Annotated in this window: 50 protein-coding genes (2 of these 50 running past the window's edge); 24 read left to right on the top strand and 26 right to left on the bottom strand. The window is 67.1% G+C overall.

Annotated elements, in window-relative coordinates; translation table 11 throughout:
• The 6 genes from ACIRCZ_RS18425 to ACIRCZ_RS18400 form a co-directional block, all read right to left on the bottom strand.
• Positions 1-176: the start of an ATP-binding cassette domain-containing protein gene (locus ACIRCZ_RS18425; protein WP_402855716.1), read on the bottom strand. 1,603 nt of this gene lie to the left of the window's left edge; the window shows 176 of its 1,779 coding nt (coding positions 1-176); its start codon is at positions 174-176; its stop codon lies beyond the left edge, outside the window.
• Positions 173-1,114, bottom strand: a complete 942-nt coding sequence (locus ACIRCZ_RS18420) for an ABC transporter permease (protein ID WP_055889630.1) — start codon at positions 1,112-1,114, stop codon at positions 173-175. Before ACIRCZ_RS18420 ends, ACIRCZ_RS18425 begins: the two co-directional genes overlap by 4 nt.
• Positions 1,115-1,184: 70 nt before the next feature.
• Positions 1,185-2,753 carry an ABC transporter substrate-binding protein gene (locus ACIRCZ_RS18415; RefSeq protein ID WP_082581130.1) on the bottom strand — a complete coding sequence of 523 codons (1,569 nt, stop codon included), beginning with the start codon at positions 2,751-2,753 and terminating at the stop codon, positions 1,185-1,187.
• Between the two features lie 173 nt (positions 2,754-2,926).
• Positions 2,927-3,853: a dihydrodipicolinate synthase family protein gene (locus ACIRCZ_RS18410; RefSeq protein WP_055889626.1), complete on the bottom strand. Its 927-nt coding sequence runs from the start codon at positions 3,851-3,853 to the stop codon at positions 2,927-2,929.
• Between the two features lie 42 nt (positions 3,854-3,895).
• On the bottom strand, positions 3,896-5,164 hold the full coding sequence (locus tag ACIRCZ_RS18405; RefSeq protein WP_082581129.1) for an ROK family protein: 1,269 nt from the start codon (positions 5,162-5,164) through the stop codon (positions 3,896-3,898).
• 104 nt (positions 5,165-5,268) lie between these two features.
• Positions 5,269-6,045 (bottom strand): hypothetical protein, encoded by a 777-nt coding sequence (locus tag ACIRCZ_RS18400; RefSeq protein ID WP_402855711.1) that lies wholly within the window; start codon positions 6,043-6,045, stop codon positions 5,269-5,271.
• Between the two features lie 76 nt (positions 6,046-6,121).
• On the opposite strand from ACIRCZ_RS18400, the gene ACIRCZ_RS18395 reads away from it, so the two are divergent.
• The gene (locus ACIRCZ_RS18395) at positions 6,122-6,706 is read left to right on the top strand and encodes a TetR/AcrR family transcriptional regulator (protein WP_055889618.1); all 585 of its coding nucleotides are present in this window, start codon (positions 6,122-6,124) and stop codon (positions 6,704-6,706) included.
• Positions 6,707-6,754: 48 nt separating this feature from the next.
• Here the strand turns inward: ACIRCZ_RS18395 and ACIRCZ_RS18390 are convergent, their stop codons facing one another.
• Positions 6,755-7,366: a TetR/AcrR family transcriptional regulator gene (locus tag ACIRCZ_RS18390; RefSeq protein ID WP_402855707.1), complete on the bottom strand. Its 612-nt coding sequence runs from the start codon at positions 7,364-7,366 to the stop codon at positions 6,755-6,757.
• A 129-nt stretch (positions 7,367-7,495) separates the two neighbouring features.
• Here ACIRCZ_RS18390 and ACIRCZ_RS18385 point away from each other — a divergent pair, with 129 nt between their 5' ends.
• On the top strand, positions 7,496-8,296 hold the full coding sequence (locus ACIRCZ_RS18385; protein WP_402855704.1) for an enoyl-CoA hydratase/isomerase family protein: 801 nt from the start codon (positions 7,496-7,498) through the stop codon (positions 8,294-8,296).
• Positions 8,297-8,440: 144 nt separating this feature from the next.
• On the top strand, positions 8,441-9,028 hold the full coding sequence (locus tag ACIRCZ_RS18380; RefSeq protein WP_402855701.1) for a hypothetical protein: 588 nt from the start codon (positions 8,441-8,443) through the stop codon (positions 9,026-9,028).
• Here ACIRCZ_RS18380 and ACIRCZ_RS18375 read toward each other — a convergent pair.
• Positions 9,025-9,306, bottom strand: coding sequence for a hypothetical protein (locus ACIRCZ_RS18375; RefSeq protein ID WP_402855699.1), 282 nt, complete (start codon positions 9,304-9,306; stop codon positions 9,025-9,027). The genes ACIRCZ_RS18380 and ACIRCZ_RS18375 overlap by 4 nt on opposite strands.
• Before the next feature lie 98 nt (positions 9,307-9,404).
• On the opposite strand from ACIRCZ_RS18375, the gene ACIRCZ_RS18370 reads away from it, so the two are divergent.
• A complete protein-coding gene (locus ACIRCZ_RS18370) occupies positions 9,405-9,992 on the top strand; it encodes a TetR family transcriptional regulator (RefSeq protein WP_402855696.1) in 588 nt (195 codons plus the stop codon).
• An 8-nt stretch (positions 9,993-10,000) separates the two neighbouring features.
• Here ACIRCZ_RS18370 and ACIRCZ_RS18365 read toward each other — a convergent pair whose 3' ends face one another.
• A complete protein-coding gene (locus ACIRCZ_RS18365; protein ID WP_402855693.1) occupies positions 10,001-10,843 on the bottom strand; it encodes an alpha/beta fold hydrolase in 843 nt (280 codons plus the stop codon).
• A gap of 54 nt (positions 10,844-10,897) precedes the next feature.
• Between ACIRCZ_RS18365 and ACIRCZ_RS18360 the strand changes: the two genes are divergently transcribed.
• On the top strand, positions 10,898-11,395 hold the full coding sequence (locus tag ACIRCZ_RS18360; RefSeq protein ID WP_402855690.1) for a MarR family winged helix-turn-helix transcriptional regulator: 498 nt from the start codon (positions 10,898-10,900) through the stop codon (positions 11,393-11,395).
• 1 nt (position 11,396) lies between these two features.
• Here ACIRCZ_RS18360 and ACIRCZ_RS18355 read toward each other — a convergent pair whose 3' ends face one another.
• Positions 11,397-11,783, bottom strand: a complete 387-nt coding sequence (locus tag ACIRCZ_RS18355) for a MerR family transcriptional regulator (RefSeq protein ID WP_055889598.1) — start codon at positions 11,781-11,783, stop codon at positions 11,397-11,399.
• 63 nt (positions 11,784-11,846) lie between these two features.
• Here ACIRCZ_RS18355 and ACIRCZ_RS18350 point away from each other — a divergent pair, with 63 nt between their 5' ends.
• On the top strand, positions 11,847-12,623 hold the full coding sequence (locus tag ACIRCZ_RS18350; protein ID WP_055889595.1) for a 3-oxoacyl-ACP reductase family protein: 777 nt from the start codon (positions 11,847-11,849) through the stop codon (positions 12,621-12,623).
• 10 nt (positions 12,624-12,633) lie between these two features.
• On the opposite strand, the gene ACIRCZ_RS18345 is transcribed toward ACIRCZ_RS18350, so the two are convergent.
• Positions 12,634-13,386 (bottom strand): TetR family transcriptional regulator, encoded by a 753-nt coding sequence (locus ACIRCZ_RS18345; RefSeq protein ID WP_200949524.1) that lies wholly within the window; start codon positions 13,384-13,386, stop codon positions 12,634-12,636.
• Here ACIRCZ_RS18345 and ACIRCZ_RS18340 point away from each other — a divergent pair.
• Both ACIRCZ_RS18340 and ACIRCZ_RS18335 read left to right on the top strand, forming a co-directional pair.
• The gene (locus ACIRCZ_RS18340) at positions 13,373-15,841 is read left to right on the top strand and encodes a PEP/pyruvate-binding domain-containing protein (RefSeq protein ID WP_402855684.1); all 2,469 of its coding nucleotides are present in this window, start codon (positions 13,373-13,375) and stop codon (positions 15,839-15,841) included. The two genes, ACIRCZ_RS18345 and ACIRCZ_RS18340, sit on opposite strands and share 14 nt — an antisense overlap.
• Positions 15,842-15,887: 46 nt before the next feature.
• Positions 15,888-16,433 carry an OsmC family protein gene (locus tag ACIRCZ_RS18335; protein ID WP_055891420.1) on the top strand — a complete coding sequence of 182 codons (546 nt, stop codon included), beginning with the start codon at positions 15,888-15,890 and terminating at the stop codon, positions 16,431-16,433.
• 62 nt (positions 16,434-16,495) lie between these two features.
• Here ACIRCZ_RS18335 and ACIRCZ_RS18330 read toward each other — a convergent pair whose 3' ends face one another.
• From ACIRCZ_RS18330 to ACIRCZ_RS18310, 5 genes are all read right to left on the bottom strand, one after another.
• On the bottom strand, positions 16,496-18,838 hold the full coding sequence (locus ACIRCZ_RS18330; protein WP_402855680.1) for a glycosyl hydrolase family 95 catalytic domain-containing protein: 2,343 nt from the start codon (positions 18,836-18,838) through the stop codon (positions 16,496-16,498).
• Positions 18,839-18,855: 17 nt separating this feature from the next.
• Complete coding sequence (locus ACIRCZ_RS18325) at positions 18,856-21,021, bottom strand: alpha-galactosidase (protein ID WP_402855677.1); 2,166 nt, start codon at positions 21,019-21,021, stop codon at positions 18,856-18,858.
• A gap of 93 nt (positions 21,022-21,114) precedes the next feature.
• The gene (locus ACIRCZ_RS18320) at positions 21,115-22,458 is read right to left on the bottom strand and encodes an ABC transporter substrate-binding protein (RefSeq protein WP_402855674.1); all 1,344 of its coding nucleotides are present in this window, start codon (positions 22,456-22,458) and stop codon (positions 21,115-21,117) included.
• Positions 22,459-22,574: 116 nt separating this feature from the next.
• Positions 22,575-23,516 (bottom strand): carbohydrate ABC transporter permease, encoded by a 942-nt coding sequence (locus ACIRCZ_RS18315; RefSeq protein ID WP_055889580.1) that lies wholly within the window; start codon positions 23,514-23,516, stop codon positions 22,575-22,577.
• A 7-nt stretch (positions 23,517-23,523) separates the two neighbouring features.
• Positions 23,524-24,456 (bottom strand): carbohydrate ABC transporter permease, encoded by a 933-nt coding sequence (locus tag ACIRCZ_RS18310; RefSeq protein ID WP_082581125.1) that lies wholly within the window; start codon positions 24,454-24,456, stop codon positions 23,524-23,526.
• 441 nt (positions 24,457-24,897) lie between these two features.
• Between ACIRCZ_RS18310 and ACIRCZ_RS18305 the strand changes: the two genes are divergently transcribed.
• Genes ACIRCZ_RS18305 through ACIRCZ_RS18295 form a run of 3 tightly spaced genes read left to right on the top strand, consistent with a single transcriptional unit; the run spans position 24,898 to position 28,354 of the window.
• Entirely contained in the window at positions 24,898-26,451 is a 1,554-nt protein-coding gene (locus ACIRCZ_RS18305; protein ID WP_402855670.1) for a UxaA family hydrolase, read from the top strand.
• Positions 26,427-27,500, top strand: a complete 1,074-nt coding sequence (locus tag ACIRCZ_RS18300) for an aldo/keto reductase (protein ID WP_402855667.1) — start codon at positions 26,427-26,429, stop codon at positions 27,498-27,500. Before ACIRCZ_RS18305 ends, ACIRCZ_RS18300 begins: the two co-directional genes overlap by 25 nt.
• Positions 27,497-28,354, top strand: coding sequence for an amidohydrolase family protein (locus ACIRCZ_RS18295; RefSeq protein WP_402855664.1), 858 nt, complete (start codon positions 27,497-27,499; stop codon positions 28,352-28,354). Before ACIRCZ_RS18300 ends, ACIRCZ_RS18295 begins: the two co-directional genes overlap by 4 nt.
• A 164-nt stretch (positions 28,355-28,518) precedes the next feature.
• Here the strand turns inward: ACIRCZ_RS18295 and ACIRCZ_RS18290 are convergent, their stop codons facing one another.
• From ACIRCZ_RS18290 to ACIRCZ_RS18280, 3 genes are all read right to left on the bottom strand, one after another.
• Complete coding sequence (locus ACIRCZ_RS18290) at positions 28,519-29,274, bottom strand: SDR family NAD(P)-dependent oxidoreductase (protein WP_402855661.1); 756 nt, start codon at positions 29,272-29,274, stop codon at positions 28,519-28,521.
• Positions 29,271-30,131, bottom strand: a complete 861-nt coding sequence (locus ACIRCZ_RS18285; RefSeq protein ID WP_402855658.1) for a fumarylacetoacetate hydrolase family protein — start codon at positions 30,129-30,131, stop codon at positions 29,271-29,273. The genes ACIRCZ_RS18290 and ACIRCZ_RS18285 overlap by 4 nt, the downstream gene beginning before the upstream one ends.
• Positions 30,132-30,281: 150 nt before the next feature.
• The gene (locus ACIRCZ_RS18280) at positions 30,282-31,214 is read right to left on the bottom strand and encodes a LysR family transcriptional regulator (RefSeq protein WP_055889562.1); all 933 of its coding nucleotides are present in this window, start codon (positions 31,212-31,214) and stop codon (positions 30,282-30,284) included.
• A 186-nt stretch (positions 31,215-31,400) separates the two neighbouring features.
• Here ACIRCZ_RS18280 and ACIRCZ_RS18275 point away from each other — a divergent pair, with 186 nt between their 5' ends.
• From ACIRCZ_RS18275 to ACIRCZ_RS18265, 3 genes are all read left to right on the top strand, one after another.
• Entirely contained in the window at positions 31,401-32,603 is a 1,203-nt protein-coding gene (locus ACIRCZ_RS18275; RefSeq protein ID WP_402855653.1) for a mandelate racemase/muconate lactonizing enzyme family protein, read from the top strand.
• A 14-nt stretch (positions 32,604-32,617) separates the two neighbouring features.
• Positions 32,618-35,452: an FAD-binding and (Fe-S)-binding domain-containing protein gene (locus tag ACIRCZ_RS18270; RefSeq protein ID WP_402855651.1), complete on the top strand. Its 2,835-nt coding sequence runs from the start codon at positions 32,618-32,620 to the stop codon at positions 35,450-35,452.
• A gap of 142 nt (positions 35,453-35,594) precedes the next feature.
• A complete protein-coding gene (locus ACIRCZ_RS18265; RefSeq protein WP_235500203.1) occupies positions 35,595-36,770 on the top strand; it encodes an ROK family transcriptional regulator in 1,176 nt (391 codons plus the stop codon).
• Between the two features lie 385 nt (positions 36,771-37,155).
• On the opposite strand, the gene ACIRCZ_RS18260 is transcribed toward ACIRCZ_RS18265, so the two are convergent.
• Together ACIRCZ_RS18260 and ACIRCZ_RS18255 are read right to left on the bottom strand one after the other, a co-directional pair.
• Positions 37,156-37,620, bottom strand: a complete 465-nt coding sequence (locus tag ACIRCZ_RS18260) for an SHOCT domain-containing protein (protein WP_402855648.1) — start codon at positions 37,618-37,620, stop codon at positions 37,156-37,158.
• A gap of 141 nt (positions 37,621-37,761) precedes the next feature.
• A complete protein-coding gene (locus ACIRCZ_RS18255; protein WP_055889552.1) occupies positions 37,762-37,956 on the bottom strand; it encodes a hypothetical protein in 195 nt (64 codons plus the stop codon).
• Between the two features lie 112 nt (positions 37,957-38,068).
• Here ACIRCZ_RS18255 and ACIRCZ_RS18250 point away from each other — a divergent pair, with 112 nt between their 5' ends.
• Positions 38,069-39,037: a helix-turn-helix domain-containing protein gene (locus ACIRCZ_RS18250; protein WP_402855645.1), complete on the top strand. Its 969-nt coding sequence runs from the start codon at positions 38,069-38,071 to the stop codon at positions 39,035-39,037.
• Positions 39,038-39,135: 98 nt separating this feature from the next.
• Positions 39,136-40,092: an NADP-dependent oxidoreductase gene (locus ACIRCZ_RS18245; protein ID WP_402855642.1), complete on the top strand. Its 957-nt coding sequence runs from the start codon at positions 39,136-39,138 to the stop codon at positions 40,090-40,092.
• 128 nt (positions 40,093-40,220) lie between these two features.
• Here ACIRCZ_RS18245 and ACIRCZ_RS18240 read toward each other — a convergent pair whose 3' ends face one another.
• Positions 40,221-40,493: a hypothetical protein gene (locus tag ACIRCZ_RS18240; RefSeq protein ID WP_055889543.1), complete on the bottom strand. Its 273-nt coding sequence runs from the start codon at positions 40,491-40,493 to the stop codon at positions 40,221-40,223.
• A gap of 146 nt (positions 40,494-40,639) precedes the next feature.
• A complete protein-coding gene (locus tag ACIRCZ_RS18235) occupies positions 40,640-40,813 on the bottom strand; it encodes a CsbD family protein (protein WP_055889541.1) in 174 nt (57 codons plus the stop codon).
• Positions 40,814-40,959: 146 nt separating this feature from the next.
• Between ACIRCZ_RS18235 and treY the strand changes: the two genes are divergently transcribed.
• From treY to ACIRCZ_RS18215, 4 genes are all read left to right on the top strand, one after another.
• Positions 40,960-43,239, top strand: a complete 2,280-nt coding sequence (gene treY, locus ACIRCZ_RS18230) for a malto-oligosyltrehalose synthase (RefSeq protein ID WP_402855638.1) — start codon at positions 40,960-40,962, stop codon at positions 43,237-43,239.
• Positions 43,236-44,927 (top strand): malto-oligosyltrehalose trehalohydrolase, encoded by a 1,692-nt coding sequence (treZ, locus tag ACIRCZ_RS18225; protein WP_402855635.1) that lies wholly within the window; start codon positions 43,236-43,238, stop codon positions 44,925-44,927. Before treY ends, treZ begins: the two co-directional genes overlap by 4 nt.
• 113 nt (positions 44,928-45,040) lie before the next feature.
• Complete coding sequence (gene glgX / locus ACIRCZ_RS18220; RefSeq protein ID WP_402855632.1) at positions 45,041-47,080, top strand: glycogen debranching protein GlgX; 2,040 nt, start codon at positions 45,041-45,043, stop codon at positions 47,078-47,080.
• Positions 47,080-48,000 (top strand): serine/threonine-protein kinase, encoded by a 921-nt coding sequence (locus tag ACIRCZ_RS18215; protein ID WP_402855629.1) that lies wholly within the window; start codon positions 47,080-47,082, stop codon positions 47,998-48,000. Before glgX ends, ACIRCZ_RS18215 begins: the two co-directional genes overlap by 1 nt.
• Positions 48,001-48,002: 2 nt before the next feature.
• Here ACIRCZ_RS18215 and acs read toward each other — a convergent pair whose 3' ends face one another.
• Complete coding sequence (gene acs / locus ACIRCZ_RS18210; RefSeq protein WP_402855626.1) at positions 48,003-49,976, bottom strand: acetate--CoA ligase; 1,974 nt, start codon at positions 49,974-49,976, stop codon at positions 48,003-48,005.
• Positions 49,977-50,075: 99 nt separating this feature from the next.
• On the opposite strand from acs, the gene ACIRCZ_RS18205 reads away from it, so the two are divergent.
• The 3 genes from ACIRCZ_RS18205 (at position 50,076) to ACIRCZ_RS18195 (ending at position 53,167) form a co-directional block, all read left to right on the top strand.
• Positions 50,076-50,639: a TetR/AcrR family transcriptional regulator gene (locus ACIRCZ_RS18205; RefSeq protein ID WP_402855623.1), complete on the top strand. Its 564-nt coding sequence runs from the start codon at positions 50,076-50,078 to the stop codon at positions 50,637-50,639.
• 81 nt (positions 50,640-50,720) lie between these two features.
• The gene (locus ACIRCZ_RS18200; RefSeq protein WP_402855620.1) at positions 50,721-52,136 is read left to right on the top strand and encodes a DHA2 family efflux MFS transporter permease subunit; all 1,416 of its coding nucleotides are present in this window, start codon (positions 50,721-50,723) and stop codon (positions 52,134-52,136) included.
• Between the two features lie 20 nt (positions 52,137-52,156).
• Positions 52,157-53,167, top strand: coding sequence for a PHP domain-containing protein (locus tag ACIRCZ_RS18195; protein WP_402855617.1), 1,011 nt, complete (start codon positions 52,157-52,159; stop codon positions 53,165-53,167).
• Between the two features lie 26 nt (positions 53,168-53,193).
• Here ACIRCZ_RS18195 and ACIRCZ_RS18190 read toward each other — a convergent pair whose 3' ends face one another.
• Complete coding sequence (locus tag ACIRCZ_RS18190; protein ID WP_402855614.1) at positions 53,194-53,925, bottom strand: hypothetical protein; 732 nt, start codon at positions 53,923-53,925, stop codon at positions 53,194-53,196.
• Between the two features lie 161 nt (positions 53,926-54,086).
• Between ACIRCZ_RS18190 and ACIRCZ_RS18185 the strand changes: the two genes are divergently transcribed.
• On the top strand, positions 54,087-54,431 hold the full coding sequence (locus ACIRCZ_RS18185) for a YciI family protein (protein ID WP_402855611.1): 345 nt from the start codon (positions 54,087-54,089) through the stop codon (positions 54,429-54,431).
• A 74-nt stretch (positions 54,432-54,505) separates the two neighbouring features.
• On the opposite strand, the gene ACIRCZ_RS18180 is transcribed toward ACIRCZ_RS18185, so the two are convergent.
• Positions 54,506-56,466, bottom strand: the 3' portion of a protein-coding gene (locus tag ACIRCZ_RS18180) for an arylsulfatase (protein ID WP_402855609.1). The gene runs 394 nt beyond the window's last position; the window shows 1,961 of its 2,355 coding nt (coding positions 395-2,355); the start codon falls outside the window, past its right edge — the gene reads right to left on this strand; its stop codon occupies positions 54,506-54,508.

The raw sequence follows: 56,466 nt of genomic DNA, 5'->3' as shown, positions 1-56,466 counted from the left end.
GTGAGTTCGAGCACGGCGCGACTGGGGTCGTGTGGCGCCAGCACAGGTGCGAACACGCTCGCGAGGATGATGAGGATCAGGACGATACTGGCCGTCATGGCCAGCGGGTTCCTGGTGAAGCGCCAGATCGCGCCGTGGCGTCTGCGTTCGATCGCTGCGATCGGCTGCGTTGTCATCGGATTCTCGCTTTCGGGTTGATCCAGCCGATCACCAGATCGACGATGAGGTTCACGATCACCACGATGATCGACATGGTGATGAGTACTCCCATGACAACGGGACGGTCGCCCTGGATCGTCGCAGTGACCGCGAAGCTTCCGAGGCCTGGCAGCCCGAAGACCCGCTCGATCAGGACGACTCCGCCGAGGAGGCCGATGAACTGGAGCGAGATCACGGTGACCGCCGGTGACGCGGCGTTGCGGAGGACGTGCCGGAGGAGCACGGACCGTTCGGGAAGTCCCCGCGCGCGGAGAGTCCTGACGTAATCCTTCTCCAGCACGTCGATCACCGCTCCGCGGATCTGCTGAGCACCTGACGCGACCCCGCCGATCACGAGGGCGATGACGGGGAGGGTGATCGTCTGCAACCAGCCGATCGGGGAGGTGGAGAACGGCACGAAGCCTGTCGCAGGGAACCAATGCAGCGAAACGGCGAAAACCGAGACGAGGAAGAGACCGATCCAGAAGTTCGGAAGCGCCTCGCCGCCGACGGCGAAGAGCTGGATGACCCTGTCGAGCCACCCGCCGCGCACGGCGGCCGTCATGCCGAGCGCGACGCTGACGATGGCGGCCAGCGCTACCGCCACCGCGACGATCGAGAGGGTCACGGCCAGTCGGCTCAGCAGCGCAGGGCCGACGGGGGCCTGGGAGAACCAGGAGACGCCGAAATCGCCGTGGATGGCGTTCCCCAGCCAGGTGGCGTACTGCACCAGGATCGGCTGGTTGAGGCCCAGCTGATCCGAGAGCCCGTCGACCTGGTCCTGGGTCGCCAGTTCGCCGAGGATGTTTCGGGCGACATTGCCGCCTCCGCTGTAGATGAGGAGGAAGGCGACGAACGTGATCGCGAAGAGGAGGACGACCGCGGCAAGCGCTCGCCTCGCGAAGAGCAGGAGCATGGTGATGACTTTCGTTCTGACGGCCGGTGGGACGAGCCGGGGCGACAGCCTGAGCCGCCGCCCCGACCGATCAGGATGCCGGGGCGAAGTCCCTGATGTACGGGACGGTGTTCTCGGCGTGCATCGTGGCCTTCACATCCTTCGAGGTGATGTACACCGCCTGCTCGACGTACCAGATGTTGAACCAGCCGCTCTTCACCAGCCACCGGTTCACGTCTTGCATCGCGGTCTGATACGCGCTGGAGGAGGTGGCCGTCTTGGCCTTGGTGATCAGCGGATCGAGGGCAGGATCCGTCGTCTTGAAGGGATTCCACGGCCCAGTGGGCAGGACCTGCTTCGTGAGGTCCCACCACGGGTCTCCGATGCTGAGCGACATCCAGAACATGCCGTACTTGCCGGACTGCACCTCGCTGACGTAGTTCGTGGCGTCGACCTTGGCCCACTTCACGCGGATGCCGATGTCACCGAGTTGCTGCGCCACGATCGGGTTCGATTTCTCCGTCGGGTTCTCCGGCATCACGACATCGAAGCCGTTCGCATAGCCGGCCTGGGCCATGAGCTTTTTGGCTTTGGCTGGGTCGAACGGATATTCGTCATTGAGCGATTTGTCGTACGCGACGCTGAGCGGGTTGAAGATCTGGGTCGACCTCGTGCCGTAACCCTGCTGGATGCTCTTGAGCAATCCCTTCGCGTCGATCGCGTAGTTGATGGCCTCCCGCACCAGCGGGTTGGCCAGAGCAGGAACGACCGTGCCCGCCCGATCGGCGATGATCAGACCGCGACGGTTCACCGGGTTGAACGAGACGTTCAACCCTGCCGCCTTCGCTGTCGCGACGCTCGTACCGTCCGCAATCGCGCCCTGCACCTGTCCAGACTGCAGCGCATTCATCCGCGCGGTGAGATCCGACATCACCTTGATGGTGACCGTTTTGAAGGGGAACGACTTCTTGTCCCAATAGTCCGGATTGCGCGTGTAGACATACGTCGCGCCGAGTTCGGTCTGCTTCGTGTCGAGCACGTACGGGCCGGACCCGACCGGATTCGTGGCGATCGACGGCGACGCGAGCGCCGCAGGGCTCCCCTCGGCTCCGCCGGCCATCGTGAGATAGGTGAGCAGCGCCGGGTCCTGCTGGCTGAGCTCGAGCTTCACCGTGTGATCGTCGACGGGGACCACGGTCTTGATCGAACCGACCATGAAGCTGTTCTGACCGTTTCCGTTCCTGAGGTGCTCCACATTCGCCTTGACGGACTCCGCATTGAACGGCGTGCCGTCGCTGAACGTCACCCCCTTCCGCAGATTCAAGGTGAGCACCGTCTTATCGGCGTTGTACTCGAATTTCTCCGCAAGCCCCGGAGCGATCGTGGCATCGGGCTTGAGCAGCAGGAGCGTGTCGTAGACCGGTGTCCAGAATTGGGCCTGGTTGCCGTTCTGGATCAGCGCAGGATCGAATGAGCCCGCGTCGATGGATGCCGCCAGTGTGAGGGATTTGTTCTGTGCGGTCGCGCTGGTGGTGGCCGGTGAAGAGCATCCGGCGATCGCCAGCACAATGGCGACCGATGCTGCCACCACGCCGCCGATGCGGGCACGGTAGTGACCCGATCGACGAGCGACGGGATAGTGTGTCGAGTGGAAATGCATTGAAGACCTCCTTGTCTGAAAATGCTCGGGGCCGAAGCGGCCCCGCGAGACGGTACAGCTGGCGCCCAGTGACGTGGGCGACGATTGCGCCTCCTCACTTCTGTCGGTTGAAACGTCGATGGAAGATCACACTTCCGGCCGGCCGGAGGCTTTGCGACCGGCCGGAAGGTGGATCAGGCGAGCTGCAGCTCGAGCGACTTGACGAGGTCGACCATGTTCGCCAGCGGGTCGAACTCGTGCGCGCCGAGGATGTAGCTGCCTGGCATCCGGCTCACCGGCGCGATTCCGAGGTCGGTCGTGTAGCCGAGCCACTGCTTCGCCGATGTCGGGTATCCGACATTGATCATCCGTTCGGCGACGGTCAGCAGTCGCTGCACCCTCCGGGTGTCGTCGTCGTCGCGCGTTCCGTTCGCGCACAGCCAGACCGCCAACTCCGGGAACAGCGTCGACGCATAGCCGGAGTGTCCGGAACCGCCGAGGATCATGGACTCGATCACAGAGGAGATCTGACCGTTGTAGAGGCGCAGGGGCGTCCCGGCCGACGCTTCGAGCTTCGCCGCGATATCAGGGACCGAGTGGCTGACGTCTTTGTGGAAGACGAAACGTCCGGTGTCGGCGGCCCAGCCGTAGACGTTCGCGGGGAGCACGCGTTTCCACGGAGTCGGGCACTCGTAGAAACCGAGCTTGATGTCTCCGGTCCCCTCGACGATCTGCTCGAGCTTCCCCGACCACTGGGCCTCGGACGCGCCAGGCTCGCCGAGGTGGTTCGTCAGAATGACCACTGCGTCGGCTCCGACGTCGTCCATCCGCTTGATCGACTCGATCTCGTCTTCGACCGGCGCGCCGAACGTCCCCGTCGCCACGACGGCGGCGCGGCCGTTCGCGCGCTTGACGACGCGCTCTGCGAGCTGCACCCGCTCATCCGGAGTGAGGAACTCGACCTCACTCGATCGGCAGTTCGTGAACAGGCCGGTCACTCCGGCGTCGATGTACCAGTCGGTGAGCCGGTCGACTCCCTCCCAGTCGATGGTGCGATCCCAGTTCATCGGTGTCAGCATGACGGGCCAGACGGCGGCGGTGCGCAGGTGGTCGATACTCATTCGCGGTTCCTTTCGTGTGGTGGTCGTGGGTGGTCGAGCGGGTCAGTGGGTCACGGTGATGAGGTCGGAATCAGCCGTCACTGTCCTGCGGACCGGATGGTCGATGAGGCTCTCCAACGCGAGCAGTGCGGCGCCCTGAGCGCTCGAGTCGCGGCCGAGCGCGGCCGGGACGAAGTCGAATCCGGAGGCCAGCTGGGGAAGCGAGCGCTGGCGCGTCGCCCCGGTGATGGCGGCGAGGTCGAACCCGGTCAGCTTCAGGCCGACCCATCCGCCCAGAACGATTCGCTCCGGATTGAACAGATTCACGATGTTCGACAGGCCGAGCCCGAGAAGCTCGATCGTCTCTGTGAGAACGCCTGCCGCACGCTCGTCTCCTGAGCTCGCCGAGGCGATGAGGTCGTCGACGGCCGTGGACAGATCGTCCGCCGGCTGCCCGCCGGCCTCGCGCCACCTGCGGGCGATTCCACCTGCGCCGATGTACGTGCCGAGACACCCCCTGCTGCCACAGCTGCAGGTCGGTCCTCCCGTGGAGATCTTCGTGTGCCCCCATTCGCCGGCACCCATCACAGAGCCGCGGAGCAGCCGGCCGTCGCTGATGATGCCGAGCCCGAGCCCGCGACCGACGAGGGCGATGAGCACGTCGTCCAGCTCTCGAGCCGCGCCGAACCACGACTCTGCCATCGCCTGGGTCTTCGCACCGTTGTCGGCGAACGTCGGAAGGTCGGCATGTTCGTAGATCCGGCTCACGCTGGTCGGGGTGGTCGCCCAGCCGAGGCCTTGGCCGTATCCGTTGCTGGTCATCACGTAGTCGGCGGCGCCTGACCACGAGTCACCCTTCACCTGGATGAGCCCTGGCATTCCCAGACCGACACCATAGATCGCCGCAGGACGGTCGACGGCGCGGATGGCCTCATCGATCGCCTCGGTCACGGTCGCAGCCATTGCCTCCGGATCGGAGAACGCTCCAGCGACCCGATCGACTCGCGCGATCACGGACAGGCTCAAATCGAGGATCACCGCCGTGGCTCCGTCCTCGCGGACTGACGCCCCGACGAAGTATGCGCCCTCCGGGTTCGCCGAGAGCATGGCGGTCGGGCGGCCGCCATCCGACGGAAACGCGCCGGACTCTCTGACGAGACCCTCGCCGACCAGATCGGCGACCACGTTCGTCACCGTCGCGAGCGACAGGCCGAGCGCGGCGGCCAGATGCCGCCGTGAGGTCTCCCCGTCGCGAACGATCAAGCGCAGAACGCGTGATCGGTTACGCTTCCTCAGATCACGGGTGGTGAGTTCTTTCACGGGAGTCTCCATCGACAGTGACAGGCTTATTTCATGACTTATCGTAAGTCATAAAATAAGCCTGTGCAAGGCACCCGTCCCGTGGACCGGCGCGCGTCAGCCGTGTGAGCCCGGCCTCAGGCCGACGAAGCATCTCCGATGCCATCGGCCTCGGCGTGCGTCCGATCGTGAGCAAGCCAGTCCGAGAACGTCGGTCCGACGATGGCGGCATCCTGGGAGGGCAGCAAGGCACCGTGTCGGATCGCCCTCCAGGTCGGCCCAGGCGGGAGCAGGGGGATGCGCACGACTTTCGTCGGCCTGACCCTTCTGGTCATCTCTGCGAGGGTCATGATCTCTGGGCCGGCCACCTCTCGCTGGACGACAGTCTTTGGTTCCACTGCGGCGTCTGCTACGACCGCGGCGACGGCGTCGAGAGCGACAGGCTGGATGAGCATTCGCGGCACGAGCCCCACTGGACCGAGCCCCATCCTTTCGAGTGTCTGACCTGCGAATTCGAACCACTGCGTTGTACGCACGATGGCGAGGTCACGGCTCAGGTCCCTGGCGGCCTCCTCCTGCGCTCGCTTGCCGGCGAAGTACCCGTACCCCTGCACCTCTGCACGTTCGCAGTTGACGATGGAGAGGAGCACATGCCGCGCACCCACCGCGTTCGCTGCGGCGGCCACCGCCCGAGTCGATTGTGTGAAGAACCGTGTGGCGATCGAACGGCTGGTGGTGAATCGTCCGGTCGCTTCGACGATCACGTCCGCGTCGCGCAGCCGGAGCATCGCGTCATCCCGGGTCACGTCGAACCCTGTCGAGCGCGAGAACAGCACGGGAGATGCACCCCTGGCGGCGATCGCTCGAGCGATCGCGTGGCCGGAAAGCCCTCCCCCGACGACAGCAACCTTCATGCGCGACTCCTTCCTCGATCATCCTCTACAAATGTAGAGGTCTCTATGATTGTAGAGGCACGAACGGGTGAGGTACATGACGAGACGCGAACAGATCGCGGATGCTGCGGTGCGGCTCATCGCGCAGCAGGGGATCCGCGCCATGACGCATCGCGCTGTCGATGTCGAGGCCGGGCTCGCTGCCGGATCGACGTCGTACTACGCGAGAACCCGCTACGAGCTGACGGCCCTGGTCGTCGATCGTCTCGCCGCATACACCGAGGAGGATGTGAGCGTCCTCGTCGTGCCGACCGTTCTCTCCACCGAGGAGGCGACACATGTCGCCGTGGGCTTCCTCGACCGCCTGGCCCTGCGCGAGGATGCGCAGGCCGCCCGGTTCGCGCTCCTGTTCGAACTGCGGGACGACGAAGAGCTGCGATCGAGACTCACCGTCGGCGCCCCCGTTCGGTCCCGGTTGAACGTCGCCGCCCAGGAGGTCTTGACCGCTGCCGGCATCTCGGATGCGGCAGCCCACGCCAGCGACCTGGTCGGACTGGTCGATGCCCTGCTGATGTACAGAGCAGCTCGCGCCGCCCCCGTCGATGCGCGGCAGGTGCTCGGCGCGTATCTGAGGGGACTCGAGCGCACGGATACCGCGGGCATCCGCGGCGATTCGCACTGAGACCATCCCCTCGGAGCGGGATTGGGTGGCGAGGGCCGCGACAGAGGGTCAGGGCGACCGCGGGCGGAGGCCGTCGAGGACGATGTCGAGCATCCGGGATGCCGTGGGTGATGCCGTCGACTCGTCGGACTTCCGCCGTTCGGCGCCCTGCTCTTCGATCGTCGCGATCGCGGCCGACACCCTGAGCAGGTCGGCGATCGTCAGATCGGAGCGGATGCCTCCGCTGGACTGCGCACGAGCAAGCAGCGCACCTCCGGTTCTGGCCATGTTCCGACAAAGCTCATGGAGTCGTGAGTCGTCGTCGACCATCGCCCTGACGACCAGGTCCGGAACGCCGGGGAACGCGCGCATCTCGTCGGTGAGCGCGCTCAACCACTCGATCAAAGACCCGGTGGCGTCGTCGCGCGATTCGAGCTCGGCGCCGAGAGCATTGAGCGACGCGAAACTGTCCGCGAGCAAGGCTGCCAGCACGGCCTCGCGCGATTCGAAGCGCCTGTAGAGGGTTCCGATTCCGACGCCGGCCCGTCTCGCGACGTCGCGAAGCGAGGCATTCACGCCGTCGCGCGCGAAGACCTCTGCGGCACTCTGCAGAAGTCTGTCTCGATTTCGCGCCGCGTGGGCACGGGCGGCCGACCAGCCGACATCGCCGCTCTCGGTCACTGAGTCTCAGTCCGGTCGTTCATGTCGGGATGATCTTAGTCGATGGCACTTGATCTCCGGAGCGCTGCTCCGTACTCTGATGTACGGAGCACTGCTCCGCACATCGATAATCATCAGGAAGGCCACCCAATGCCCACTCGTCACCCGGTCGCGGGTCAGCCCGTGTTCGAGCACTACTCCCTCGAGTTCGCCGACTACTTCGTCATGGACAGGCACGATGGCGTCCTGACGCTTCGCCTGCACACGGACGGTGGGCCGGCCCGGTTCAACCTCGACGTGCACCGCGCATGGGGCAATGCGTGGCGAGAGATCGGCGGTGACCCGGCCAACGAGGTGATCATCATCACCGGAACGGGCGATCTCTTTCTCGACTTTCCCAATGCCGACGACCTGAGCCGACTCCAACCGGAAGGCGCCACCGACCAGTTCGCGTACAACACCTACTACGAGGGCCTGAAGCTGATCGAGAACTTCGTGCACGCGATTGACGTCCCGACCATCGCCGCGATCAACGGACCGAGCCGATTCCACACCGAGTTCGCGCTGATGGCCGATCTGACGATCGCCACCGACGATGTCGTGTTCTCCGACGGGCACTTCGCGGCCGCGACCGCGCCGGGAGACGGGCTCGGTCTGGCGCTGCAGGAGACTCTCGGCACCAAGCGTGCCGCCTATCATCTCTACACGGGCGCACCGGTGGACGCGCATACGGCGCTGGAGCTCGGTCTGGTCAACGAGATCGTGCCGCGAGACCAGATCATGGATCGTGCCCACGAGCTGGCGTCGCTCATCATGAAGCAGCCCCGCGCCGCGCGGCGCTTCACGCACGCCATCGTCTCGCGCCCGTGGAGGCGCAGGGTCTCCGAGGACTTCGGAGTGCAGCTCTCGAGCGAGATGCTGGGTATATCGGCAGACAAGATCTTCGGGTGACAGGATCGTCGGATGGTGACGTCAGACTATCGAGAGCGCGAGCTCGCCCGTCTGCAGCGATCGGGATGGATCACGGCCCCGGCGATCAGGGACCTCGTCGAGACGTCAGGTCTTCCCTCGCCACTGGACGCCATCGCCGACCTCATGGATGACGAGGCGTGGGAGGCGGCGGCGCACGTCGAAGCCCGACTCCGTGCTCGTTTCGACGGGTTCCGCTTCGCCGGTGACGTCGAGTTCGGCATCCTTCTCGTGCCGTCGCCCCATCATCTGGACACGCGAGGACGGGTTCCCGACGCGGTGCGCGCGAGTCAACACTCCGGGTTGACATCGGACTTCGTCGATCCGTCGCTCGATCCCGGCGTCGATCTCACTGTGCCGACCCTGCCGTGGACGCCGTTCGTCTCCGTCGTGGGTTCGTATGGCCTCGCCGGCGGAAGCTACGACGACATCGCGCGGTCCCCCGGCGAGCGCTTCGAGGTCGACGGCGTCGACACTCGTGCTGCCATGACCCGGCAGCTCTGGGGTGCGCGCCTCCTTCAATCCGAACCAGGATCGATCCCCGACAGCGACGGCAACGTCACGTGGACGTTCACCCTGTTTCCCGGTGAACCCCTCGTCGACGGGCAGGTGGCGTCCGGCACCGTTCTCAAAGGGAAGGTTCGGTTCCGGTTGGGCAAGGCCGACCGAGGCATCGGAAGCGCCAGGGTGGCACCAGCTGTCCGACTTGTCTAGTCGCGTCGGCCGAAGGCTCCGATGGATGCGTGGAACAGACCCATACAGAGCGCCCCCACCGCCACGGCGACCCATCCGACGGGCTGCCCGCCCAGGTCCGCGAAGCCCAGGCATGCTCCACCGCCGACGAGCATCACCCACCCGCCGACCAGGTTGACGACCGGAGAGCCGCCGAACGGTGTCGGAAAATGCTCCTTCGTGATGCCCTTCACGAAGTGAGGGATGCCGTTCGCGACGAGTACCCCTCCGGCCAAGCCCAGGACGAGCGTCTGAATCATGGATCCTCCTCGCGAATTCCATCTTTCAGTCATCAATTGTTGATCGAGCCAAGAATAGCCGACGAAGCGCTTCAGTCAACAGCGGTAAACTCAAATGCATGGCATCCCCCGTACCGGCGAACACGCGACGAGAGCAGCGGAGGGAGACCGACCGCCGCATCCTCGCTGAAGCTCGACGATTGTTCAGTGAGCGTGGATACGAATCCACTACGGTGCGCGACATCGCCGCCGCGGCTCGAACGGATCCAGCGCTCGTCGTTCGGAACTTCGGTTCGAAAGCCGACCTCTACGAACGCGCCGTCGGCCTCGAGCCCGAACTGGACGACACGGCAGACCTCCGCGTCCTCGCGTCCAACCTGGTCGCCTCCCTCGAAGAGAAGCTCACGTCTCCGCCCGTCGAGCTCCTTGCGGCGCTGCGCTCAGTGCACTCCGATCGCGGTTCGGCATCCGACCTCGTGTCGGTGATGCGGGCGCAGCAGGCGGCTGTGGCCGAGAAGCTGACAGCACCACACCCGCGCACACGAGCAGGCCTCGTCGGCGCCCTGACCATCGGCGTGGTGGTGAGCCGCTACATCCTGGAACTGGATGGGCTCGGGCCCGAACACACCGACGCCGTGGCGGAACTGCTGCGGCCGGTCATCGCAGAGCTCATCGACCCCGCGGAGGGCGAGCCCTCGCTCGACTGAGGTGCCGGTCATCGCAGATGCTGCACCGTCAGGTTCAGGACCTCCTCGGGGGACTCATCGAGCAGGAAGTGGCCGCCGGGGACCACGCGAACAGTGACGCGGTCAGCCAGCCGCAAGGGAACAGTCAGCACCGACGGCGGCAGCAGCGCATCGCCGTCCCCACCGATGATCACGGTGGGCGTCGTGAACGGACGCCGCCGATCGACTCCCAGCAGAAGCCGGGGAATGTCACGCAGCACGAGCTGCGTGTGCAAGCGCCTCCCGGCCGAAGCGCGCGCCGGCTCCGCCGCCGGGCCCGAGTAGATCGCGCGGAGCTGGTGCGTCCAGAGCCCGCGATCCGGGGCATCGCGGGCGAGTAGCCACCCCGCCACCTCGGGACGGCGACGCAAGACCCACTCACCGACGCCCGGGATCTCGAACAACGCGGTCACCCACCATCGCCAGAGGTGAGGGATGAGATGGCGCTGCATGACCCAGGGATGCACCATCGAAACGGACACCAGTCGTCGCACCCGATCGGGGTGGTCGAGCGCCAGCCGGAACCCGAGCCACGCTCCCCAATCGTGCCCGACGATATCGGCACGGGCCACCTTCAGCGCGTCGAGGAGTGCGATGACGTCCGCCACTCGCTGCGACGTGTCGTACCCCCGTCGTGGTGCGTCCGTGGAGCCGCATCCCCGCAGATCAATGGCGATCACGTGCCTGTCGTCGGCGAGGGGAGCGATGAGGTGACGCCAGGCGTACGCGTGCTGCGGAAAGCCGTGGAGAAGGAGCACGGGCTCGGCCTGACGGCTACCGGCCTCGATCACATGGAATCGGCAGTCGTTCACGACGATGAATCGGTCGCGCATGCGGGGTCCACGGGTCGACTCAGGATGGCTCGGATTCGAGATATAGTCAGGCACATGACTAAAATGCCCGATGCTGCTGCGATAGTCAAGGACCTGACCAATCCCCTTGCCGGGCGGCCGCGCCCGATCGGCGATCTGATGAGGCAGGCGCGCCAACGACTCATGGCGTTCCTCGACGAGGGCTTGGTCGATGCCGGATACGCCGACATCAGCGCCGCACACGTATCGGTGCTCGCAGCGGTCGACCCCGGAGGTTCCCGCCTCTCGACGCTGGTGGAGCGCGGAGGACGCACGAAGCAGGCCACCGCCCAGCTCGCCGGACATCTTCTGGCTCGCGGCTACGTCGAGAACCGACCGGACCCCGCGGACGGGAGGGCGAGCCTGTATCTCCCGACGCAGCGGGGCTGGGATCTGCTGGTCGCAGCAGAAATGGTGGTCAGCGAATACGAAGCCTGGCTCGAGGGCATGCTCGGAAGCAACGCCGTCGGGCAGCTGAGGACTGCTCTCACCACGATTGCCGACAAGGGGCAGGAATCCTCGTCGTCGAGCTGACTCACCGCGCCGGCGGGCTCGCCGGAGCGACCTGTCGTGTCACAGCGCCCAGATAGGCGGAGAGGGCGTCGCGGTTCTGCGTCAGGCAGCGGATGCGTTCGTCCATCTTGTCTCGCTGCTCCTCGATCGTCGCGACCATCTCAGGGGTCGCCGACTCGAAATGGATGGCGGACGGGGAGCGCAGGCACGGGAGGATCTGCCGGATGATCTTGACGGGCAGGCCGGCGTCGAGCAGGCCGCGGATCTGGGCGACTCGATCGACGAGCGCCTCTTGATAGTCGCGGTAGCCGTTCGATTCCCGCTCCGCGAAGATGAGCTCCTGCTCTTCGTAGTAGCGCAGCTGACGCCGCGACGTCGCCGTGCGCCGGGACAGCTCTCCGATGCGCATGCTGATCCTCTCCCTGCGGGACACTTGACCCTCACACTAATGTGAAGGTTTCACGATGGCGATATGACGAACAACGATCTGTACGCCCGGCGGCCGTCCGGGGCCGAACTGGCTGGAAAAGTCGCACTGGTGACCGGAGGCAGCCGCGGGATCGGCGCCGCCATCGCCGTCACGCTCGCATCGTCCGGCGCGAAAGTCGCGCTGACGTATGCGAACTCCCCCGATCGCGCCGACGCGGTGGCGAACCGCATCCGCGACGACGGCGGTATCGCATCCGCCATCCATGCGGATCTGGCGGAGCCGGATGCTGCGCGCGGCGCCGTCGAGAGGACGGTGAACGATTTCGGTCGAATCGACATCGTGGTGAACAACGCCGGCTTCCTGACATCCGGTCCTCTGCAGGACGTCTCTGTCGCCGAACTGGATCGCGTGCTCGCCGTCGACCTCCGCTCGGTGTTCCTTGCGTCCCAGGCCGCGGCGCGGCACATGAGCGAGGGAGGTCGGATCATCAGCATCGGGTCCTGCTTCAACGGCCGGGTGCCCGGTCCGGGCGCCGTACTCCAGGCGATGGCCAAATCCGCGCTGATCGGCTTGACGAACGGTCTCGCTCGCGAGCTCGGCCCCAGAGGCATCACCGCGACGATGGTGGACCCTGGGCCGATCGATACCGAGATGAACCCCGCCGACGGCGACACCGCCGACTTCCAGCGGTCGCTCACCGCGCTCGGTCGCTACGGCGAGGTCGAGGACATCGCGGCGGCCGTCGCCTATCTCGCAGGACCAGGCGGTCGGTACGTGACTGGCGCGTCCCTCGCCGTCGACGGGGGCTATACGGCCTGAGGACCCAGGCTCACGGTCTCGAGGCACCACGAGAGATCTCGTGCGGTCGAACGCGGTCCGTCCGGCCCGCATCGGTGATGTAGCTCTGCAGCGCACCGCCCATGCGGGCCGCGATCGCCTCTGCCGGAGCCGAGGCGATCGGTTCGATCTCGACGACGTAGCGCATCAGTGCCAGGCCGATCAGCTGCGACCCGATCATCTCGGCGCGCAGTTCTGCGTCGTCGCCGCCGATCGCCTCGCTCAATCGAACGACGATCTCTCGCTTCATGAACTCCACGAACATCGACGCGGATGCTGTATCCGTCGGTGCCGAGCGTATGAGCGCGAGCAACGGACCGACGCTCGCCTGCTCATCCCAGATCTCCAGAAAGTGCCGGACGATCCGTTCACCGAGTCCGTCGAGTTCTCCGTCCAGTTGCGCCGCGAGACGTTCCGGAACGTTGCGCGGAAGCTCCATCGCCACGGAGAACAGCCTCGCCTTCGTGCCGAAGAAGTAGTAGACCATCGACGGGTCCGCCTGCGCCTCTGCCGCTATCGCTCGCACGGTGGTCCGGTCGTATCCCGTGCGATTGAAGCAACGGCGCGCGGCGTCGAGGATGCGCTTCCGGCTGTCTTCTCCGGAGCGCCATCTGCCCGGTCGGCTGCTCGCATTCTCCACGTCCGCAGCATACTTCATCGGCTGTTGAACAATACCCGGGCGACGACTAGCCTGAAACTCCATCAAGTGGTGAAGAATACGGAGCGATGCGATGAGTGAGTACACGGTTCGATTGGGAGAGCACGCCGATCCGCTTCTCCTCGGCGGAAAGGGCGCCAACCTGAGCGCCCTGGTCGACGCCGGATTCCCCGTGCCGGACGGGTTCGTCGTGACCACAGCCGCCTACGTCGAGTCCGTCGAGGAGGCGGGGCTGGCGGGCGCTGAACCGGATGCACTACGAACCGGCATCCCGAACCTCTCCATGCCCGACCGCATCGTCGGGCAGATCGTGATGGCGTACGAGGAGCTGGGGTCGCCGGTCGTCGCCGTCCGGTCATCCGGCACGGCAGAAGACTTGGCAGGTGCTTCCTTCGCGGGCCAGCACGACAGCTACCTCAACGTCCACGGGGCCGACGCCGTCGTGAGCGCTATACGAGACTGCTGGGCGTCTCTCTGGACGACACGGGCCGTCGCATACCGCGATCGCTTCTCGTGGGACGAACAAGGTCTCGCACTCGCTGTCGTGGTTCAGCGCATGGTCGACGCGGAGTGGGCGGGTGTCATGTTCACTGCCGACCCGGTATCGGGGCGTCGGGACAGGATCGTGGTGGAGGCGGTTCGCGGTCTGGGAGAGGCCCTGGTCTCGGGAGAAGCAACGGGCGAGCACTTCGAGGTCGACACGATCACTGGAGCACAGGTCGCCGGCCACCCGGCGATCCCACGCGCCGCTGTGAGGCAACTCGTCGCCCTCGGCCGCGACGTCGAGCAACGGTTCGGCACACCGCAGGACATCGAGTGGACATACGCGAACGGGCGCTGCGCACTCGTTCAGGCCAGGCCGCTCACGGCTCTCCCCGAGGCTCCGCCGAGCGGCCCGGCCGAGGCAGGTCGCCCGTCGATGCGTTCCGCGAAGCGATCCGCGAAACGCGACGCGGATCGCCTGACGAACAGCCTCGGCACCTTCGCGATCACCGCGGATCACATGCCATACCCACCGTTCCCGATGGATGTGTCTCTCGTCTTCAGACCGGCGCTCGGAGCGGTTCTCGGCTCCATCGCGTCGGCAGGATTCACCTCGCCGACGCTCGACGACGTACTGGTCGAGATCGACGACGGGGTCACGCAGATCGCGCCGCCTCGGATCCGCCCGACCTGGCGCGCCATCTGGCGTGTCCCTGCTGTGCTGCCCAAGGCACTTCGGCTGATGCGCACGAGAACGGCCGACTGGAACGCCCGTACCGATGAATCGTTCCGCCCGCTCGCGCATCGTCTCGACACAGAGGACCTGACCACCGTCGATGACTCTGCATTGATCGCTCGTGTCCACGAGCTGATCGACACGGTCGGCAGCCTGATGCCGTCTCGTTTCGGAGCGCTGATCGGCGGCATGGCGGCTGAAGCAACGGCCGCGGGTCTGTTGCGCTGGGTCGTCGGACGAGACCGGGTCGAGGCCCTTCGCGCCGATCTCATGTCAGGCGTTCCGTGCGTGATGACCTCGACGAACGCCGACCTCGAACGCATCGCTGCCATCGTGCGGGCGACGCCCGAGCTGCGCGACGTGTACCGCACAGAGGAGCCGGCTGATATCGCTGCACGATTGCGGGAGTCGGAGGGGGGCCGCAGCCTGCTCGCCGAAGTGGACGACCATCTTCGCGCATACGGGTACCGGTCGGTGTCGATCTTCACGGTCGGTCTGCCTCCCCTGCGGGATGCGCCCTGGATCGTGCACGGCTTCATCAAGAGTCTCGCCGGGCTCGAGCAGAAACCGGATCGAGCCGTCGAGGTGCGCCTCGCGCGGGCCAGGAACGAGCTGGCCGCGGAACCAGGATGGCGCGCCGGAGTCGCCCGACCGATCATCGACCGGCAGCTACGCGCGGCTCGATCGGGTGCCGGATTCCGTGACGACAGCCAGTACGTGCTCGAGATCGCTCTGGCCGTCGCCCGGCGCATCCTGCTCGAGCTGGGCGGCCGGCTGACTGCTCGCGGCGCTCTCGCCAGCCCTGACGACATCGCGTATCTGACGATCGACGAGCTCGCCCCAGTATCGAACGAAACATCTTTGCGCCTCGTCGAACAACGAAAGGCGGCCCGCATCGCGGCGCTCGATGATTACACCGTCATCCCGGCGGAGCTGTTCATACCGGCGGACGCGGATGGACGGGTGCGTGGCATGCCGGCTAGCCGCGGGCGCGTCGTCGGGCGTGTGCGCATCATTCATGACGAGGCGGAGTTCGCCACCCTTCAAGCCGGCGAGATCCTGGTCTGTCCGTTCACCAATCCGACCTGGACGCCCCTCTTCTCGATCGCGGCGGCCGTGGTCGTCGACTCGGGAGGAGCAGCGTCGCACGCCGCGATCGTCGCGCGAGAAGTGGGAATCCCGGCCATCATGGGCACCGGCAACGGCACACGCATCCTGTCGGATGGCCAGCGGGTCCTCGTCGATGCGGAACGCGGAATCGTCGTCCCGATCGGCGTTGGCGCGCTCACGGAAGCCATGGACAGTGACGATGTCGTCGTGTGACGGACGCCTTTGACCGGACCAGCAGTCCACCTCGAACATGGTGGCCATGACCATCGCAGATGAAGAGACAACGCCTGAGACCATTGAACGCGCCCGGCGGCTCACTGAAGCCGGGACGGCGTGGGGTTCGCGGATCGACGCTGACCGAACCGCCGCTCACCTCACCTACAAGGTCCGCGGCGAAGGGTCGGGTGCCGTCGCTAGCCGAATCACGGCAGGAAAGCACACGTTCCTTGTCGATGAGCCGGCCGCGCTCGCGGGGGACGACGCCGCCGCCAGCCCCGTCGAGTACGCGCTCGGCGCACTCATCTCGTGCCAGATCGTCGTATTCCGGCTTTACGCTCACGCGCTGAACATCCCATTCGACGACATCACGGTCACCGCCGAAGGAGACCTCGACGCTGCGCGCCTCTTCGGGCTCGACGAGTCGGTCCGCGCAGGCTTCGGAGAGGTCCGCCTGATCGTCGAGCTGTCCGGTCCGGCAACCGAGGAGCGCTATCAGGAACTCCGCGCAGCCGTCGACGCCCATTGCCCTGTGCTCGACCTGTTCGCCAACGCGACACCGGTCATCACCACCGTCCGCAAAGCGTGAAAGCCGGGGCGCATCGTTCGAGATGATGACGACCCGCGCCCGATCCGGGCGCGGGTCATCACCTATCGCGGGCTGATCGTCGTCGTGAGCCCGGGTGTCGGCTCCAGCGGCAGCGTCTCATCGCCGTAACGGACGATGATCGGCTTGGCGGTGGCACCTGGCGCGACCGCAATGCGCGCCTCGTCCAGGACGCCGTCGCTCCACGACAGATCGAGCACGTACCCGCCCTTCGCCCGTAGCCCGGTGATCCTCCCGTCCTTCCATGCCGCGGGAAGCGCCGGCAGCAGTTCCACGACCTCGCCATCCGATTGCAGCAGCATCTCGGCGACTCCCGCGGTGCCGCCCGCGTTCCCGTCGAACGAGTAGATGTTCTGCGTGGCACCGGCGACGCCACCGGCCGAGTACGACATCAGGTTCACCTCGCTGGTGTCCGTGATGAGTCGTGTGTAGTGCCGGAGTGCCGCATCCCCGTCGAGGAGACGCGCGAAGTAGACGGTGAAGTTCGCCTCCACCCACTCCACCTGCTCCCACCCCGGCGCATCCATCCTCCGCTGGATCGTCACCCGAGCAGCCTCAGCGAGCTCTGGTGTCGCACGGGGACCGATCTGCCGCTCGGGGTAGAGCGCGCAGAGGTGCGAGGTGTGGCGGTGGGCGGGATCGTGCTCCTCGTAGTCCAGCAGCCACTCCTGGAGCTGGCCGTGACGACCGACCTGGAACGGCGGCAGCTTCTCCCTGGCCACCAGGATGCGCCCTTGAAGAGTCTCGTCCACGTCGAGGAGTTTCGCGGCTTCCCCCGCAATCCGGAGGATGGCTTCGGAGAAGACCCGGTCGACAGTGTTGCCCATCGCCAACGATGCCGGGCTGCCGTCTTCCGTAACGTACCAGTTCTCCGGACTGTCGGCCGGGCCGGCGACGAGCCAACCCGTCTCCGGGTCCAGCACCAGGTAGTCGAGAAGGAAACGCGCAGCATCCCGCAGCACCGGATACGCCCGCTCACCGAGGAACGCCAGGTCGCGGCTGTACTCGAAGTGCTCCCAGAGCTGGAGCGCCAGCCACGCGCCGCCGGTGACATTCATCCCCCAGCCGGCGCCCGAACCGGGGGCCGTATACCCCCAGGCGTTCGTCACGGTGTGCGCGACCCAGCCGTCCGCGCCGTACATCTCGCGAGCCGTTACCCGGCCCGTCTCGGCGAGGAGATCCAGCAGACCGAACAGCGGCTCCTGGCATTCGCCGAGGCCCGTCGGCTCCGCAGCCCAGTAGTTCTGCTGCGTGTTCATGTCCAGGTGGAAGTCGTTCGTCCACGAGGCGCTGCTGGCGAGGCCGTCATTCCATTGGCCTTGAAGAGCGAGCGGGAGAGGCGAATCCGCCCGCGACCCCGCGATCGTCAGATACCGGCCGTATTGGTAGTAGAGCGCTAGCAGGGCGTCGTCGCGCTCACCCCTGGCGAGCCTCCGGTGCCGTTCGTCTGTGGGGAGCGCGGCGATGGAGGAATCGGTCTCCCCGATGCGCAGAGTCGAGCGGGCCATGAGCGCTCCGTGGTCGGCGATATGGTCGGCGCGCACCCGTTCGTACCCGTCTGCCGCGGCCTGCGCGAGCAGCGCATCCACCCTGTCGTCCGGATGCTCGCCACGCCAGTCCGTCCCAACCGCGATGTAGAGGGTCGCGACCGTGGCGTCGGCGACCTCGAGCGCGTCGCCGGATACCGTGATCGTCCCATCCGTCGACGCGACGGTTGCTCTGATCAGGACGCGGACGCCCTGTGTGCCGTCGCTGTGCAGCGTCTCGAATGCGTGGCCGTCGAACGTCACCGTGTCCGTATCCGAGGACACGGCCCCCGGGATGACATCGGTCGCGAATCCGACGCGGAACGTCAGCGCTCCCGCGGAGCCGCTGCGGAGCTGAACGGCGATCAGTCCGTGCGGATGGGACGCGAAGACCTCGCGCGAAATGTCGGCGCCATCCACCAGATAGCGGGTGGTCACGATCGCATCGTCGAGGTCGAGTCGCCGAGAGTAGCCTTCGGCGCGATCGCCGTGGCCGAACGCGACGACCACATCCGGCAGTGGCAGGTTCGTGCCGAAACTGGTCGGGCGCCCGAGGAGGTCGCGCACTGCAAGCTCCTGCGCCTGCCTCGCCTCGCCCGCGAACAGGAGCTCACGGACCCGCCCGAGCGAGCCGGCTGCCGCCGGATTGACGTCTGTCGATGCCGGCGCTCCCGACCAGGCTGTCGATTCACTGAGGTCGATGCGTTCGGTCTCGATCCCTCCGAAGACCATCGCGGCGAGCCTGCCGTTGCCGATCGGCAACGCCTCGAACCAGTTCGAGGCCGGACGTTCGTAGTGGAGGGATCCGGAGCGCGCCGCCGGGATCTGGCCGTCGGATGCGTCGTCGGTGATGGTCAGCATGTCGGTACTGGACTCCTTCAGTGGCTGGTGAGGTGGATCAGGATCGCCTGCTGGGCGTCCAGGGTGGGCAGCGGCAGGCCGGCCCCTCCGGCCACGCGGCCGCTGACGGAGAACCCGTCGCCGGCCGCCTGGACCAGCCACGCCGGCGGGTTCTCGTGCAGCGAGGTGCGGCCGATCTCGTCGCGGACCCGGATGCGGTAGCCACGGTCGGGATCGAGGCCGGGCAGCCGGACGCGGCCGGACTGCGCGGGAGCGGACGTGCCGAGCCGAGCCCAGGAAAAGACGGCCTCCGAGCGGTCGGTGGAGACCACGCCGGTGAGGACGCTCTCCTGGTCCGCCAGGTCACCACGGACGAGGTCGCCGCTGTGGAGGAGCGGGCGCAGTTCTTTGTAAAGGGCGGCGAACGCCGTGACGGTGTCGAGTTCCTCGCGGGAGAGACGCGTCAGATCGGTCTCGATCCCGGCGTGACCGAACAGCGCCGTGGCGAGGCGGAACGAGAGGGCTGTGACCCGGTGGGTCGTGTGCGACTCCTCGGCCCCGACATGACTTCCGATCAGTTCGAGCGGGATGAGCTGCGCCGTCCAGCGCTGGATGTTCTGACGCTCGACGGGGTCGTTGCAATCCGACGCCCACACGCGGTCCGTGCGCGCCAGGATCCCGAGGTCGACCCGCCCGCCGCCGGATGCACAGGACTCGATCTCCAACGCAGGGTGGCGCCGTTTCAGCTCGTCGAGCATCCGGTAGAGCGCCAGCGTCTGTTCGTGCACTCCCGCCCGGTCACGGTCGTTGCGGAGCGCGGCCTCGTGCAGCTCGCGGTTGTGATCCCACTTGATGTAGTCGATGCCGTACTCGGCGACAAGCGCGTCGATCCTGCCCAGGATGTGCTCCCAGGCATCCGGATGCGCGAGGTTCAGCACGTACTGGTGCCGGATCGCCGTGCCGACCCCGTCCGACGGGGCGAGGATCCAGTCGGGATGCTCCTGCGCCAACCGGGAGCCGAGGTTGACCATCTCCGGCTCGAACCAGAGTCCGAACTGCATACCCTTCTCGCGTACCGCGTTCACCAGCGGCCAGAGTCCGTCCGGCCACACCTCGGTGTCGACGATCCAGTCGCCGAGGCCGTTCGTGTCGTTCCGCCGTCCGGCGAACCAGCCGTCATCGAGGACGATGCGCTCCACGCCGACGCGCGACGCGGCATCGACCAGCCGTTCGAGCGTCGCCAGGTCGTGGTCGAAGTAGACAGCCTCCCAGGTGTTCAGCGTCAACGGACGCGGCGAGCGCGGATGCGTGTCGCGCGCGCGCAGCTTCCTGTGCAACGCACCGGAGAGGCCGTCGAGGCCCGCGTTCGACCAGATGAAGGAGACTTCGGGCGCTTGGTAGCACTCACCTGGGCGGAGCCCGACTTCCCCAGGGAGGAGCAGCTCGCCTGCGCCGAGGATCGAGCGGAACACTCCTGCGCCCTCCGGGAGCTGCTCGACGAGGTAGCGCTGGTTGCCCGACCAGCCCGCGTGCACCGCCCACACTTCGCCGTTGCGGAAGTCGAAGCCATGGGTGCCCGCGATGAGGAGGTACGGCGAATCAAGGCTGGACCGGCCCCTGCGACTTTCGCGCAGGCGGGTGCCGAGATCGATCGCACCGCGCTGCGGACTGCGCTCGCGCGACCATTTGCCTGTGAAGTCCAGGTACTCGGTCGCGCGATCCGGCAGCGGCAGCAGGGCGGTGACGGCGCCGACGTCGTACACCGTTTCATCGTCGGACTCGTTGGCGACGGTCGTCCCGACGTCGAGCACTCCGAATCGATCGAGCCGGTAGCGGACCGTCGCGACGAGTCCGTTCCGTTCGTCCCGAAGCGTGACGTCGAGCTCTCCCGCTGCCTCGTCGAAGCGATGAGAGGCGAGCACGAACCGTGCGTACGGGCTTCCGTCCCGGACGACGCCTTCGATCGCCGGAGTGCCAGACCAGGCGTCCGCCTCAGTAGGGAGAATCGTCAGATCGCGCGGCTCGTCGGTCGAGTTGTGGGTCGCGGAGGGGTCGGCGCTCGTCACCAGCGCGTCGAGGTCGGAGGCACCCAGGTCGCCCAGGTCGGCGCCCCAATGGATGATCCGAGGGCGCGGATGGGCGAGCTCGACGATGAGCGCGGTGCCGCCGCCGCGGAGAGTGATGATCGGATTCGTCGTGTTCAATGTGTTCCTCTTCACCCTGAGGGTGCTGGTGCGTGGAACTGCGGCCGCGCGGAGGGTCAGCTGCCGCGCGGCCGCAGGCTCAGATGTTCGCTGCTACTTCTTGGCGAGCAGTTCTTTGGACTGGTCCTGCATCTTCTGGAAGATGCTCTCATCCGCCTTGTTCGTGAAGTACGCTTCGAACTGCGGGACCATCGCGTTGGTCAGAGCGGAGCCGTTGTTGTAGATCGGGCTCGGGAACAGCTCGTCGTTCTTCACGTAGTCGGAGAACACGTGGAAGTCGGGGAGCTTGGCGCTCTCCTGCTTCGTCAACGCTTCCATCGACGCACCGATGGACGGGAAGAACGACGCGTTGTACGTAGCTGTCTTGGTCTGGCACGCCTCGCTCTCCTGGTACGAAACCCATTTCCAGGTCTGGTCGATGTGCTTGCCGCCTGCCCAGATGTTGTTGCCGTTCGAATTGGACATCGCATGGCGCTTGCCGTCGGTGCCAGCGGGCATCGGAGCGATTCCGACCTTGGCGTCCTTCAGCGCGGCGTATGTCGACGCTTCCCAGGTGCCGCCGAGCGTGATCGCCACGTTGCCGGACGCCAGCTGCTCGTTGCTCGCGGTGGTGAACTGGTTCAGCTGAGGCGTGAACCCGTCGTTCGCCAGGTCACGCACGAGCTTGACACCCTGGACCACCTTGGGGTCGTTGTAGTTGAAGACGGTCGCCCACTGGTTCTTGTTCGGAATGTTCACGCCATCGTTCGGCAGGATCCATCCCCACGCGTTCTGGCCGAAGGGGTCGCCGGTGGATTCGAGGTTGCTCATCCCGTACGTGGCGATGTTCTTCGAGTCGAAGCCGGGCTCGTCGCCGCGGACACCGTTCTTGTCGACCGTGAGGTGCTTGATGGCCTTCCACAGGGTGCCGCCGTCCTGCGGGTTCCACGTGAACTTCGCCGCATCCTCCGGCGTGTAGCCGGCTTTTGCGAGGAGGTCGGTGTTGAAGTAGAGCACGCCGGTCGACCAGTCCATCGGGAGGGCGTACTGCTTGCCGTCCGTGTACTTCCAGGCGTCGGCGCCGATGGCGAACTGGCTCATGTCGACCTTGTCCTGCTTGATCTTGTCGTCGAGCGCCAGAAGCTGGTGCTGGCTGGCGTACGACTGCAGGAAAGTCACACTGTTCATGAACGCGTCCGGGGCATCGCCGGAGACGAATCCGGCGGTGATCTTCGTGAAGTAGTCGCTCACTTGGTACTGCGAGATCTTGACGGTGACGTTCGGATTCTCTTTCTCGAAGCCGGGGATGCACTGCTGGTATGCGGCCGCCTGGTTCGGGTCCCACGTCCACCAGTTGACGGTGGCCTTGTCGCTGGAGCCCCCGCCTCCGGTGCAGCCGGCCAGTGCCATGAGCACTGCGGCGCCCGCGGCGACGGGGACGAACTTCTTGAGTTTCACGATGTGCCTCTTTCTGGATTGCGATGACCGAATGGCCTCAGTGCCACCCGGCTTGGAGCGCACTCGCCTGGCCGGCGTGGGTCACGTCAGCAGGTTGTGATCGAGTGTGTGGGGTCTTATTTGATTCCGGTGAAGCCGATGGAATTGACGATCCGTTTGCCGAAGATCATGAAGAGCACGAGCATCGGCAATGCCGCGACGAGCGAAGCTGCCATCAGGCCGGCGTAGTCGGGCTGGGTCTGCGGTGAAGACTGTTGGAATACGCCGAGCGCGACCGTGAGAGGGCGCACGCTCGGGTCGTTCGCAATCAGCAAGGGCCAGAAGTACTCGTTCCAGGCGTTGATGAAGGTGAGGAGCGAAAGGGTCATGATCGGCCCCGTGGTCATCGGGACCGTGATCCGGAAGAGGATCTTGAACGGGCCGAGGCCGTCGATCAGGGCCGCCTCCTCGATCTCCGAGCTCAGGCCGAGCATGAACTGCCGGAGGAAGAAGATGGCGAACGCTGAGAAGAGGGCGCTGGGAGCGATCAGGCCGGCGAACGTGTTCGTCCAGCCGAGGTCGTGGATGAGCACGAAGTTCGGGAGCAGCGTCATGATCCCGGGGATCATGAGCGCGGCGAGGAAGATCGAGAAGACGATGTTGCGACCGCGCCACTGAAGTCGTGAGAACGCGTATGCGGCGAGGAGCGAGCAGAAGACGACGATGACCGTCAGCAGTGTGGCGTAGATCAGCGAGTTGCGGACGAAGAGCGCCAGGTCGATCGAGGCGCCCGAACCGCCTTCGGCGATCGCCTCGGAGGGTGAGGCGAGTCCGAGGACCCGGAGGAAGGGGCCGAGCGTGAAGCCGACAGGGAGAAGGGAGGTCGGGTTGCTGATCAACGCATAGTTGTTCGACAGTGCGGTGCGCAGGATCCAGTAGAAGGGGAACAGAGTGATCAGAAGGAACAGGGATAGGTAGACCCAGGCGATGGCCTTGCCGATGGAGAAGCGACGGCCGGACTTGGCCCGCGCGATCGGCGCCGCCGCGACCTCGGGTTTTGGGAGAAGTGTGCTGGTCATGGGTGTCTCAGTTCGTGTCCGTGTCGTTCGCGCGCATCAGGCGCATCTGGAAGAACGTGATGATCAGGAGCATCACGAAGAGTGCCATCGACATCGTCAGCGCGTAGCCGAAGTTGAACTCGGCGAATCCCGTCTTGTAGATGTACAGCGGGAGCACGTTGGACGCGTTGGCCGGGCCTCCCTTGGTCGTGACCGCCACGAGGTCGAAGACCTGGAACGAGCTGATGATCGTCAGCACGACGACCATCGCCATGATCGGTCGCAGCAGCGGCAGAGTGAGCTTGGTGAACATCCGGATCTCGCCGGCGCCGTCAATGCGGCCTGCCTCGTAGATTTCACCCGGGATGGTCTGCAGTCCCGCGAAGATCAAGATGGCGTTGTAGCCCATCGCCTTCCAGATGCTGATGAACGCGAGCGTCGGAATCACCCAGTCCTGCGACCCGAGGAACAGGATGCTGTGGCCGCCGAACGCTTTGATGAGTGCGTTCACGATGCCGAGTCCAGGGTCCAGCATCCACTGCCAGACCAGCGCGGCGACGACACCGGAGATCAGGAACGGGAGGAGCACGATGCCGCGGATGACGCTCGACTTCGTGAGCCGATGAAGAATCACCGCTGTCACGAGGGAGATGGCGAGTCCGAAGCCGACCGAGAGGATCACGAAGTAGACCGTCACCCCGAGCGAGTTCCAGAACACGCCGTCCGACAGCAGCTGCTGGTAGTTGGCGATGCCGGACCACACAGGAGGAGTGAGGATATGGAAGTCGGTGAAGCTGAGGTAGATGCCGCGCACCAGGGGGTAGAGCGCGAAGATGATGAAGCCCACCGTCGCGGGCAGGATCAGAATCAGGGCGAGGCGCCAGTCCCCTCTGTGAGATGGGTTGCGCCTGACCTGGCGGCTGCCTCGACCGGCAGAGACGGTCGGTTTCGCAGCTGTCATGACCACGATGTGCTCTCCTTTGAACTGCTCGCCGTGGACTTCAACGGCGGGGGTACCGGGCGTCGGCCCGAGAACGTGTCGAGAGACTAACTCGGTTTATATTTTCCTGTCAACTAATGTAATGCGGGTTCTGCCATCAGCTTGGGCGCGCAGGCTTGACGCAATAAAGTAAACGCATAGGCTTCCACCCTCGACAACTGCAGGGCCTGGACCTCGACGGTTTCAAGAATTGCGCGTGATTCCGCGGAACTGACGGGGGAATCGAGACGGTGAATGGCGCACGAAAGTTCCCGCCCGACCGCGAACCCGGTGCATCCCGCGCCGGGCGACGCGGGCTTCAATCGACAAGCGGATGTCGGTCATTCGCAATCCGGCATGGGACTCCTCCGCGCCCGTGCATAGCCTGAATCGGATCGCACTACGAGCATTGAGGACGCTGAAATGTCACGCACTCTTCCCTCCACTCCCACCCCTGTCGCTTCGGCTGTCCCGCTGATCGTCGCGCGTCCATCGACGGACAACGTCGGCATCATCGTCGACGGCGCGACCGCGGGTGAGTCGCTGGCTGGGGGCGAGACCACGATCGTCGCGGTGACGGACATACCGCCCGCGCACAAGGTCGCGCTCAAAGGCATCGCGGCAGGAGAACCGGTGATCAAGTACGGACAGGTGATCGGTGCGGCTATCGAGCCGATCCCGGCCGGCGCCCACGTACACGACCACAATGTCGGACTCCTCGACCTGTCCGCCCGCGGCGCATCGACGGTCAGTTCTGGAACTGCATACGAGCCGTCGGAGGACCTGACCGCGCGCACGTTCATGGGTTATCGACGACCTGACGGGCGCGCGGCGACCCGCAACTACATCGGAATCGTTCCGACCGTGAATTGCTCGTCGACGGTCAGCAAGCTGATCGCACAGGCCGCCTCGATACAGTTCGCAGGGGCCCCTGGCCTGGACGGCATCGTCCCGCTTCCTCACGACCAGGGTTGCGCGCTCGCGGAACACACCATCGGCGATGACATCCTCCGCCGGACACTGCACGGTTACGCCACGCACCCGAACTTCGCGGGCGTGCTCGTGGTCAGTCTCGGCTGCGAAGTCAACCAGCCGGAGAATTTCCTCCCCGACGTGATCCCAGGGCTGACACAGCTGACCATTCAGGAACTCGGCGGCACTGCCGCCACCGTCGCAGAAGGAGTCAAGCAGATCGGCTCGCTCGTCGCACAGCTGGCGGAGTTGCAGCGGGAGCCGATCCCAGTGGCCGAGCTGACCCTCGGGTTGCAATGCGGGGGAAGCGATGCCTATTCAGGGCTCACGGCCAACCCGACGCTCGGTGTCGCCGCTGACATGCTCGTCGCCGCGGGCGGCAAGGTCATCCTCGGCGAGACTCCGGAGATCTTCGGCGCGGAGCACCTGCTGCGCGCTCGCGCGGCCACCCCGTCGATCGCGAAGCAACTCGACCAGACGATCGACTGGTGGCTGCACTACACGGAGGCCAACGGGGCCGAGCTCGACAACAATCCCTCGAAGGGAAACCGGGCTGGCGGCATCACCACCATCTGGGAGAAGTCGCTCGGGGCCGTACTCAAGGGCGGCACCAGCCCGCTCAACGACATCGTCGACTATGCCGCCCCTGTGACCACTCCAGGTCTCACATTCATGGACACCCCTGGATACGACCCCGTGTCGGCGACAGGTATGGTCGCCGGAGGCGCCACCGTCCTCGCTTTCACCACCGGCCGTGGGTCGGTGTTCGGATCCCGCCCCGTTCCCTGCTTGAAGATCAGCACCACGTCCGGCCTCTACCGACGGATGGAAGGGGACATGGACTTCGACGCCGGACAGGCGTTTGGTCACGACCGGCAGCTCGAAACCGGCGCGCAACTCTTCGAGGCGATCATCGACATGGCGTCCGGGAACCCCTCCAAGTCGGAACAGCTCGGCTTCGGTACGGAAGAGATCGTCCCTTGGCGTATCGGCGCCGTCCTCTAACCCCCCATCCCCACATCGAAAGGCTTTCCATGCTCGACTTCCCCGCCACTGACGTCGGCGAACATGGCCTGACCCTCCCGAGCATTGGACTCGGCACTGCAGCTCTCGGTAACTTCCTGTCGGTCGTGCCAGAGGAGCAAGCGGCGGCGACGCTGCGTCGCGCCTGGGATGCCGGCATCCGCTACTTCGACACGGCCCCGCTCTACGGGCACGGCCTGTCCGAACAGCGGATCGCCGAGACGATCAGCACCGAACAGAGAGACTCATTCGTCGTCTCGACGAAGGTCGGCCGGTTGCTTCGCTCTGACGCTCCACGAGACGAGAGTCAGTACTTCGAAGGCGAGCCCTTCTATGTCGATGTTCCCGAGACCGGACCGGTCTGGGATTTCAGCTACGACGGCGTCATCACCTCACTCCACGAAAGCCTGGAACGACTGCACCTCGACAGGGTGGATGTCCTGAATCTGCACGACCCGGACGATCACTACACGGAGGCGAGCACAACCGCATACGCCGCACTTCGGGACCTCCGCACCCAAGGCGTCGTTCGCGGGATCGGCGCCGGGATGAACCAGACCACGGTGCTCACCCAGCTCGTCTCCAACCTCGACCTGGATATGGTGCTCCTCGCAGGCCGCTACACCCTGCTCGACCAGGGATCGATGGGCGACCTGCTTCCCGCGTGCCGTGACAACGGCACGAGCGTCGTCGTCGGGGGCGTCTTCAACAGCGGCATCCTGATCGATCCGTCAGACGACGCCCGGTTCGACTACGTGCCGGCGGCCTCGGGGATCGTGGAGAAAGCCCGTCGCATCCGCGCGGTCTGCGACCGCTTCGACGTTCCACTCGCTGCAGCGGCCGTCCAGTTCCCGCTGGCGCACCCGCAAGTCGCGACCGTCCTGATCGGGGCGCGCTCCGTGGAGGAGCTTGACGAGGACCTGGAGCTGCTGTCCATTCAGATCCCCGACCAGCTGTGGTTCGAGCTTCAGCGAGAGGGTCTTCTCGCTGAAGGAGCCCCCATCCCCAGCCTCGAAAGCGCACGCCGATGAGGCCGCGGCGAATCGACGCGCACCATCATTTCTGGGACCCCGCAGATTTCGACTACCCGTGGATGGCCGGAGATGCGATGGATCCCGTCAGGCGTGCGTTCACGCCGGAGGATCTCGCGCCCGAACTCGAGGCGAACACGATCGACGGGACGGTTCTGATTCAGACGGTCTCCGACCTTGATGAGACCACACAGTTCCTTCAACTCGCCGAGACCACACCGTTTGTGCGCGGCGTCGTCGGTTGGGTCGACCTGACGGATGGGCGGACGGACGGGACTTTGGCAGCGCTCGATGAGCGTTTCCCCGGCCAGTTGGTCGGCATCCGCCATCAAGTGCACGACGAGACTGACGCCGCCTGGCTCGACCGGCCCGATGTCCGCACAGGGGTCGAAGCGGTCGGGAGTGCCGGGCTGGCCTACGACCTGCTTGTTCGCACACGCGAACTCCCCTCCGCGATTCGTCTGGTGTCGGACCTGCCCGATCAGCGTTTCGTTCTCGATCACATCGCCAAGCCGCCCATCGCCGACGGGTGGAGTCCCGACTGGGCCCGTTTGATCGGTGAGCTCGCCGAACGACCGAACGTGGCCGTCAAGCTCTCCGGGATGGTCACCGAAGCGAACTGGGACGACTGGAACGCCGACACGCTGCGCCCATACGCGGAACACGTCCTGGAGGTCTTCGGGACCGACCGGGTCCTGTTCGGGTCGGACTGGCCGGTGTGCCTCCTCGCCGCCTCCGGATACTCGCAGGTCGTCGACACGGTGACAGAACTGCTCGCGGGCCTGAGCCAGGACGAGGAGGCAGACACCCTCGGCGGCAACGCCATCCGCTGGTACCGGCTCGAGAACGACTGATGGGTCGCTCCTTCGTCACCGGCTCCACCGACGGGATCGGTCTTGCCACTGTCCGCGCGCTCGCTGCTGCCGGGCACGATGTGGTCGCGCACGCGCGCTGACAGGCTCGAAGACACGAAAAGAGCGGGCCGCCCCACATCACGGCCCGCTCTTCTGTGCGTGAGTCAGGATCCACGCACAGCTTCCGGAACCCTCAGCGCGCCCATCCCGCCGTCGACAGTCAGCAGTGTTCCGGTCGTGGATGCGTTGCCGGGATCGGCGAGATACACGATCGCGTGCGCGACCTCGTCCGGTGAGACCAACCGGCCGAGCGGCTGGCGCCGCGTGAGCTGTTCACGGGCTGAGTCCGCATCGCCTGCGCCCTGCAGCAACCGGGAGACCCACGGTGTGTCCGCAGTCCCTGGAAGGACCCCGTTGACCCGGATCCGACCGACGAAGTCGGCAGCGGACGCGATCGTGAGGGCTTCGAGGGCTCCTTTCGACGCGGAGTACAACGCCCGCTGCGGGACTCCCACCTTGGACACGATCGAACAGGTGTTGACCACTGCGGCGTCGGTGGACTTCAGCAGGAACGGCACCGCCGCGCGCGTGACACGCACCGCCCCGAGGACATTGAGGTTCAGCACCCGGTGCCATTCGTCGTCCGAGTTCGCGGTGATATCGCCGACCGCGCCGACGCCCGCGTTGTTGATGACGATGTCGAGACGTCCGAATGTCTCGATGACCGCCGCCACAGCCGATTCGACGCTCGCCGAGTCGGTGACATCCGACGGGACGTAGAGCACGCGTGAGTCCTCGGCCGGATTCCGGTCGAGGACGGCGACCCGAGCTCCCCGCTCCAGAAGGAGCCGGGTCGTTGCCGCGCCGATTCCGCTGGAGCCACCCGTCACGATCGCGGCGAGACCGTCGAAGCCGCTCATCGTGCACCGACCACGTTCTGTCGCTGTTCCCCGAGACCGTCGATCCCGAGTGCCATCACGTCGCCGGCCTTCAGGTAGACCGGGGGCTTCGCCCCCATGCCGACTCCCGGAGGTGTCCCTGTGTCGATCAGGTCGCCCGGTTCAAGGACGAGGAACTGGCTCAGGTAGTGCACGATCGTGTACGGATCGAAGATCATCGTGGCCGTGCTGCCGGTCTGCCGGCGCACCCCGTTGACGTCCAGCCACATCGCCAGGTCGTTGACGTCGGAGATTTCGTCGGGCGTCACCAGCCACGGGCCAGTCGGGTTGAAGGTCTCCGCCGATTTGCCCTTCACCCATTGGCCTCCGCGCTCCATCTGGAACGCACGCTCGCTGACGTCGTTGACCAGGACGAAACCGGCGATCACGTCGCGCGCCTCCTCCGGGCTGTTCAGGTAGCTCGCCCGACGGCCGATGACGATGCCGAGTTCGACTTCCCAGTCGGTCTTCGCCGACCCGCGGGGGATCCGAACGTCGTCGTACGGGCCGACGACAGTGTTCGGAGCCTTGTTGAACACGATCGGTTCCGCGGGGACCGCCTGCCCGGTCTCTGCTGCATGGTCGCTGAAGTTCAAGCCGATGCACAGCACCTGGTGCGGCCGCCCGATAGGCGAGCCGATCCTCTCGTCGCCGAATCTCTCGATCCGACCGTCCGCGATCCGACGACCGACTTCGTCGCGGAGGGAGTCGAGTCCGCCGGAACGGAAGTACGCCTCGTCGAAGTCCCGAGCGACGTCCGAGACGTCCACGTACTGTGTCTCGTTCACGCGGACAATGGGACGCTCAGCGCCGGCCGGTCCGATACGCATCAATTTCATCGTTATTGCTCTCCTAGATTCGCCCCATACACCGACGACGTCGTCCCGGGTCACGAGGCAGACTGCCTCCTAAGCGTCCAGGGACGAGTTGCGGTGGTCAACGACGACTAGCGGATGGAGAGTATCCGGCAAGCGAATGTGTCGGCTCGGTCAGGCGGTGACGGGGATCTCCCACGTCCCTTCCGGGCGTGGTGAGGAGGTGACGATGTCGATGAACGCACGCGCGGCAGCATTGAGAGGGCGCTCGCTGTGCCACCATACGCCGACGTCGCGATACTGATCGATGGCGAGTTCACGGGTTTCCAGCCCGTCCTGACGGATCATCGCGAACCCCAGGTAGTTCATGATCCCTATCCCGTGCCCCGCACGGACCATCGCGCCCAGTGTCGACGGTTGGTGCGACACCGATCCTGCCGGCAATCCGCGCCGCAGCGCGCTGAACGCCGATTCGGCTTCCGATCCCACCGTCTCGTCGAGGAGTGGGTTCCCGATCGTGATGATCCGTTCACCGCCGAGCTGGCGGGGATCGACCAGGTCGTTCTCGAGCAGCGGGTGCCCGACCGGAGCCACCACGACGAACGGCTCACGCCACAGCGGCCTGACCGAGAACGACCGATCCCTTGGCTCTGGCCGCATCGGACGGAGGGCGACCGCGACGCGTCGCTCGCTCAGGGCGGTCTCGATGATCCCGACGTCTCCGTCGAGGATCGACAATTCGATGTGCGGGTGGAGTTCGTCGAGACGCGTGACCACGGCCGGAAGGAATTGCGCACTCGCGCTCGCGAAGCTCGCCACTCGCACCGTCCCCGCAATGACACCTTTCTCAGCAAGCACGCCAGAGGTCAGTTCGTCAGCGGCCGCCAGAACCGCCCTCGCGCGAGGCAGGAGCGCTTTTCCCTCGTCCGTGAGCGTCAGCGGCCGGACGCGTCGTTCGATGAGCGAGCAGCCGAGCTCCTTCTCGAGGTTGGAGATGTGGGCCGATACGCGGGGTTGCGAGAGGTGGACCAGCTCGGCTGCGCGCGCGAATCCGCCGGCATCAACCACTTCGACCCAGGTCCGCAGCCACGTCAGTTCGAGCGTCATACGAGTCCTCCCTTTGCTCGAGTCCGAGGGTGGCTCGATCCTAGTTGCGACGGACGGACGGCCATGACACGCATCTGGGATCCGGATCGACCGTATTCGGCAAACGTCGTTGACCAGTCGGGTCGGTCGTGAGGCAATGAACTGTACCGTGCACATCTGCGCTCAGCGCAGCCGAAGGAGACAACTATGACCATCGAGAGTTCGCTCGGCAGCGCCCGTGGTGTCCTGTCAGCAGACACCGGCGACCTCAACCGAGGCGACGACGGAGCCGTCATCGTTTCGATCGAGACGTATGCGCTCGCTGTGCCTCTCGCGAAGCCGATCGCCGACTCGACCGCTGCCATGTCGCACTGGACAGTGCCGGTCGTCGAGATCCGTACAGCGGACGGCCGGGTCGGAACAGGGATCTCCGGTGTGCACTGTGCGCCGGAACTGCTGGCCGATGTCATCGGGAAGTACTACTCCCCCTCCCTGCTCGGTTCCTCATCGGAAGACATCCTCGGAACCTGGAAACGGCTCTATTGGCTCCCGACCCACTGGATGGGACGCGCCGGCGTCATGCACATGGCCCTTGCGATGGTCGACATCGCACTGTGGGACCTTGCCGCGCAGCGCGCCGGCGCTCCCCTGTGGCAGCTTCTCGGCGGCACGTCCAGCGACATCGAGGCGTACAACACCGACGGCGGCTGGCTGAACTTCTCCGAGGCGGAACTCACTCGCGACCTCCTGTCGCTGATCGACAATGGCTGGCAGCGGGTCAAGATCAAAGTCGGCAAGGCCGACTGGCGCGAGGACGTTCGCAGGGTCAGCGCCGTTCGTGCAGCCATCGGCGACGACGTCACCCTGATGTGCGACGCGAACCAGCGCTGGGATCTCGCCACGGCCAGCCGTATCCTCCCGTTCCTGGAGGAGGCGCGGATGGACTGGGTGGAGGAGCCTCTGCACGCCGACGATCTCGGCGGGCATGCAAAACTGCAGCGGTCCACGGTCCTCGATATCGCGGCCGGCGAGAGCATCTACTCGTATCAGCAGTTCACCAGCTTCATCGAGGCGGACGCCTTCCGTGTCGTGCAGGTTGACGCGACCCGTGTCGGGGGCGTCACAGAGTGGCTGCAGGTCGCCGCGCACGCCGCGGCGAAGGGGCTCCGCATCGCCCCGCACGCCGGCGACATGATGCAGGTGCACCAGCACCTCGTCGGCACGGTTCTGTCCGAAGTTCCTCCGCTGATCGAGTACATTCCCTGGACTCAGGACGCCTTCCTGGAACGGAGCGTCGTGAGCGAGGGGTACCTCACGCGGCCCCAGCTTCCTGGCGCATCCACCGCAATCGACCCCGTCGCTCGCTCCCGTTGGCAGATCGCCGGCGTCGGCGGCACGGTCAGTGTCTGACCGAGACGGCCGGAATGAGTAAACCGAGCACGGTCGCGTTCGAAGCAGAGCTCACCGAGTCAGCTGTTGCCGTTTCACAACGACAGACGTTGCGGCGCGCACTCGCACACGACGCCTCCCATTACCTCCTCGTTCCGGACGCTGTCGTGACGCCGAAGACGACGGATGAAGTGGCTCAGGTGATCGCGGCCGCACGCATGAGCCTCGCTCCGATCACCTTCCGTTCCGGAGGAACCAGTCTCTCCGGACAGGCGAGCACGCACGCTGTCCTCGCAGACACCCGCCGCCACTTCCGGCGCATCGACGTGCTCGACGAAGGCGCGCGGGTCCGGGTCCAGCCGGGAGCGACGGTACGCCAGGTGAACGTGCGGCTTGCCCGGTTCGGTCGCAAACTCGGGCCGGATCCGGCGAGTGAGATCGCCTGCACGATCGGTGGCGTCATCGCCAACAACTCCAGCGGTATGGCGTGCGGAACAGAACAGAACACGTACCGCACGCTCGAATCGCTCACCGTCGTCCTTCCGAGCGGGACCACCATCGACACGGGGGCCGCGAACGCCGATGAGACACTTCGCGCTGCGGAACCGGAGCTCGTCGCCGGGCTTCTGAAACTTCGGGACACGCTGCAACGAGACCGAACGCTGGTCGCCGAGGTGCGCAGGCAGTTCTCCATCAAGAACACGATGGGCTATTCGATCAATGCGCTCATCGACTTCGACTCCCCCGCCGAGATCCTCGCGCACCTCATCGTCGGCAGCGAAGGCACTCTCGGGTTCGTTGCGGAGGCCGTCTTCCGCACCGTGCCCGTGCAAGCTCACGCCGCGACCGGCCTCCTCGTGTTCACGGATCTCGCGGGGGCGACCGCATCACTTCCCGCCCTCGTCGATGCAGGGTTCGCGACCATCGAGCTGATGGATGCTCTGTCCCTCCGCGTAGCGCAGACCGAGGCGGACTGCCCAGAGGAAATCGCCGGCATCAACGTCGAGGGTCACGCGGCGCTGCTCGTTGAACTTCACGGGGCGACGGAGCCCGAACTCGATAGGCAGGTGGACCAAGTAGCAGAACTCCTCGAGATCCTGCCCCTCGCCGTACCGGCGAGTCTTACACGGGATGCCGACAGCAGGGCCAGCCTGTGGCATGTGCGCAAAGGCCTGTACACGGCTGTCGCGGGCGCCAGGCCGAGCGGGACCACGGCGCTGCTCGAGGACATCGCGGTCCCCGTCGCCGAGCTCCTTCCCACCTGCACAGAGCTCACGGCCCTGTTCGACGAGTTCGAATACGAAGGCTGTGTGATCTTCGGACACGCCAAAGACGGCAACATCCACTTCATGGTGAATGAGCGCTTCGACGAGCCAGGCGCCGTCGATCGCTACCGCCGGTTCACCGAACGCATGGTGGACCTCGTCCTCGCGCGCGGAGGAACTCTGAAGGCTGAGCACGGCACAGGCCGGATCATGGCGCCGTTCGTACGGCGCCAGTACGGTGACACCCTCTACGTGCTGATGGTCGAGATCAAACACCTGTTCGACCCGACCGGCATCTTCAACCCCGGCGTCCTCATCAACGACGACCCGACCTCGTACCTCAAAGACCTCAAGACGACGCCGACCGTCGAGAGCGAGGTCGACCGCTGCGTCGAATGCGGATATTGCGAGTCCGCGTGCCCGTCACGCGACCTCACGCTCACCCCGCGGCAGCGCATCGTGCTGCGCCGAGAGATGGAGTCGGCCAGAGCCAATGGCGACACGGTGCTCCTGGAGTCACTCGAAGCGGACTACGAGTACGAGGGCGAAGAGACGTGCGCCGTGGACGGCATGTGCGCCGTCGCCTGCCCCGTCGACATCAACACGGGCGACCTCGTGAGGCGTCTGCGCGCAGAACGGCAGGGAACCATCCCGAACGCGGTCGCGTCAGCTGCAGCAGAGGCGTGGGGCCCGATCAGCCGCGCGGGAGCCGTCGCGCTGTCCGCTGCGAAGCCGCTGGCGGCGCTGGCGATTCCAGCCACGCAGGTCGGACGGGCGGTGCTCGGCAAGGATCGCGTTCCGCTCTACGACGCGAGACTGCCAGCCGGTGGCCACGCGCGCAAGCGTCTCGCAGGAGACGCACGAGCGGACGCGGTCGCTGTCTACTTCCCCGCGTGTGTCGGCACGATGTTCGGACCAGAGACGGGCGGGATCGGCGTGCAGGACGCTCTGGTGACCCTGGCGGATCGCGCGGGCGTCCCGTTGCACGTCCCGTCGGGAATCGACAGCGTCTGCTGCGGCACACCGTGGAAGTCCAAAGGCTTCGTGGATGGGTACGCACACATGTCGCGAAAGACTGTCGACCTCCTGATCGAAGCTACCGACAATGGGCGGATCCCTGTCGTCAGTGACGCATCCTCGTGCACAGAGGGCCTGGAGCTGATGACGCGCTCCGCCGCTGAGCGTGGGATCGAGCTTCGGATCGTTGATTCGGTCGCATTCGCCGAGCAGTTCCTCGTCCCGAATCTGACGGTGACCTCGCGTCTCGGTTCGGTCGTCGTCCACCCGACATGTTCGACCACTGCTCTTGGCACTACCTCAGCACTGCACAGCGTCGCCAACGCCGTCGCGGACCGCGTCGTCACTCCAGAGGACTGGGGGTGCTGCGCCTTCGCCGGGGATCGTGGAATGCTTCACCCCGAATTGACGGCGGCCGCGACCGCGGCAGAAGCAGAAACCGTTGCGGCAGAGAAGTACGACGCGTACGTTTCCTCCAACCGAACCTGCGAGATCGGAATGACGAGGGCGACAGGAAACCCATACCGGCACGTTCTGGAGATTCTCGAGGCAGCGACCCGACCACGATCGGAATACGTGACCGCGTAAAGCAATGACGCCGATGATTGCGGAGGAGACTCTGTTGACGTAGCTTGATGGCGGAAACTATTGTGGTGAGAGGCGTTGCAGTTCTGCACTTTCGGGGGTCGCTGATGATTCCCGGCATGCATGCCAGACAGGATCGATATCGGTGAGTGATACGCAGGCATTGCACGGGTTGGCGGGATTCCCGCTCGACACCCCCGCGGTGGTCGACGTCTTCACGGAGGTCCTCAAGCGCGGCCCGATCGCCCGCATCGAGATCGCCAAGAGGACAGGCCTCTCTCAAGCGGCGGTGACAAAAGCGGTCGCGCCCCTCATCGTCCAGGGTCTTCTCTCCGCGCACGACAACATGCGCCTGACGCAGCCCGGCCGTCCGGTGCAGCCCATCAGCGTGAATGAACAAGCGCAGCTTGCGATCGGTGTGGAGGTTCGGGCAAACGAGATCTTCGCCGTCGCCACCACGATGCGGGCCAACGTCGTCCAGTCGGCGCACAGGTCGCTGCTCGGCACGACGGTGGACGCCGTAACCGATGCGATCGCTGCCGCGGTGAACACCCTCACGAAGGCGTTGGGCGCAGACGCAGAGCGCGTTATGGGGGTCGGCGTCTCCGTCTCCGGCGACGTCGACAAACAGACGGGGACCGTTCGGAGCTCGCCGAGGTTGAACTGGTCCGAGGTTCCCTTTGAACGCATCCTCCGGGACCGGCTGGCCCTGCCGGTGATCATCGACAACGATGTCCGCGCTCTCGCGATCGCTGAGGAGTGGTTCGGGATCGGTGTGGACGCCGACTCGTTCGCGATCGTGACGATCGGGGCCGGCATCGGCTGCGGGCTGTACATCAACGGCGACGTGGTGGAAGGCGCATACGGAGTGGCGGGCGAACTCGGCCACCTGCCGCTCGGTCCGAGCGATTTGGTGTGCTCGTGCGGCCGAAGAGGCTGCGTGGAGACGGTAGCCTCCTCCAGCGCCATCCTGCAGGCGATCCGCACCGCCAAGAACGACTTTCTGCTCTCGATGCGCGAAGCCGTGGAACTTGCACGGTCTGGCGACCCCGACGCCGTGGCGATTTTCGAGCAGGCCGCCCGTATCATCGGGACAGCGCTTGCCACGATGGCCAATCTTGTGGGTCCGAGCATCATCTTGGTCGCTGGCGAATCCGTGACCGATTTCGACCTGTACGAGCAGCGGATCCGCGAGAGCTTCGACGAGCACACGTTCTCCTCCGCGGGCGAATGCCAGATCATCACGCAATCGCACACGTTCGAGAACTGGGCTCGGGGTGCGGCCGCTTCGCTGATCCGCGCCAGCGTTCAACACGCCTGACACATCGTTCCCAGAGCGGCCGGGATAGCCACGCACCAGTCAGCGGCCACACGGACAAGGCAGGTCTCCGGACGGTGAAGCCCTCGGGCTGTCGGGAGGGGTGACTCAGCCCTGGACGTCGACGCGAAAAGGGAGTCATCGACCGAAGCGATACAGTGCATCCGACCGTGCCCGGCGTGTGTGGGAGCGAATCGCTCCCACACACGCATTCGGGTAAGTAGCCGGCGCTTCCGAAGGGCCCCTAAATCCCCGGCGGCAGCACCAGCCGACCCGTTAAGCAAACAGCTTTCCATACCGGTCGGTCAACTCGGACCGGCGTACAGCGTCATCGAGCCCAGGGTTTCCCGCCGGATGCGGCGAGGAACCCTGGGCACGAATGCGTGAATCAGGCCGCGGGAGGCGCAGGCGGCGTCGGCGCTGCCGGGGCGGCAGCGGCCGGGGCGGCAGCGGCCGGGGCGGCAGCACCGGGGTGCGCGAGCGCGCGGGCCTTGAGGTGCGCGAACTCCTCCTGCGTGATGACACCCTGGTCGAGAAGCTGCTTGGCCTTGGCGATCTCGTCGGCCGGGCTGGAGCTCGCGACCGTGCGGATGTAGTCGTCGGTCGCGCTCTGAACCTGTCGCGCCTCCTTCTGGCTACGCTCCGCCATGCCTGGCCCGCGAGCGATCAGGTAGACCAGCGCGGTGAGGAACGGCACGAAGATCAGGAAGATGATCCACAGCGCCTTCCACCACCCGTTGAGCTTGTGGTCGCGGAAAAGGTCGCCGATGATCGCGAACAGCGCGAACAGGTAGGCGATGAACGCGAAGCTCCAGAAGAAGAGCCAGATGATGTTCCAGAAGTTGTCCCACATAATGTTCCCCACCCTCCGTACCCCAGACCGAAGCGTGCCTGGGTATGCGCTGAGAGTAGCGCGACGCGTTCTGTGCGTCTAGACCGTATGACGCGCATGTGACGGCGGCGCCGGAGCGGCCTCGCGGTCGCGTCCTGAAGGTCAGCGACCGGCCTCGCGGGCGTCGCGCGCAGCGCTGAGGTCGGAGTACGCTCGCTCGGTTTCGCGGCCGATGCGCTGTCCGCGGGCCTGCAACGCCGCCGGCAGCCACTCGCTGAGCACGAACCGCCGACGACGTGGGATGCGCTCGACCGCGTTCTGGGTGCGGGCCGCCCTGGCGACCCATCCGTGTTCCATTCCCTGTGTGAAGATTCCCTGAGCCATGACGTTAACGTTACGGAGGGAAAGATTCGGCCACGAGATGGCTTTAGGTCTTCCTTCGCAAAGATTCGGCCACTATGCTTCTGACATGATCCGCTCTGTCGCAGTGCCGCTCATCGACGACTTCGCCATGTTCGAATTCGGCGTGGTCTGCGAGGTCTTCGGCCTCGACCGCAGCTACGCGGGAATCACCCCGTTCGACTTCCGCATCTGCGCGATCGAGCCAGGCGTCCCCATCCCGAACCCGACAGGGGCGTCGATCATCGCACCCTTCGGACTCGATGCGATGGACGATGCCGACCTGATCGCGGTCCCGGCCGCCCGCATCCGGGACGACTACCCGGAGGAACTGCTGGACGGCCTGCGTCGAGCGGCCGACCGCGGCGCCATCCTGCTGAGCGTCTGCTCGGGCGCGTTCATCCTCGGTGCTGCCGGGCTGCTCGACGGGCGCAAGGTCACCACGCACTGGCGATACGCGGACGCGCTCGCCCGCCGCTTCCCCGCCGCGGACGTCGACCCCGACGTGCTGTTCGTCGACGACGGCAACCTCATCACCAGCGCAGGCACATCGGCAGGCGTGGATGCGAGCCTGCACCTCGTGCGGCGCGAGCTCGGCAGCGCGACGGCCAACACCATCGCCCGAAACATGGTCGTGCCCCCGCAGCGCGACGGCGGCCAGCGGCAGTACATCGAGCGGCCGGTGTCCGACTGCACGGACGACACCTTCACCGAACTGCTCGACCACCTCTCCGACCACCTCGACGAGAACCACACCGTGAGCGCGCTGGCCGGGCGCGTGCACATGTCGACCCGCAGCTTCTCGCGGCGCTTCGTGGCGGAGACCGGGGTGTCGCCGATGCAGTGGCTGACCACCCAGCGCATCCTGCACGCCCGGCTGCTGCTGGAGACGACCGACCTCCCGGTGGACGAGGTGGCGCGGCAGTCCGGGTTCGCGAGCGCGACCCTGCTCCGCCACCACTTCGACGCGGAGGTGGGCGTCGCCCCCACGCGCTACCGCGCCGCGTTCACCCAGCGCGAGTCCGTTCCCGCCGGCTGACCCCGAAACCATCGAGTCCGAACTTGTTCACATCCAGAGACGGCGTGTCGCCTGAACAAGTTCGGACTCGATAGTTTCGGAGGGGACGGGGAGAGAAGATGGGAGAGGGCATGGCGGAGCGGGTGCAGTACGAGCGATTCGGCGGGCCGGAGGTGCTCGAGGTCGTGCAGGTGGAGACGCCGACGGCGCCGGAGGGCGGCGTCGTCGTCGCGGTGAAGGCGGCGGGGGTGAACCCGATCGACGGGAAGATCCGGTCGGCGCTGCGGTCGAGCGGGCCGATCACCGGGCCGCGCGGACTCGGCAGCGACGCGGCAGGCGTCATCGTCGAGGTCGGGGAGGGAGCGAGCGGCTGGGAGGCGGGCGACGAGGTGGTGGTGCGCGGGGCGCACGGCGCGTACGCGACGCATCTCACCGCATCCACCGACCAGCTGGTGCGGAAGCCCGCCGGGGTGACCTGGGAGCAGGCTGCGGCGATCGGTGTGCCCGTGAGCACCGCGTATCAGGCGCTGCGCTCCCTCGGCGTCGAGGGCGGGATGACGCTGCTGATTCACGGCGGCTCCGGAAGCGTCGGGCGCGCGGCGATCCAGTTCGCCGTGCGCGATGGCGCCACCGTGGTGGTCACGGCGAGCGAGGGCAATCACGACGCGCTGCTGGCGCTCGGCGCGGTCCCCGTGGCGTACGGACCCGGCGTGGTGGACCGTCTGCGCCTGGCTGCACCGCAGGGCTACGACAGGGTCCTGGACGCGATCGGCACCGACGAGGCACTGGATGCGTCGTTCGAGTTGGTCGAGGACCGCTCGCACATCGGGACCATCGTGATGGGCGCTCGCGCCGCCGAGCTGGGCATCCTGGCCTGGGCGGGCGGCAATCCCGTCCCGCTCACGCCGCAGGAGCAGGCCTGGCGGGACGAGGCGTACCCTGTCGTGCTCGACCTGATCGACCGCGGAGAGTTCACGGTCGAGATCGCGCGGACGTTCCCGCTCTCACAGGCTGCGGACGCGCAGCGATTGGTGGAGTCCGGACACCCGGGCGGGAAGGTCGTCCTGCTGCCCTAGCGGGTTGGACGCGGCCTCACGTTCTGTATGGAGGGCCCGCACCGGAGAAGAGGCGCCGGCGGGCGCGCCATAACCCCCGTGACGGCGTCGACCCTGAAAACCGGCGCCTCGTGTGCAGAATCCTAGCATTAACCGGTCGTACGGTTTCTTGGCCCTGCCGGTGTCTGCGGGAGGTCGTCACCTCGGTAGTGGCGGATTCTGCGCCAGTTCCGCACCGCCAGCTGGACACAGATCGCCACGGTGAGCACACCGCACACGATCACCCCCCAGGCCCGCGGATTCTCGCCCTGGGTGGGGATGGCGACGGCGAGCGCAACGGTCGCGATCAGCGTCGCCACGGCGAGCGCGATCCCGATGCCCACTCCGCGCCACGCTCTGACGCGATCAATACGGTCGCCCATTCACCGGAATTTACTCCCGGAACGAGGTGAACGCCAGGTGAACGCGCGGTGAAGATTCAGTGCATTGCGCAGCGCAGATGGGACAGGACAGACGAAACGGCCGGACCCCGCTTCCGGGTCCGGCCGTTCACCGTGCGTTCCGAGTGCTACTCCTTGAACGCGTCCTTGACCTTCTCGCCGGCGCCCTTGAGGTCCGCCTTGGTCTGGTCCGCCTTGCCCTCTGCTTCGAGGCGCTCGTTGTCGGTGGCCTTGCCTGCGGCTTCCTTGGCCTTGCCCCCGGCCTTCTCGGCAGCGTTCTGGATCTTGTCGTCGAGTCCCATGACGATCCTCCCTTTCTCACGCGTTCGCGTCGGCAGTACTGCCGACCTGCCTTCGACGCTCCCACGCCTCGGCGGCCGGTACTACCCCCTTGCCAGCATTCTCTGAGGATGCCAACCCCTTCCATGCACGGTCTGACGCGAAGAGGATGGCAGTCGTGAGCACCAGCAGCTATCGCCTTCAGATCTCCCCCGACTTCACCCTTCGCGACGCCGCCCAGATCCTGGGATACCTGAGGAGGCTCGGGGTCGGCTGGGTGTACCTCTCCCCTCTGCTCGAGGCCGAGCCTGGCTCCGCCCACGGCTACGACGTCGTCGACCACTCCCGCGTCGACGCCGCGCGCGGGGGTCCGGATGCGCTGCTCGCGTTCAGCGACGCCGCCCACCGGCGCGGACTGCGCGTGCTCGTCGACATCGTTCCGAACCACATGGGTATCGCGACCCCCGCGCTGAACGCCTGGTGGTGGGATGTGCTCGGCAACGGCCAGGAGTCGCCGTTCGCCGACCACTTCGACATCGACTGGGCGGCGGGAGGCGGCCGGGTGCGCATCCCGGTGCTCGGCCACGACGACGACACCGCTGAGCTGAGCGTGGAGGACGGAGAGCTGCGCTACTACGAGCACCGCTTCCCCATCGCCGCGGGCACGGAGGGCGGGACGCCGGCCGAGGTGCACGACCGGCAGCACTACGAGCTGGTCTCCTGGCGCCGCGCAGACCACGACCTCAACTATCGCCGGTTCTTCGCGGTGAACACGCTCGCCGGCATCCGCGTGGAGGACGACAGGGTGTTCGACGCGTCGCACGCCGAGATCGGCCGGTGGATGCGCGAGGGTCTGGTCGACGGGCTCAGAGTCGACCATCCGGACGGCCTCGCCCACCCAGGCCGCTACCTGGAGCGACTGGCGGCGCTGGCGGAGGGACGGCCGGTGTGGGTGGAGAAGATCCTGGAGGGCGATGAGCGCATCCCGGACTGGCCGGTCAGCGGCACGACGGGATACGACGCGCTCGCGCTGATCGACCGCGTGTTCGTCGATCCCGCCGGCGCCGACACGCTCACCGAGCTCGCCGGGGATGCGGAGACGAACTGGGCAGCGCTCGTGCACGACAGGAAGCGGGCGGTGGCCGACGGCATCCTGAACTCGGAGGTGCGGCGGATCGCGCGCTTGCTCGATGACGCAGAGACGGGAGCGCAGGACGCCACCATCGACGCCGTCGCAGAGCTCGCCGCCTGCTTCCCGGTGTACCGCAGCTACCTCCCCTTCGGCATCGACCAGCTGCACGCGGCACGAGATGCAGTTCTCGCCTCCCGCCCCGACCTCGCCGACGCGCTCGCCCGCGTCGTCCAGCGCCTGGCCGACCCGGCCGATCCCGCTGCGGTCCGCTTCCAGCAGACCAGCGGCATGATCATGGCCAAGGGCGTCGAGGACAACGCCTTCTACCGGTACACCCGCCTGATCTCGCTCACCGAGGTGGGCGCTGAGCCCGCCGAGTTCGCCGTGCCCGTGGCCGAGTTCCACGAGCGTCAGCTGGACAGGCAGGAGCGCCTGCCGGAGTCGATGACGACGCTGAGCACCCACGACACCAAGCGCGGAGAGGACACCCGCGCGCGCGTCAGCGCGCTGGCCGAGCTGCCGGATGCGTGGGCGCGGTTCCTGCGGGAGGTCGCGGCACGCGCATCCATCGGCGACGCCTCGCTGGAGGACGGACTGTGGCAGGCGGCGGTGGGCGCCTGGCCGATCTCGCGGGAGCGGCTGCGCGAGTACGCGCTGAAAGCGGCGCGCGAGGCCGGCACGGGCACGTCGTGGACGGACGGCGACCAGGAGTTCGAGCAACGCCTGCTCTCGCTGGTCGACGCGGCGTACGACGACGACATCGTGCGCGGCGAGGTCGAGGCCATCTCAGCACGGGTCGACGCCGCAGGAGCGTCGAACAGCCTGGGCGCCAAGCTCGTGCAGCTCCTCTCTCCGGGGATGCCGGACGTCTACCAGGGCAGTGAGCGCTGGGAGCAGTCGCTGGTCGACCCGGACAACCGGCGGCCGGTCGGCTTCGACGCCGCCGACGCCCTGCTCGCCCGCATCGACGACGGGTGGCTGCCGGACATCGACTCGTCCGGCGCCGTCAAGGTGCTCGTCACCTCCCGCGCCCTGCGGCTGCGCCGCGACCGGCCGGAGCTGTTCACGACATACCGGCCGCTCGTGGCCACCGGAGCGCAGGCCGACCACGCGATCGCTTTCGACCGCGGCGGCGCCATCGCCATCGCCACCCGCCTGCCGATCGGCCTCGCCGCTGCGGGAGGATGGCAGGACACCACCATCGACCTCGGAGGGCAACGGATGCGGGACGAACTGACGGGTGCGGAGCACACGGGCACGACCAGGCTGGCGACGATCCTCGAGCACTACCCCGTCGCGCTGCTGGTGGTGCTGTGAACCGGCGGTTCCCGGTGTGGGCGCCGGACGCATCCACGGTCTCGCTGGTGGTCGAGGGCGCGGACGACCGGCCGCTGACCCGGGGGGACGACGGCTGGTGGTGGCTGGACCAGCCGCTGCCCGCCGCCCGCGGGGCGCTCGACTACGGATTCGTGGTCGATGGGCACGGACCGCATCCCGACCCCAGGTCGCTGCGGCAGCCGCGCGGGGTGCACGCGCTCAGCCGCGAGTTCGACCCGTCGGCGCACGTGTGGGAGGACGCGGAGTGGCGAGGCCGCGAGCTGCTCGGGGCCGTGATCTACGAGCTGCACATCGGCACCTTCACACCGGACGGGACGCTCGACTCCGCCATCGACCGGCTCGACCACCTCGTGCAGCTGGGGGTGGATGCGGTGGAGCTGCTGCCCGTCAACGCCTTCAACGGCGAGCACGGCTGGGGCTACGACGGCGTGCTCTGGTTCGCGGTGCACGAGCCGTACGGCGGACCGGCCGCATACCAGCGCTTCGTGGACGCCTGCCACGCGCGCGGCCTGGCGGTGATCCAGGACGTCGTGTACAACCACCTCGGCCCGAGCGGCAACTATCTGCCGGTGTTCGGTCCGTACCTCGGCGACAGTCACAGCACCTGGGGCGCGTCCGTCAACCTCGACGGTCCACAGTCCGACGAGGTGCGGCGCTACATCGTCGACAACGCGCTGTACTGGCTGCGCGAGCTGCACGTCGACGGCCTGCGACTGGATGCGGTCCACGCCCTCCACGACGCGCGCGCCGTGCACATCCTGGAGGAGCTGGCGACCCAGGTGGACGAGCTGAGCGCCGAGCTCGGGCGACCGCTCGGCCTGATCGCCGAGAGCGACCTCAACGATCCGAGGGTCATCCGCGAGCGCGCGCGCACCGGCTACGGCATCACCGCGCAGTGGGACGACGACGTGCACCACGCCATCCACAGCAACCTCACCGGGGAGACGACGGGCTACTACGCAGACTTCGCCGGGCCGGGTTCGCTCGCCAAGGTGTTCGAGCGCGGGTTCTTCCACGACGGCACCTGGTCGAGCTTCCGCGAGCGGCACCACGGGCGGCCACTGGATGCGGACATCCCGCGCACCCGGCTGGTCGCGTTCAGCCAGGACCACGACCAGATCGGCAACCGCGCGGTCGGCGACAGGCTCACCGCCACGCTGAATCAGGGCCAGCTCGCCGTCGCGGCCACGCTGACGCTGCTCGGGCCGTTCACGCCGATGCTGTTCATGGGGGAGGAGTGGGGCGCGACGACGCCCTGGCAGTTCTTCACGTCGCATCCGGAGAAGGAGCTCGGCGAAGCGACAGCACGCGGCAGGATCGCGGAGTTCGCGAAGATGGGCTGGGACCCGGACATCGTGCCAGATCCGCAGGGCCCTGAGACGTTCGAGCGCTCCCACCTCGACTGGGCGGAGCCGGAGCGACAGGAGCATGCGCGGCTGCTCGCGTTCTACCGCGACCTGATCGCGTTGCGCCGCGGCATCCAGGTGGATGCGCAGGCGACCGACATCACGGCGGACGGCGACGTCTTCGCGTTCAGCAGGGGCGGGATGCGTGTGCGGGTCAGCCTGAGCGGCGCCGGCCTGAGCGGCACCGACCTGGAGGGCGCGGAGCCGGACGCGATGCTGGCGTTCGACGATGCCGTGCGGGTGACGATGACGGATAGCTGACCGCGCCTCGCCTGTCAACGGGTGGTGAACCCTTCGATTGTCTAGATAATCTAACTATTCACCACGATGGGCGAGGCGGGCATGAGCACAACCGAACACCGAGCAGGACGCGCATGACCCAGTACACCTCGCGGCGGTACCCGCTCGGCGTCACCCTGGTCGATGGCGGCGCGAACGTCGCCGTCTACAGCGAGCACGCCGATGCTGTCACCGTCTGCGTCTTCGCCGACGACGGCACGGAGACCAGGACAGAGCTGACCAAGCGCACGGCGCACGTCTTCCACGGCATCGTGCCGGACCTCACCCCCGGCACCAGGTACGGACTCCGCGTCTCCGGACCGTGGGATCCGGCATCCGGCCTGCGCTTCAACGACGCCAAGGTGCTCCTCGACCCGCACGCCCGCGCCGTCACCGGTGCTTTCGACACCGGGCAGGCGGTCTTCGGGCACGACCTGAACCAGCCGGACCAGCTCGACCCGACGGACGGGGCGGGGCACGTGGCCCTCTCCGTGGTGGTCGACCCGCACTCGTTCGACTGGGGCGACGACCGGCCGCCGGCGACGCCGCTGGCAGAGACGATCGTCTACGAGACCCACGTCAAAGGCTTCACCAAGCAGCTCGACGCGGTGCCGGAGGACGTGCGGGGCACGTATGCCGGTCTCGCGCATCCGGCAGCCATCGAGAAGCTCACGTCGCTCGGGGTCACCGCCGTCGAGCTGATGCCCGTGCACCAGTTCCTCCAGGATGCGCACCTGGAGGAGAAGGGGCTGCGCAACTACTGGGGTTACAACACCATCGGCTTCTTCGCCCCGCACAACGAGTACTCGGCTTCCGGCGACGCCGGTCAGCAGGTGGACGAGTTCAAGGGCATGGTGAAGGCGCTGCACGCCGCCGGACTCGAAGTGATCCTCGACGTCGTCTACAACCACACAGCGGAGGGCAACGACCTCGGCCCGACGCTCAGCCTCAAGGGCATCGACAACCCGTCGTACTACCGGCTGGTCGAGGACGACCCTGAGCACTACTTCGACACCACGGGCACAGGCAACAGCGTCAACGTCAGCCACCCGGCAGCACTGCAGCTCATCATGGACTCGCTGCGCTACTGGGTCACCGAGATGCACGTCGACGGCTTCCGGTTCGATCTCGCCACCACCCTCACCAGGCAGGGCGGAGACGCGAGCGTGCACAGCGCGTTCCTCGCCCTCGTGCAGCAGGACCCGACGCTCGCGCAGGTCAAGCTGATCGCCGAGCCGTGGGACACCGCCGGCTACCAGGTCGGCGGCTTTCCTGCCGGATGGTCGGAGTGGAACGGCAAGTTCCGCGACGACGTCCGCGACTTCTGGCGAGGAACCGACGGGATGCTCGCCACGCTCTCGCAGCGCGTGCTCGGCAGCCCTGACGTGTACGAGGAATCCCGCCGTTCCCCGCTGTCGAGCGTCAACTTCGTCACAGCGCACGACGGCTTCACCCTCGCCGACCTCACGAGCTACGACCAGAAGCACAACGAGGCGAACGGCGAGGACAACGCGGACGGCGAATCCGACAACCGGTCCAGCAACAACGGAGTCGAGGGACCGACGGACGACCAGGCGATCCTCGCGCGACGCACCAGGCAGCGGAAGAACTTCCTCGCCACCGTGCTGCTCTCCGCCGGTGTGCCGATGATCCTCGGTGGCGACGAGCTGGGCCGCACCCAGCAGGGCAACAACAACGCGTACTGCCAGGACGACGAGATCTCGTGGTTCGACTGGGCGGCGGAGGACACGGAGCTGCGGGAATTCACGACCAGGCTCATCCGGTTGCGCCGCGAGGAGCCTGCGCTGCGGCCGGACTGGTACCGGCAGGGTCCGGAGACGGATGCACCGGACACGGTTCACATCGTGCGCGCGGACGGCGAGCTCTTCGCCGACGAGGACTGGGACGTCGCCGACGCCAAATCCATCGCATTCCAGTTGCGGCATACGGGAGCGGACAGGTTCCTACTCCTCCTCAACGCATCGGAGAACGGCGTCGAGTTCGTGCTGCCGGAGACGAACGGCGCCGCGTGGGAGCTGGAACTGTCGAGCGACCCCGAACTGTCGCTCGAGCATCCGGAGACCCTGATCGTCGGCCACACCGCGTTCGCGCTGCTCCGCTCGAAAGCGGAGTGATGACGGAGCACGAGATCCCGGCCCTCCTCGGCCGGTACAGACCGCACACCCTGATCGGGCGCGGCGGGGAGGCGCGGGTGTTCCGCGCGACCGACGAGATCCTCGACCGCGAGGTGGCCATCAAGGTGTACCGCGCCGGCGGCGAGGAGGAGATGCAGCAGTACCGCAGGGAACAGGGCGCGCTCGCCAGGCTCAGCCACCACGGCATCGTCTCGCTCATCGACGCAGGCATCGACTACTCGTCGCTCGACGATCCCCGGCCGTTCCTGGTGATGGAGCTCGTCTCAGGCACGGACCTGCAGACCGCCATCGCGCAGCGGCCGCTCACGGTGAGGGAGATCGCCGAGATCGCATACGACGTGTCGGAGGCGCTGGAGTACGTGCACGCGAACGGCGTGGTCCACCGCGACATCAAGCCGTCCAACATCATGCTCGTGTCGTACGGCACCACGAGCTTCCGTGCCAGGGCGCGGATCACCGACTTCGGCATCGCCAGCGGGATCGCGGGACCGGAGCCGGACGAGTCGGGAGCAACGACGGGCACCGCCGCGTACCTCAGCCCAGAGCAGGCATCCAGGGAGCACGCGACGCCGGCGAGCGACGTCTACTCGCTCGGACTCGTACTGCTGGAGTGCTTCACGCGCACGGTGACGTTCCCCGGCACCGCGGTCGAGTCTGCGCTCGCGCGGCTGCGGGCCGATCCGCCCATCCCGAGCGGCCTGCCGGGAGACTGGACGGCGCTGCTGACCGCGATGACGGCCCGCGATCCGGCCACGCGCCCCGACTTCGCGGCGCTCACCGCCGCCTTCCGCGACGCCGTCATCTCCTCCGAGCCGGTCCCCGCGTCTGCTGCCCCCGCTACCTCCCCCATCATCGAGCCCGAAGTTGTTCAGGCCGACAGCGGCGTGTCGGCTGAATAACCTCAGGCTCGATTGCTGAGGAGGGTGCGGATGGTGTCGGGGACGGTCTCGTCCTGGAGGGACGTGGTGTCCCCGAGCGGGCGCTCGTCGAAGAGATCGACCAGCAGACGGCGCATGATCTTGCCGGAGCGCGTCTTGGGCAGGTCGGGCACGACGACGATGTGGCGCGGCTTCGCGATGGCGCCGATCTCGCGCGTCACCTGATCCCGCAGCACCTGCTCGGAGGGCGCATCCCCGCTCGGCACGACGAACGCCGCGACGGCCTGCCCGGTGGTCGCGTCGTCCACGCCGACCACCGCAGCCTCGCCGACCTGTGGATGCGCGACAAGCGCCGACTCGATCTCGATCGTCGACAGGCGGTGCCCTGAGACGTTGATCACGTCGTCCAGGCGGCCGAGCAGCCAGATGTAGCCGTCCTCGTCCACGGCCGCTCCGTCACCGGCGAGGAAGTAGCCCTGCGCGGCGAACGCCCTCCAGTACGAGTCGCGGTAGCGCTCCGGGTTGCCCCACACGGTTCTGGCCATCGACGGCCAGGTGCCGTCGATCACGATCGAGCCGCCGGAACCGCGCGGCACATCCACGCCGTTCTCGTCGACCACGCGCACGGTCACCCCCGGCACAGCGTTGGTCGCCGACCCCGGCTTCAGCGTCGTGACGCCCGGCAGCGGCGCGACGATCGCCGAGCCGGATTCCGACTGCCACCAGGTGTCGACCACGGGAGCGCTGCCCGCGCCCAGCTGCTCGCGGAACCAGACCCACGCCTCCGGGTTGATGGCCTCGCCGACCGTGCCGAGCAACCGGATGCTCGACAGGTCCCAGCCGTCGCCCAGCCCGTCCGGGAACCAGGTCATGAAGGTCCGGATGAGGGTGGGCGCCGTGTAGTAGGTGGTGACGCCATAGCGCTCGATGATCTCGAAGTGCCGCCCGGCGTGCGGAGTGTTCGGCGTGCCCTCGTAGATGACCGAGGTGGCGCCGTTGGAGAACGGGCCGTAGAGCACGTAGGTGTGCGCCGTCACCCAGGCGAGGTCGGCCGTGCACCAGTACACGTCCGACTCCTTCGCGTCGAACAGCGCCCAGTGGCTCCACGACGCCTGCGTGAGGTAGCCGCCCGTGGTGTGCACCACGCCCTTCGGCGTGCCGGTCGTGCCGGAGGTGTAGATGATGAAGAGCGGCGTCTCCGCGTCGAAGTATTCCGGCTCATGGGTGTCCTGCGCCGCATCCACCACGTCGTGCCACCAGACGTCGCGGCCGTCCTGCCACGGGATGCCTGGGGTCAGGTCGCCCGTGCGCCGCACCACCAGCACGTGCTCGATGGCGTTGTCGCCTGCGACGGCGGCGTCGGCGTTCGCCTTCACCGGAACCGCGGTGCCGCGGCGGAACTGGCCGTCCGAAGTGACCAGCAGCTTCGCTCCTGTGTCCTCCACCCGGAAGCGCAGCGCCTCGGCGGAGAAGCCGCCGAACACCAGCGAGTGGATCGCTCCGACGCGAGCGATGGCGAGAGTGATGACGATGGTCTCCGGGATCACGGGGAGGTAGACGACGACGCGGTCGCCCTTCCCGATGCCGAGGGCGGTGAGTGCGTTGGCCGCCTTCGCGACGCGGCGCTGCAGGTCGGCGTATGTGATCGTCTCCGTGTCGCCGGGCTCGCCGATGAAGTCGATGGCGACGCGCTCGCCGTTGCCGGCATCCACGTGCCTGTCGACGCAGTTGACGGCAGCGTTCAGCCTGCCGCCGGCGAACCACTCGGCGCGCGGGATGCTCAGCTCGCCGTCCGCGCCGACGCTCGCGGGCTCCCAGGTGTGGGCCGTGTGCCACGGTTCCGCCCAGTCGAGGCGCGCGGCTTGCCGCTCCCAGAACGCGACGGCGTCGCTGGCGTCGTCGAAGGCGTCCGCCCCGACGTTCGCCTGCGCGGCGAAGGCTTCGGACGGCGGGTACAGCCGAGACTCCCGGCCCAGGTTCTCGATGGTGGCGGTCACCTCTCCGACGCTAGCGGGGGCGCGGCGACGGCGGCTCTGCGCGGCGTAAGGGGACGTAACGCTTGACCGTGCAGAAGAAGTGAGTGTACAGTCACTCACATGGCAACCACGTCGCGCTCCACCCTCTCGACCGCAGAAGAACGGCGCGAGAGCGTGATCGCCAGCGCCATCGAGGTCTTCGGCGCCTCCGGATACAGCAGCACGCCGATCTCGGCGGTCGCCGAGCACGCGCGCATCTCCACCGCGTACGTGTTCAAGCTGTTCCCCGGCAAGGAGACGTTGTTCGTCGCGGCCCTCGACCGCTGCTTCGACCGGATCGAAGAGGCTCTGGAACTCGGAGCGGCGGCGAGCGCCGGTCCGTCGCCCGCGGAGATCCTCTACGCGATGGGCGACGCGTACGCCGACCTCATCGCCGACCGATCGCTGCTCATGCTGCAGGTGCACGCGCAGTCCGCCGCGTCCGTCCCGGAGATCGGGGCAGCGCTGCGACGCGGCCTCGCCAGGGTCACCAGGTTCGCCAAGACGCGCTCCGGCGCACCCGACGACGACGTGCAGCGCTTCATCGCCTTCGGGCAGCTCTGCCACCTCATCGTCACCACCGGCATCGACGGCGACTCGTCCGACTGGGCGCGCATCGTCACCGCCGGCATCCGCCACCCGTAGCCGCCCCCGCCCATCCCCCGGGTTTCTTTTTCTACCCATAAGAGTGACTGATCAGTCACTCACTATCGAAAGGCACCGCTCATGTCCGTCACAACCGCATCCGCCCCCACCACGACGCGCAGCCAGCACCGCTGGTGGGCGCTCGGCGTGCTCGCGCTCGCCCAGTTCCTCGTCGTGCTCGACGCATCCATCGTGAACATCGCGCTCCCGGCGCTCGGCGCCCAGCTCCAGCTGGGCACGGCAGCGCTCGCCTGGGTCATCACCGCATACGTGCTCCCCTTCGGCGGGCTGCTCCTGCTCGGCGGACGCCTGGCCGACCGGTTCGGCCATCGCCGCATGTTCCTGGTCGGCGTCGCCGGCTTCGTCGCGGCGTCCGCCCTGGCAGGGCTCTCCGTCAGCGGCGGGATGCTCCTCACGGCCCGCGCACTCCAGGGCGCGTCCGCGGCTCTCCTCGCCCCCGCGTCGCTCGCCATCGTCACCCAGCTCTTCGTGACCGGCGCCGACCGCGTCAAGGCACTCGGCGTCTGGGGAGCCGTCGCCGGCATCGGGAGCGCGGCCGGCGTCCTGCTCGGCGGAGTCCTCACGGCGCTGCTCGGCTGGCAGGCCGTGTTCTTCGTCAACGTGCCGGTCGGCATCGTCGTACTCGCGGTCCTGCCGTCTCTCGTCTCCCGCGACCCGTCCGGGGAGCGTCAGCGCATGGATGTCGCCGGTGCCGCCACGATCACCGCAGGGCTCACCGCCCTCGTCGCCGCCCTGAGCTTCGCCGGGCAGCTCGGCTGGGCCAGCCCGGTCACCATCGGCACCTCCGCCGCCGCTCTGGTGCTCCTCGCCGCGTTCGTGCTGGTCGAGCGCCGGGCAGCGCATCCCCTCGTGCCGTTCCGCTTCTTCCGCAATCGTGACGCGGCCACGGGCAACATCGTGATGCTCCTCGCCGGAGGCGCGACCACGGCCCTGTTCTTCGCCCTCTCCGTCTACCTGCAGGATGTGCTCGGCTACGACGCCCTCACGGCGGGGATCAGCCAGCTCCCGCTCGCCGGAGCCCTCGTGGTGGTCGCCGCCGTCGTGCCGTCCGTGGTCGCCAGGGTCGGCGTGCGGCCGACCCTGGCCACCGCCCTCGCCGTCTTCGCCGCCGGGATGCTCTGGCTCGCCGCTGCGGGACCGCACGCCGCGTTCGTCGGAGGGCTGCTCGGCCCGAGCATCCTGATCGGCGTCGGCCTCGGCGCCGGCTTCGTCACCGCGACCCAGCTCGCGGTGGACGGCGCATCCGCCGGGGACTCCGGCCTCGCCAGCGGCCTGGTCAACACCAGCCAGCAGATCGGCGGAGCACTCGGCCTTGCCGTGCTCGGCACCATCGCGGCCGGACGCACTGCCACCGGGCTCGCGGCGGGCGCCTCCACGGCGACAGCGCTGTCCGACGGCTTCTCCTGGCTGTTCGTCGGCGCAGCGGCCCTCGCCGTGATCGGAGCGGGCGCGACCGTCCTGCTCCGACGCCGCTGAACAGGAGCATGATGGGCTCCATGGATGCTGTCGACGCCCTCAACGAGATCGCCTTCTGGCTGGAGCGGGAACTCGCCCCGACCTTCAAGGTGCAGGCGTTCCGGAGGGCGGCGGGGACCATCGCTCCGCTCGGCCAGGACGAACTGCGCGAACGCGTGGCGGACGGGCGGCTGAAGCGCACCAAAGGGATCGGCGACCGCACCTTCCAGGTGATCTCGCAGGCGGTGGACGGGGTGGTGCCCGACTACCTGGCCGACCTGCGGGAGCGGAACGCGCATCCACTGGCCGAGGGAGGGGACGCACTGCGCGCCGCCCTGCGCGGCGACCTGCACGCGCACACCGACTGGTCGGACGGCACCACCCCGATCGAGGCGATGGCCGCTGCAGCTGCGACCCTCGGCCGGGAGTACCAGGCGATCACCGACCACTCCCCCACCCTCACGGTCGCCAGCGGGCTGAGCGCCGAACGCCTCACCGAGCAGCTGGATGTCATCGCGGCGCTCGACACCGGCGCCGTGACCCTGCTCACCGGGATCGAGGTGGACATCCTGGAGAGCGGGGAGCTCGACCAGACCCCCGAGCTGCTCGGGCGGCTCGACGTTGTGGTAGCGAGCGTGCACTCCAAGCTGCGCTCCGACAGGGCCACGATGACCGCCAGGATGCTCGGCGGCATCCGCGACCCGCACACCAACGTTCTCGGGCACTGCACAGGGCGGCTGGTCAGCGGGTCGCGCGGCACGCGGCCGCCGTCCGAGTTCGACGCAGAGCGGGTGTTCGCGGCCTGCGCGGAGAACGACGTGGCGGTGGAGATCAACTCCCGGCCGGAGCGGCAGGACCCGCCGGACGACCTCATCCAGGTGGCGCTGGCGGCGGGATGCCTGTTCAGCATCGATACCGACGCTCACGCCCCCGGCCAGCTCGACTTCCTCGCCTACGGCGCCGCCCGAGCCGCCGCCAACGAGGTCCCGCCCGACCGCATCATCACCACCTGGCCGCTCCCCCGCCTCCGCGACTGGCTCTCCCCCGCATGATCGAGTCGGGAGGGGGACGGGAGGGGTCAGTTGCCCCAGGCGGAGGCGGGGGCCTTGACGAGCTGGACCGGGGCGGTGCTCCAGTGGGAGCCGTTGCCGTAGTGGCTGGTGGCCCACGGTGACGCCCAGATGGCCGCCGCCGTCGCGTCGGCGGACGTGCCCGCTGTCAGGCCCGCGACGATGCCGGGGTAGCCGCGCTGCAGGTTCTTCGCGGCGTACTCTGCAGCGGTGGTGAGGTCGGGGTAGCTGCCGAGGCCGGCGCCACCGCCGGAGCCGTAGCCGTTGTTGAGCGGGTTGTTGCGGTTCCACCAGTCGGGCGGGCCGTTCTCCTGGCGCATCCAGCGCAGCATCACCTGCACGTTCGCGTCGGTCTGCGGCCAGCCGCCGAACATCAGCACCAGCTTGGCCCAGTCGGCGTTCGTGCCGTTGTTGCTCAGGGTCTGCACCCCGTCCGTCGCCGAGAGCTGGTCGCGGGAGACGACGGGGGCGGCGATGGTCGCATCCACGTCGATGCGCTGCTGCGGGGTGTGCGCCGGCGCGTCCCGGCCCGGGGCGAGCGTGGTGGCCGGAGCGGCCAGCGTCGCCGCGAGGGCGGCGTCCGTCGGCACGATCGAGAAGCCGGTGACCAGCGCGATGACCGCGAGAGCGACGCCGATCCTGTGGTGGACGGGCAGCCTCAGCTCGGCGGCCGGAACGGCAGCACGACGGACCGCCGAGCGGCGGCCATGACTGCGGGGGCTGGTGGATGCGGACTGCATACCCGTTCGAGGGTAGCAAAGGCGTGTGGAAAGGTCACCGGAAATCGGGATTCGCGGTGTGCGCGAGCCTGAGCGTGCGTACATTCTGGTGTGGCGGCCTGTCGAAATCACGCCACCCCGTTCGACGTGATGGTGAGTGTACGAGTGCCGAGGAGGCGACGATGAAGTATCTGCTGACGATCTACAACACCGACGAGTTCGTGACCAGGATGGAGACCGATCTCAAGGACGAGTTCGAGGCGGCGCATCAGGACCTGCAGCGCGAGCTCACCGCGAGCGGCGAGCTGGTCGACACCGCCGAATTGAGCGTGACGGACGCGCGCGTGGTGCGGACGGACAGCAGCGGCAGCAGGGACGTCACCGACGGGCCGTTCACCGAGAGCAAGGAGTTCGTCGGGGGCTATTACCTGGTGGACGTCGCGTCGATCGAACGTGCGGTGGACCTGGCGTCACGCTTCGTCGAGGCGCGCTTCGCCCCGGTGGAGGTGCGCAGGATCGGGGCGTGAGCCGTCTCGCCCCGATCGGCGGCGGCGCTCCCAGCGAGAGGGAGCGCCGCCGCCGAGTGCGGTGAGCAGTGCTGCTACTGGTGCCGCATCGCCGCCGCGAGCCATTCGTCCGGGTCGAGCAGGTGGCTGTGGTCGTCCAGCCCCAGGTCGATCTCTGCCCAGTCGATGCGTGCGCTGAAGGCGCCGTGCGGCGTGCGATAGCCCTCGTACGCCGGCATCCCGGTGTCGATGCCGACGTCTAGCCCCTCGTCGAAGGAGAAGTACATCGGATGGGTGCGCTCCACCTCGGCGCTTCCCACCGCATCCCCGTCGATGTAGAGGGTGACGGTGCCGCCTCGGCCGATGCCGCCGCCCGCGTACGCGAACTCGGCGCGCACCTGGTGGGTTCCCGCTCCGATCGCCTTGTCCGACAGCGCGGTGCTGCGCAGCAGACCGCAGTAGTTGTAGTGGAAACCGAGCTTGCCGCACTCCGCGAAGAACGCCCAGCCTCCCGTGCGGCCGCCCTGTGCGAGGATCGCGCCGTCCGCATCCCCGCTGTCCGGGATCACGAGCTGCGCCGTGGCGGACCAAGACCGGTTCTTCACATTGATCGCGACGTTCTCGTTGAGGCGCTTCATCCCCTCGTGCAGTCGCAGCTTCGTCCCGGAAACCAGGGTGGGGCGACCGGCGAACTCCGGGTTCATCCGCTGCGCTGCCCTGTCGTCCATCGGGATGACGTTGTAGCGCGTCGCTTCGATGAGGAAGAGCTGCTGCAGCTCGGCCAGCTTGTCCGGGTTCGACTTCGCCAGGTTGTTCGACTGCGTCCAGTCGACTGTCGTGTCGTAGAGCTCCCAGACGTCCTCGGAGAAGTCGGGGGCGGCGCCGACCACGTCCCACGGCGTGCGGTGCTTCGTCTGGGCCGTCCAGCCGTTGTGGTAGATGCCGCGATTGCCCATGATCTCGAAGTACTGCGTGTGATGCCGCTCGTCCGCCGATGCGTCGTCGAAGCTGTACTGCATCGAGACGCCGTGCATCGGCACCTGGGTCACGCCGTTGACCGTGTGCGGCTGGGCCAGGCCCGCCAGCTCCAGGATGGTCGGGGCGATGTCGATGACGTGATGCCACTGATCGCGCACTTCGCCGCGGGCGGAGATCCGGTTGGGCCAGTGCACGATGGTGCCGTTCCGCGTGCCGCCGTAGTGGCTGGCGACCTGCTTGGTCCACTGGTACGGCGTGCACATGGCGTGCGCCCAGCCGACCGCGTAGTGGTTGTACGCCTCGGGTCCGCCGATCTCGTCGAGGTGCTCCTGCCAGAACTCCACCGTCTCGTACTCCGCACCGCCGTTGGCGGCTGTCGACAGCATGAACGCGCCTTCGAGGCCACCCTCCGCGGATGCGCCGTTGTCGCCGATGATGAAGATCACCAGGGTGTCGTCGAGGATGCCGAGGTTCTCGATGGCGTCGACGACCCGGCCGGTGTGGTGGTCCGCGTACTCGAGGAAGGCCGCGTAGACCTCCATCTGGTGGGCGAGGATCGGCTTGCGCTCGTCCGGCACCTCTTCCCACGCCGGGATGCCGGCGGAGCGCTCCGTGAGGACGGCATCGTCCGGGATCACGCCCAGCTCCTTCTGGCGTGCGAACGTCCGCTCGCGGAGCGCATCCCAGCCGTCGTCGAACTCGCCTTTGTGCTTGGCGATCCAGTCCTTCGGCACGTGATGCGGCGCGTGCGTCGCTCCCGGAGCGAAGTAGACGAAGAACGGCTTGTCCGGGGTCAGCTCCTTCTGCTGGTTGATGTACTGGATGGTCTTGTCGGCCAGGTCCGGCATCAGGTGGTAGTCAGGGTCGTCCGGCGGCTCGATGAGGGAGACGCCGTCGACCAGGGCGGGCGTCCACTGGTTGGTCTCGCCACCGATGAAACCGTAGAACTTCTCGAAGCCGCTGAAGGCCGGCCAGTGATCGAACGGGCCGGTCGGGCCGCTCTCCCACACCGGCACCTCGTGGCACTTGCCGAACTGAGCGGTGTTGTATCCGGCCTGCCGAAGGATCTCCGGCAGCG

It is taken from the genome of Leifsonia sp. NPDC102414 (genome assembly GCF_044765685.1).
Lineage (GTDB): Bacteria > Actinomycetota > Actinomycetes > Actinomycetales > Microbacteriaceae > Leifsonia.
This window is presented reverse-complemented; position numbering and strand designations above follow the sequence as displayed.

Bases quoted from the DNA above. Each gene is read 5' to 3' on its own strand.
- ACIRCZ_RS18420 (WP_055889630.1), bottom strand. From the start codon at position 1,114: ATGCTCCTGCTCTTCGCGAGGCGAGCGCTTGCCGCGGTCGTCCTCCTC.
- ACIRCZ_RS18280 (WP_055889562.1), bottom strand. From the start codon at position 31,214: ATGACGCTCGAACTGACGTGGCTGCGGACCTGGGTCGAAGTGGTTGAT.
- treY (WP_402855638.1), top strand. From the start codon at position 40,960: ATGGCAGTCGTGAGCACCAGCAGCTATCGCCTTCAGATCTCCCCCGAC.
- ACIRCZ_RS18285 (WP_402855658.1), bottom strand. From the start codon at position 30,131: ATGAAATTGATGCGTATCGGACCGGCCGGCGCTGAGCGTCCCATTGTC.
- ACIRCZ_RS18370 (WP_402855696.1), top strand. From the start codon at position 9,405: ATGGCATCCCCCGTACCGGCGAACACGCGACGAGAGCAGCGGAGGGAG.
- ACIRCZ_RS18360 (WP_402855690.1), top strand. From the start codon at position 10,898: ATGACTAAAATGCCCGATGCTGCTGCGATAGTCAAGGACCTGACCAAT.
- ACIRCZ_RS18375 (WP_402855699.1), bottom strand. From the start codon at position 9,306: ATGATTCAGACGCTCGTCCTGGGCTTGGCCGGAGGGGTACTCGTCGCG.
- ACIRCZ_RS18235 (WP_055889541.1), bottom strand. From the start codon at position 40,813: ATGGGACTCGACGACAAGATCCAGAACGCTGCCGAGAAGGCCGGGGGC.
- ACIRCZ_RS18195 (WP_402855617.1), top strand. From the start codon at position 52,157: ATGGATGCTGTCGACGCCCTCAACGAGATCGCCTTCTGGCTGGAGCGG.
- ACIRCZ_RS18215 (WP_402855629.1), top strand. From the start codon at position 47,080: ATGACGGAGCACGAGATCCCGGCCCTCCTCGGCCGGTACAGACCGCAC.
- ACIRCZ_RS18260 (WP_402855648.1), bottom strand. From the start codon at position 37,620: ATGTGGGACAACTTCTGGAACATCATCTGGCTCTTCTTCTGGAGCTTC.
- ACIRCZ_RS18305 (WP_402855670.1), top strand. From the start codon at position 24,898: ATGTCACGCACTCTTCCCTCCACTCCCACCCCTGTCGCTTCGGCTGTC.
- ACIRCZ_RS18400 (WP_402855711.1), bottom strand. From the start codon at position 6,045: ATGAAGGTTGCTGTCGTCGGGGGAGGGCTTTCCGGCCACGCGATCGCT.
- ACIRCZ_RS18335 (WP_055891420.1), top strand. From the start codon at position 15,888: ATGACCATCGCAGATGAAGAGACAACGCCTGAGACCATTGAACGCGCC.
- ACIRCZ_RS18290 (WP_402855661.1), bottom strand. From the start codon at position 29,274: ATGAGCGGCTTCGACGGTCTCGCCGCGATCGTGACGGGTGGCTCCAGC.
- ACIRCZ_RS18200 (WP_402855620.1), top strand. From the start codon at position 50,721: ATGTCCGTCACAACCGCATCCGCCCCCACCACGACGCGCAGCCAGCAC.
- ACIRCZ_RS18410 (WP_055889626.1), bottom strand. From the start codon at position 3,853: ATGAGTATCGACCACCTGCGCACCGCCGCCGTCTGGCCCGTCATGCTG.
- ACIRCZ_RS18355 (WP_055889598.1), bottom strand. From the start codon at position 11,783: ATGCGCATCGGAGAGCTGTCCCGGCGCACGGCGACGTCGCGGCGTCAG.
- ACIRCZ_RS18185 (WP_402855611.1), top strand. From the start codon at position 54,087: ATGAAGTATCTGCTGACGATCTACAACACCGACGAGTTCGTGACCAGG.
- ACIRCZ_RS18275 (WP_402855653.1), top strand. From the start codon at position 31,401: ATGACCATCGAGAGTTCGCTCGGCAGCGCCCGTGGTGTCCTGTCAGCA.
- ACIRCZ_RS18365 (WP_402855693.1), bottom strand. From the start codon at position 10,843: ATGCGCGACCGATTCATCGTCGTGAACGACTGCCGATTCCATGTGATC.
- glgX (WP_402855632.1), top strand. From the start codon at position 45,041: ATGACCCAGTACACCTCGCGGCGGTACCCGCTCGGCGTCACCCTGGTC.
- ACIRCZ_RS18340 (WP_402855684.1), top strand. From the start codon at position 13,373: ATGAGTGAGTACACGGTTCGATTGGGAGAGCACGCCGATCCGCTTCTC.
- ACIRCZ_RS18310 (WP_082581125.1), bottom strand. From the start codon at position 24,456: ATGACAGCTGCGAAACCGACCGTCTCTGCCGGTCGAGGCAGCCGCCAG.
- ACIRCZ_RS18405 (WP_082581129.1), bottom strand. From the start codon at position 5,164: ATGGAGACTCCCGTGAAAGAACTCACCACCCGTGATCTGAGGAAGCGT.
- ACIRCZ_RS18315 (WP_055889580.1), bottom strand. From the start codon at position 23,516: ATGACCAGCACACTTCTCCCAAAACCCGAGGTCGCGGCGGCGCCGATC.
- ACIRCZ_RS18245 (WP_402855642.1), top strand. From the start codon at position 39,136: ATGGGAGAGGGCATGGCGGAGCGGGTGCAGTACGAGCGATTCGGCGGG.
- ACIRCZ_RS18385 (WP_402855704.1), top strand. From the start codon at position 7,496: ATGCCCACTCGTCACCCGGTCGCGGGTCAGCCCGTGTTCGAGCACTAC.
- ACIRCZ_RS18380 (WP_402855701.1), top strand. From the start codon at position 8,441: ATGGATGACGAGGCGTGGGAGGCGGCGGCGCACGTCGAAGCCCGACTC.
- ACIRCZ_RS18330 (WP_402855680.1), bottom strand. From the start codon at position 18,838: ATGCTGACCATCACCGACGACGCATCCGACGGCCAGATCCCGGCGGCG.
- ACIRCZ_RS18270 (WP_402855651.1), top strand. From the start codon at position 32,618: ATGAGTAAACCGAGCACGGTCGCGTTCGAAGCAGAGCTCACCGAGTCA.
- ACIRCZ_RS18190 (WP_402855614.1), bottom strand. From the start codon at position 53,925: ATGCAGTCCGCATCCACCAGCCCCCGCAGTCATGGCCGCCGCTCGGCG.
- ACIRCZ_RS18240 (WP_055889543.1), bottom strand. From the start codon at position 40,493: ATGGGCGACCGTATTGATCGCGTCAGAGCGTGGCGCGGAGTGGGCATC.
- ACIRCZ_RS18205 (WP_402855623.1), top strand. From the start codon at position 50,076: ATGGCAACCACGTCGCGCTCCACCCTCTCGACCGCAGAAGAACGGCGC.
- ACIRCZ_RS18415 (WP_082581130.1), bottom strand. From the start codon at position 2,753: ATGCATTTCCACTCGACACACTATCCCGTCGCTCGTCGATCGGGTCAC.
- ACIRCZ_RS18250 (WP_402855645.1), top strand. From the start codon at position 38,069: ATGATCCGCTCTGTCGCAGTGCCGCTCATCGACGACTTCGCCATGTTC.
- ACIRCZ_RS18295 (WP_402855664.1), top strand. From the start codon at position 27,497: ATGAGGCCGCGGCGAATCGACGCGCACCATCATTTCTGGGACCCCGCA.
- ACIRCZ_RS18395 (WP_055889618.1), top strand. From the start codon at position 6,122: ATGACGAGACGCGAACAGATCGCGGATGCTGCGGTGCGGCTCATCGCG.
- ACIRCZ_RS18255 (WP_055889552.1), bottom strand. From the start codon at position 37,956: ATGGAACACGGATGGGTCGCCAGGGCGGCCCGCACCCAGAACGCGGTC.
- ACIRCZ_RS18350 (WP_055889595.1), top strand. From the start codon at position 11,847: ATGACGAACAACGATCTGTACGCCCGGCGGCCGTCCGGGGCCGAACTG.